The 54147-nt window shown below is 64.6% G+C and carries 58 protein-coding genes (2 of these 58 running past the window's edge); 24 read left to right on the plus strand and 34 right to left on the minus strand.

The genetic code is table 11. The annotated features are described in order from the left end of the window. From hutH to BMF89_RS09425, 3 genes are all read right to left on the minus strand, one after another. Nucleotides 1-228, minus strand: partial view of a histidine ammonia-lyase gene (hutH, locus tag BMF89_RS09415; RefSeq protein WP_078106824.1) — the 5' end (the start) only. The gene continues 1365 nt to the left of window position 1, outside the view; only the first 228 of its 1593 coding nucleotides appear in the window; it begins with the start codon at nt 226-228; its stop codon lies beyond the left edge, outside the window. Between the two features lie 94 nt (nt 229-322). Continuing rightward, entirely contained in the window at nt 323-2065 is a 1743-nt protein-coding gene (locus tag BMF89_RS09420) for a urocanate hydratase (RefSeq protein WP_078106825.1), read from the minus strand. Between the two features lie 208 nt (nt 2066-2273). Then, the gene (locus BMF89_RS09425) at nt 2274-3077 is read right to left on the minus strand and encodes an IclR family transcriptional regulator (protein WP_078106826.1); all 804 of its coding nucleotides are present in this window, start codon (nt 3075-3077) and stop codon (nt 2274-2276) included. Nucleotides 3078-3364: 287 nt separating this feature from the next. Here BMF89_RS09425 and BMF89_RS09430 point away from each other — a divergent pair, with 287 nt between their 5' ends. Next, on the plus strand, nt 3365-4837 hold the full coding sequence (locus BMF89_RS09430) for an amino acid permease (protein WP_078106827.1): 1473 nt from the start codon (nt 3365-3367) through the stop codon (nt 4835-4837). A 209-nt stretch (nt 4838-5046) separates the two neighbouring features. Here BMF89_RS09430 and BMF89_RS22160 read toward each other — a convergent pair whose 3' ends face one another. Beyond that, nucleotides 5047-5712 carry a hypothetical protein gene (locus BMF89_RS22160; RefSeq protein WP_078106828.1) on the minus strand — a complete coding sequence of 222 codons (666 nt, stop codon included), beginning with the start codon at nt 5710-5712 and terminating at the stop codon, nt 5047-5049. 252 nt (nt 5713-5964) lie between these two features. Here BMF89_RS22160 and BMF89_RS09440 point away from each other — a divergent pair, with 252 nt between their 5' ends. Together BMF89_RS09440 and BMF89_RS09445 are read left to right on the plus strand one after the other, a co-directional pair. Continuing rightward, nucleotides 5965-6249, plus strand: a complete 285-nt coding sequence (locus BMF89_RS09440; RefSeq protein WP_078106829.1) for a hypothetical protein — start codon at nt 5965-5967, stop codon at nt 6247-6249. Nucleotides 6250-6284: 35 nt separating this feature from the next. Next, nucleotides 6285-6473 (plus strand): helix-turn-helix domain-containing protein, encoded by a 189-nt coding sequence (locus BMF89_RS09445; protein ID WP_253190775.1) that lies wholly within the window; start codon nt 6285-6287, stop codon nt 6471-6473. Here the strand turns inward: BMF89_RS09445 and BMF89_RS09450 are convergent. The 8 genes from BMF89_RS09450 to BMF89_RS09485 form a co-directional block, all read right to left on the minus strand. Next, a complete protein-coding gene (locus BMF89_RS09450; RefSeq protein WP_253190777.1) occupies nt 6451-7461 on the minus strand; it encodes a LacI family DNA-binding transcriptional regulator in 1011 nt (336 codons plus the stop codon). The genes BMF89_RS09445 and BMF89_RS09450 overlap by 23 nt on opposite strands. Before the next feature lie 121 nt (nt 7462-7582). Further along, the gene (locus BMF89_RS09455) at nt 7583-8488 is read right to left on the minus strand and encodes a carbohydrate ABC transporter permease (RefSeq protein WP_078106831.1); all 906 of its coding nucleotides are present in this window, start codon (nt 8486-8488) and stop codon (nt 7583-7585) included. Continuing rightward, nucleotides 8485-9366: a sugar ABC transporter permease gene (locus BMF89_RS09460; RefSeq protein ID WP_078106832.1), complete on the minus strand. Its 882-nt coding sequence runs from the start codon at nt 9364-9366 to the stop codon at nt 8485-8487. Before BMF89_RS09460 ends, BMF89_RS09455 begins: the two co-directional genes overlap by 4 nt. Before the next feature lie 46 nt (nt 9367-9412). After that, nucleotides 9413-10747 carry an extracellular solute-binding protein gene (locus BMF89_RS09465; protein WP_078106833.1) on the minus strand — a complete coding sequence of 445 codons (1335 nt, stop codon included), beginning with the start codon at nt 10745-10747 and terminating at the stop codon, nt 9413-9415. Nucleotides 10748-10792: 45 nt separating this feature from the next. Beyond that, nucleotides 10793-12229 carry a GH32 C-terminal domain-containing protein gene (locus tag BMF89_RS09470; RefSeq protein WP_078106834.1) on the minus strand — a complete coding sequence of 479 codons (1437 nt, stop codon included), beginning with the start codon at nt 12227-12229 and terminating at the stop codon, nt 10793-10795. A gap of 179 nt (nt 12230-12408) precedes the next feature. Further along, nucleotides 12409-13551 (minus strand): GGDEF domain-containing protein, encoded by a 1143-nt coding sequence (locus BMF89_RS09475; protein ID WP_078106835.1) that lies wholly within the window; start codon nt 13549-13551, stop codon nt 12409-12411. A gap of 44 nt (nt 13552-13595) precedes the next feature. Next, nucleotides 13596-14339 (minus strand): 3-hydroxybutyrate dehydrogenase, encoded by a 744-nt coding sequence (locus tag BMF89_RS09480; protein WP_078106836.1) that lies wholly within the window; start codon nt 14337-14339, stop codon nt 13596-13598. Then, nucleotides 14336-15712 (minus strand): MFS transporter, encoded by a 1377-nt coding sequence (locus BMF89_RS09485; protein ID WP_078106837.1) that lies wholly within the window; start codon nt 15710-15712, stop codon nt 14336-14338. The genes BMF89_RS09480 and BMF89_RS09485 overlap by 4 nt, the downstream gene beginning before the upstream one ends. Nucleotides 15713-15841: 129 nt before the next feature. Here BMF89_RS09485 and BMF89_RS09490 point away from each other — a divergent pair, with 129 nt between their 5' ends. Then, nucleotides 15842-16738: a LysR family transcriptional regulator gene (locus tag BMF89_RS09490; RefSeq protein ID WP_078106838.1), complete on the plus strand. Its 897-nt coding sequence runs from the start codon at nt 15842-15844 to the stop codon at nt 16736-16738. Between the two features lie 49 nt (nt 16739-16787). Here the strand turns inward: BMF89_RS09490 and BMF89_RS09495 are convergent, their stop codons facing one another. Genes BMF89_RS09495 through BMF89_RS09510 form a run of 4 tightly spaced genes read right to left on the minus strand, consistent with a single transcriptional unit; the run spans nt 16788 to nt 19313 of the window. Next, on the minus strand, nt 16788-17690 hold the full coding sequence (locus BMF89_RS09495) for a fused MFS/spermidine synthase (protein WP_078106839.1): 903 nt from the start codon (nt 17688-17690) through the stop codon (nt 16788-16790). Nucleotides 17691-17734: 44 nt separating this feature from the next. Continuing rightward, nucleotides 17735-18250 (minus strand): GNAT family N-acetyltransferase, encoded by a 516-nt coding sequence (locus BMF89_RS09500; RefSeq protein ID WP_078106840.1) that lies wholly within the window; start codon nt 18248-18250, stop codon nt 17735-17737. A gap of 15 nt (nt 18251-18265) precedes the next feature. Continuing rightward, the gene (locus BMF89_RS09505) at nt 18266-18949 is read right to left on the minus strand and encodes an O-methyltransferase (RefSeq protein WP_078106841.1); all 684 of its coding nucleotides are present in this window, start codon (nt 18947-18949) and stop codon (nt 18266-18268) included. Between the two features lie 40 nt (nt 18950-18989). After that, the gene (locus BMF89_RS09510) at nt 18990-19313 is read right to left on the minus strand and encodes a thiamine-binding protein (RefSeq protein WP_078106842.1); all 324 of its coding nucleotides are present in this window, start codon (nt 19311-19313) and stop codon (nt 18990-18992) included. 70 nt (nt 19314-19383) lie between these two features. Here BMF89_RS09510 and BMF89_RS09515 point away from each other — a divergent pair, with 70 nt between their 5' ends. After that, a complete protein-coding gene (locus BMF89_RS09515; protein ID WP_078106843.1) occupies nt 19384-20004 on the plus strand; it encodes a TetR/AcrR family transcriptional regulator in 621 nt (206 codons plus the stop codon). A 55-nt stretch (nt 20005-20059) separates the two neighbouring features. Here the strand turns inward: BMF89_RS09515 and BMF89_RS09520 are convergent, their stop codons facing one another. From BMF89_RS09520 to BMF89_RS09530, 3 genes are read right to left on the minus strand one after another with little or no spacing between them, the layout of a single operon-like run. Continuing rightward, entirely contained in the window at nt 20060-20371 is a 312-nt protein-coding gene (locus BMF89_RS09520; protein ID WP_078106844.1) for an AzlD domain-containing protein, read from the minus strand. After that, nucleotides 20368-21120: an AzlC family ABC transporter permease gene (locus BMF89_RS09525; protein WP_078106845.1), complete on the minus strand. Its 753-nt coding sequence runs from the start codon at nt 21118-21120 to the stop codon at nt 20368-20370. The genes BMF89_RS09520 and BMF89_RS09525 overlap by 4 nt, the downstream gene beginning before the upstream one ends. Beyond that, nucleotides 21117-21611, minus strand: a complete 495-nt coding sequence (locus BMF89_RS09530) for a hypothetical protein (RefSeq protein WP_078106846.1) — start codon at nt 21609-21611, stop codon at nt 21117-21119. The genes BMF89_RS09525 and BMF89_RS09530 overlap by 4 nt, the downstream gene beginning before the upstream one ends. A gap of 183 nt (nt 21612-21794) precedes the next feature. On the opposite strand from BMF89_RS09530, the gene BMF89_RS09535 reads away from it, so the two are divergent. Continuing rightward, nucleotides 21795-22532 (plus strand): fumarylacetoacetate hydrolase family protein, encoded by a 738-nt coding sequence (locus tag BMF89_RS09535; protein WP_078106847.1) that lies wholly within the window; start codon nt 21795-21797, stop codon nt 22530-22532. Nucleotides 22533-22601: 69 nt separating this feature from the next. Here the strand turns inward: BMF89_RS09535 and BMF89_RS09540 are convergent, their stop codons facing one another. Further along, nucleotides 22602-23498 carry a glycerophosphodiester phosphodiesterase family protein gene (locus tag BMF89_RS09540; protein WP_078106901.1) on the minus strand — a complete coding sequence of 299 codons (897 nt, stop codon included), beginning with the start codon at nt 23496-23498 and terminating at the stop codon, nt 22602-22604. 50 nt (nt 23499-23548) lie between these two features. On the opposite strand from BMF89_RS09540, the gene BMF89_RS09545 reads away from it, so the two are divergent. Further along, on the plus strand, nt 23549-24910 hold the full coding sequence (locus BMF89_RS09545) for a DUF445 family protein (protein ID WP_078106848.1): 1362 nt from the start codon (nt 23549-23551) through the stop codon (nt 24908-24910). 196 nt (nt 24911-25106) lie between these two features. Here the strand turns inward: BMF89_RS09545 and BMF89_RS09550 are convergent, their stop codons facing one another. The 4 genes from BMF89_RS09550 to BMF89_RS09565 are packed head-to-tail and all read right to left on the minus strand — an operon-like array spanning nt 25107 to nt 28186. After that, nucleotides 25107-26018: a biotin-dependent carboxyltransferase family protein gene (locus BMF89_RS09550; RefSeq protein WP_078106849.1), complete on the minus strand. Its 912-nt coding sequence runs from the start codon at nt 26016-26018 to the stop codon at nt 25107-25109. Continuing rightward, on the minus strand, nt 26018-26611 hold the full coding sequence (pxpB, locus tag BMF89_RS09555; RefSeq protein ID WP_253190778.1) for a 5-oxoprolinase subunit PxpB: 594 nt from the start codon (nt 26609-26611) through the stop codon (nt 26018-26020). The genes BMF89_RS09550 and pxpB overlap by 1 nt, the downstream gene beginning before the upstream one ends. A 37-nt stretch (nt 26612-26648) precedes the next feature. Continuing rightward, entirely contained in the window at nt 26649-27398 is a 750-nt protein-coding gene (locus BMF89_RS09560; protein WP_078106851.1) for a 5-oxoprolinase subunit PxpA, read from the minus strand. Then, nucleotides 27398-28186, minus strand: coding sequence for a hypothetical protein (locus BMF89_RS09565; RefSeq protein WP_078106852.1), 789 nt, complete (start codon nt 28184-28186; stop codon nt 27398-27400). The genes BMF89_RS09560 and BMF89_RS09565 overlap by 1 nt, the downstream gene beginning before the upstream one ends. Nucleotides 28187-28319: 133 nt before the next feature. Between BMF89_RS09565 and BMF89_RS21925 the strand changes: the two genes are divergently transcribed. From BMF89_RS21925 to BMF89_RS09575, 3 genes are read left to right on the plus strand one after another with little or no spacing between them, the layout of a single operon-like run. Then, nucleotides 28320-28469 carry a hypothetical protein gene (locus BMF89_RS21925; RefSeq protein WP_171983445.1) on the plus strand — a complete coding sequence of 50 codons (150 nt, stop codon included), beginning with the start codon at nt 28320-28322 and terminating at the stop codon, nt 28467-28469. Nucleotides 28470-28499: 30 nt separating this feature from the next. Next, on the plus strand, nt 28500-29213 hold the full coding sequence (locus BMF89_RS09570; protein ID WP_139359613.1) for a DNA alkylation repair protein: 714 nt from the start codon (nt 28500-28502) through the stop codon (nt 29211-29213). 36 nt (nt 29214-29249) lie between these two features. Beyond that, the gene (locus tag BMF89_RS09575) at nt 29250-30539 is read left to right on the plus strand and encodes a macrolide family glycosyltransferase (RefSeq protein WP_078106854.1); all 1290 of its coding nucleotides are present in this window, start codon (nt 29250-29252) and stop codon (nt 30537-30539) included. A gap of 75 nt (nt 30540-30614) precedes the next feature. Here BMF89_RS09575 and BMF89_RS09580 read toward each other — a convergent pair whose 3' ends face one another. The 4 genes from BMF89_RS09580 to BMF89_RS09595 all read right to left on the minus strand — a co-directional run bounded on the left by BMF89_RS09580 (nt 30615) and on the right by BMF89_RS09595 (nt 35574). Next, nucleotides 30615-32996: a glycosyl hydrolase family 65 protein gene (locus BMF89_RS09580; RefSeq protein ID WP_078106855.1), complete on the minus strand. Its 2382-nt coding sequence runs from the start codon at nt 32994-32996 to the stop codon at nt 30615-30617. Nucleotides 32997-33036: 40 nt separating this feature from the next. Continuing rightward, entirely contained in the window at nt 33037-33774 is a 738-nt protein-coding gene (locus BMF89_RS09585) for an HAD-IA family hydrolase (RefSeq protein ID WP_078106856.1), read from the minus strand. A gap of 17 nt (nt 33775-33791) precedes the next feature. Next, the gene (locus tag BMF89_RS09590) at nt 33792-34802 is read right to left on the minus strand and encodes a LacI family DNA-binding transcriptional regulator (RefSeq protein WP_253190776.1); all 1011 of its coding nucleotides are present in this window, start codon (nt 34800-34802) and stop codon (nt 33792-33794) included. A 154-nt stretch (nt 34803-34956) separates the two neighbouring features. Continuing rightward, on the minus strand, nt 34957-35574 hold the full coding sequence (locus BMF89_RS09595) for a phospholipase (protein WP_078106902.1): 618 nt from the start codon (nt 35572-35574) through the stop codon (nt 34957-34959). Here BMF89_RS09595 and BMF89_RS22165 point away from each other — a divergent pair. Then, nucleotides 35573-35962: an SRPBCC domain-containing protein gene (locus BMF89_RS22165; RefSeq protein WP_216353807.1), complete on the plus strand. Its 390-nt coding sequence runs from the start codon at nt 35573-35575 to the stop codon at nt 35960-35962. The genes BMF89_RS09595 and BMF89_RS22165 overlap by 2 nt on opposite strands. A gap of 9 nt (nt 35963-35971) precedes the next feature. On the opposite strand, the gene BMF89_RS09605 is transcribed toward BMF89_RS22165, so the two are convergent. Next, nucleotides 35972-36709, minus strand: coding sequence for a GAF and ANTAR domain-containing protein (locus tag BMF89_RS09605; protein WP_078106859.1), 738 nt, complete (start codon nt 36707-36709; stop codon nt 35972-35974). A 720-nt stretch (nt 36710-37429) separates the two neighbouring features. On the opposite strand from BMF89_RS09605, the gene BMF89_RS09615 reads away from it, so the two are divergent. The 6 genes from BMF89_RS09615 to BMF89_RS09640 all read left to right on the plus strand — a co-directional run bounded on the left by BMF89_RS09615 (nt 37430) and on the right by BMF89_RS09640 (nt 43839). Further along, nucleotides 37430-37621: a hypothetical protein gene (locus tag BMF89_RS09615; RefSeq protein ID WP_078106861.1), complete on the plus strand. Its 192-nt coding sequence runs from the start codon at nt 37430-37432 to the stop codon at nt 37619-37621. Between the two features lie 306 nt (nt 37622-37927). Beyond that, nucleotides 37928-38740: a DeoR/GlpR family DNA-binding transcription regulator gene (locus tag BMF89_RS09620; RefSeq protein WP_078106862.1), complete on the plus strand. Its 813-nt coding sequence runs from the start codon at nt 37928-37930 to the stop codon at nt 38738-38740. Continuing rightward, nucleotides 38737-39744 (plus strand): hexose kinase, encoded by a 1008-nt coding sequence (locus tag BMF89_RS09625; protein ID WP_078106863.1) that lies wholly within the window; start codon nt 38737-38739, stop codon nt 39742-39744. The genes BMF89_RS09620 and BMF89_RS09625 overlap by 4 nt, the downstream gene beginning before the upstream one ends. A 2-nt stretch (nt 39745-39746) precedes the next feature. Continuing rightward, nucleotides 39747-41783, plus strand: coding sequence for a fructose-specific PTS transporter subunit EIIC (locus BMF89_RS09630; protein WP_078106864.1), 2037 nt, complete (start codon nt 39747-39749; stop codon nt 41781-41783). Nucleotides 41784-41817: 34 nt separating this feature from the next. Next, the gene (gene ptsP, locus BMF89_RS09635; protein ID WP_078106865.1) at nt 41818-43527 is read left to right on the plus strand and encodes a phosphoenolpyruvate--protein phosphotransferase; all 1710 of its coding nucleotides are present in this window, start codon (nt 41818-41820) and stop codon (nt 43525-43527) included. Between the two features lie 33 nt (nt 43528-43560). Then, entirely contained in the window at nt 43561-43839 is a 279-nt protein-coding gene (locus BMF89_RS09640) for an HPr family phosphocarrier protein (protein WP_059388405.1), read from the plus strand. Nucleotides 43840-43953: 114 nt separating this feature from the next. On the opposite strand, the gene BMF89_RS09645 is transcribed toward BMF89_RS09640, so the two are convergent. Then, nucleotides 43954-44907: a DNA topoisomerase IB gene (locus BMF89_RS09645; protein ID WP_078106866.1), complete on the minus strand. Its 954-nt coding sequence runs from the start codon at nt 44905-44907 to the stop codon at nt 43954-43956. 30 nt (nt 44908-44937) lie between these two features. Then, the gene (locus BMF89_RS09650) at nt 44938-45417 is read right to left on the minus strand and encodes a DNA starvation/stationary phase protection protein (protein ID WP_078106867.1); all 480 of its coding nucleotides are present in this window, start codon (nt 45415-45417) and stop codon (nt 44938-44940) included. A gap of 329 nt (nt 45418-45746) precedes the next feature. Between BMF89_RS09650 and BMF89_RS21590 the strand changes: the two genes are divergently transcribed. From BMF89_RS21590 to BMF89_RS09665, 4 genes are all read left to right on the plus strand, one after another. Beyond that, the gene (locus tag BMF89_RS21590; protein WP_139359614.1) at nt 45747-45917 is read left to right on the plus strand and encodes a DUF2207 domain-containing protein; all 171 of its coding nucleotides are present in this window, start codon (nt 45747-45749) and stop codon (nt 45915-45917) included. Between the two features lie 92 nt (nt 45918-46009). Then, the gene (locus tag BMF89_RS09655) at nt 46010-46186 is read left to right on the plus strand and encodes a CsbD family protein (RefSeq protein ID WP_078106868.1); all 177 of its coding nucleotides are present in this window, start codon (nt 46010-46012) and stop codon (nt 46184-46186) included. A gap of 66 nt (nt 46187-46252) precedes the next feature. Then, complete coding sequence (locus BMF89_RS09660; RefSeq protein ID WP_078106869.1) at nt 46253-46681, plus strand: hypothetical protein; 429 nt, start codon at nt 46253-46255, stop codon at nt 46679-46681. Between the two features lie 27 nt (nt 46682-46708). Continuing rightward, nucleotides 46709-46975 (plus strand): Rho termination factor N-terminal domain-containing protein, encoded by a 267-nt coding sequence (locus tag BMF89_RS09665; RefSeq protein ID WP_078106870.1) that lies wholly within the window; start codon nt 46709-46711, stop codon nt 46973-46975. A 196-nt stretch (nt 46976-47171) separates the two neighbouring features. Here BMF89_RS09665 and BMF89_RS09670 read toward each other — a convergent pair whose 3' ends face one another. Then, nucleotides 47172-48062 (minus strand): Ku protein, encoded by an 891-nt coding sequence (locus tag BMF89_RS09670; protein WP_078106871.1) that lies wholly within the window; start codon nt 48060-48062, stop codon nt 47172-47174. Between the two features lie 38 nt (nt 48063-48100). On the opposite strand from BMF89_RS09670, the gene BMF89_RS09675 reads away from it, so the two are divergent. Further along, a complete protein-coding gene (locus BMF89_RS09675; protein ID WP_078106872.1) occupies nt 48101-50575 on the plus strand; it encodes an ATP-dependent DNA ligase in 2475 nt (824 codons plus the stop codon). Between the two features lie 82 nt (nt 50576-50657). Here BMF89_RS09675 and BMF89_RS09680 read toward each other — a convergent pair whose 3' ends face one another. Together BMF89_RS09680 and BMF89_RS09685 are read right to left on the minus strand one after the other, a co-directional pair. Beyond that, nucleotides 50658-50918 (minus strand): hypothetical protein, encoded by a 261-nt coding sequence (locus BMF89_RS09680; RefSeq protein WP_078106873.1) that lies wholly within the window; start codon nt 50916-50918, stop codon nt 50658-50660. A 72-nt stretch (nt 50919-50990) separates the two neighbouring features. Then, nucleotides 50991-51218, minus strand: a complete 228-nt coding sequence (locus BMF89_RS09685) for a hypothetical protein (RefSeq protein WP_078106874.1) — start codon at nt 51216-51218, stop codon at nt 50991-50993. Nucleotides 51219-51538: 320 nt separating this feature from the next. Here BMF89_RS09685 and BMF89_RS09690 point away from each other — a divergent pair, with 320 nt between their 5' ends. Beyond that, nucleotides 51539-52342 carry a putative protein N(5)-glutamine methyltransferase gene (locus tag BMF89_RS09690; protein WP_078106875.1) on the plus strand — a complete coding sequence of 268 codons (804 nt, stop codon included), beginning with the start codon at nt 51539-51541 and terminating at the stop codon, nt 52340-52342. A 255-nt stretch (nt 52343-52597) separates the two neighbouring features. Next, a protein-coding gene (locus tag BMF89_RS09695) for an MFS transporter (protein WP_078106876.1) crosses the window boundary here: on the plus strand, nt 52598-54147 show its 5' portion. It continues 37 nt past the right edge of the window; the window shows 1550 of its 1587 coding nt (coding positions 1-1550); it begins with the start codon at nt 52598-52600; the stop codon falls past the right edge of the window.

Here is a 54147-nt window from a genome sequence, read left to right on the forward strand (position 1 = left end):
GGGGATGTGGCGGTTGGCCAGGGCGCCAAAGCCCGTGGAGACGCCGTACGCCGGGACTTCGCTGTGCGCGAGGCCGTCGATGTGGGCGCGGACCTTGGCAACCGTGTCCAGGGCTTCCTGGGAGATGGTCACCTTGGCGTCGTGCCGTGCGACGGCGACGACGTCCTCCGGCGTGACTCCGCTGGAACCGAGTGTGACGGTCAGCGGCTGGTGTGTTGTAACTGTCATTTTTCCTCGTTCTTCCCAACTAGCTCGCAGTTGTTGTCGTTTTGGGGTGCCATAACGACATCTAATGCGAGCTAGTTGGGGTTGTGGGGTCTGGTTAGTTGGTTTCCTGCATGGGGATGCGGACGCCGCGTTCGTGGGCCACTTCGACGGCGCGGTCGTAGCCGGCGTCGGCGTGGCGGATGACGCCCATGCCGGGGTCGTTGGTGAGGAGGCGTTCGAGTTTCTCGGCGGCGAGGTCGGTGCCGTCGGCGACGGAGACCTGGCCTGCGTGCAGGGACCGGCCGATGCCCACGCCGCCGCCGTGGTGGATGGAGACCCAGGTGGCGCCGGAGGAGGTGTTGATCAGGGCGTTCAGCAGCGGCCAGTCGGCGATCGCGTCGGAGCCGTCGGCCATGGACTCGGTTTCCCGGTACGGGGAGGCCACGGAACCGGAGTCCAGGTGGTCGCGGCCGATCACGATGGGGGCCTTGACTTTGCCTTCCTTGACGAGCTGGTTGAACAGCAGCCCGGCTTTGGCGCGTTCGCCGTAGCCGAGCCAGCAGATGCGGGCGGGCAGGCCTTCGAATTCGACGCGCTCGGCGGCGGCGTCGAGCCACTTGTGCAGGTGGGTGTTTTCCGGGAAGAGTTCCTTGATCGCGGCGTCGGTCACGGCGATGTCTTCGGGGTCACCGGAGAGCGCGACCCAGCGGAACGGGCCCAGGCCCTCGCAGAACAGCGGACGGATGTAGGCCGGGACGAAGCCGGGGAACTCGAACGCCCGGTCGTAGCCGCCCTTGCGGGCCTCGTCGCGGATCGAGTTGCCGTAGTCGAAGACCTCGGCGCCGGCGTCCTGGAATTCCACCATGGCCTGGACATGGCGGGCCATGGAGGCCTGGGCCTTCTTGGTGAATCCTTCGGGGTCGGCTTCGGCCTCGGTGTGCCATTCGGCCACGGTGATGCCCTCGGGCAGGTAGGAGAGCGGGTCGTGGGCGCTGGTCTGGTCGGTCACGACGTCGATGCTCAGCTCCCCGGCCCGGTGCCGGGTCAGGAGTTCGGGGAACACTTCGGCGGCGTTGCCGACGTACCCGACGGACCAGCCGCGGCGCTCTTCCTTGGCCTTGAGGACCTTGGCGATCGCGGCGTCGAGGTCGGTTTCGACCTCGTCCAGGTAGCGTTTGCCGGCGCGGCGGCGCAGCCGGGTCTCGTCGACGTCCACGATCAGGCAGGCCCCGTCGTTCAGGGTCACGGCCAACGGCTGGGCCCCGCCCATGCCACCGCACCCGCCGGTCAGGGTCAGGGTCCCGGCGAGCGGGCCCTCGGTGGAGCCTTCCGCGGCCGGGGCCCGGTGGCGGCCGGTGTCATGCCTGGCGGCCGCGAGTTTGTTCCCGACGGCGGCGAAGGTTTCGTAGGTGCCCTGCAGGATGCCCTGGGTGCCGATGTAGATCCAGGACCCCGCGGTCATCTGCCCGTACATCATCAGGCCCTCGGCCTCGAGGCGGCGGAACTCGGGCCACGTTGCCCAGTCGCCCACGAGGTTGGAGTTGGCCAGCAACACCCTCGGCGCCCATTCGTGGGTGCGGAACACCCCGACGGGCTTGCCGGACTGGACGAGCAGGGTCTCGTCCTTCTCCATGGTCTCAAGGGTCCGGGTGATCGCGTCGAACGCGGCCCAGGAACGCACCGCCCGGCCCGTGCCGCCATACACCACCAGGTCATCCGGTCGTTCGGCGACTTCCGGGTCCAGGTTGTTCATCAACATGCGCAACGGCGCTTCTGTCTGCCAGCTCTTGGCGGTGAGCTCGGTGCCGCGGGCGGCCCGGACAGGACGGGCTCCGGTAGTGAAATCGGCGGGTGCCATGATGACTCCTTCGTCTCTGGAGGTTGCTAGGTGGAAGTCCTTCTGTATCCAGTAGAGCCCCTCCGCAAGGGTCTTGGAATGGCTTTAGGGAGGGTGCTGTCCGGAATACCAGACTCAACTGGCTCGCAGTTGGTGTCGTTATGAGCGCCCAAAACGACAACAACTGCGAGTCAGTTGGGCGGGGCGGGCTAGGAAGGGTGGGGGCCGGCTAGGACGGGCGGCCGTGGATGCGGATCGAGAGTTCGTCCGCCGTTTTCTGGATCCGGGCCGCCAACGCGGGCCATTCCTCGGGCGGCACCCGGTCCTCGAGGAATGTCACCGCGACTGCCGCCGTCGGCCAGCCCAAATGATCGGTGACGGCGGCGGCCACGGAACCGAAGCCGGGCGTGACTTCGCCGTGTTCCGTGGCGTAGCCGCGCTGCCGGACCTGGTCCAAATGCGATGACAAGGCCGAGTACTTCATGATGGGCGATTCCATCTCGTGCCGGGCGGTAAAGGCGGCGGCGTTCGGATAAAGGGCCCTGACCTGCGATTTCGGCAGTGCAGCCAGGATCGCGCGCCCGCTGGCCGTGAGGTGGCTGGGAAGCCGGACCCCGACGTCGGTCACGAGGGACGGGCGGTTCTTAGCCCGCTCCTCCACGATGTAGAGCACATCGCGGCCGTGCAGGACGGCCAGGTGCGCGCTCTCGCCGATCGCATCCACGAGGGCTGCGAGCATGGGGCGGCCGAGCCGCGACAATGGCTCTTGCCGCGAGTACGCCGAACTGAGTTCAAAGGCACTGATGCCGAGCCCGTAGCGCTGCTCCTCATGAAGGTGCAGGACGAATCCGTTGGCCTCCATGACGCCAAGCAGGTGGTAGACACTGGACCGGGGCAGGCCCAGCGCGGTGGCGATGTTGGACGCTGCCATCGGGCCACGCCGGGACGCAAGCAACTTCAGGATGCGCAGGGTGTTCTCGGCAGCCGGGACCTTGGAAGCGGCCCGGCCTTGAGTGGATGGCTGTATGGTCATGGCTCCTCTTCGAGTGCACGGTAATGCCCGGCCCACCCCTTCCGCCCCCAAGGCGGCCAGGCGGGTGTCCGGGATCCCGTACTTAAGCGTGCGCCCAGCGGAGCGGATCGGAAAGCCAATCAGAACATTAAGATGTCTGGAATACCAGACATTCGCACCCGAAACAACGAATCGGCGGCGCAGCGTCTGAGAACCGAGACAACGATGTCCCGTGAGTCCCATCACAGCCCGCTCCGGAATGGTCTGCTGGTTAACAGTCCCCCTCCCAATGACGAGAAGGTATTCGCATGCAGCAAGCCCCAACAGCCGTCAGGACGCCGGCCGCCAAAGTCGTCGAAGGCGCGGTCACCACCGTTCTCAGCCGCGGCCTCAACGTCCGCCACATCCGCTTCATGGCGCTCGGTTCGGCCATCGGAACAGGCCTCTTCTACGGTTCCGCGTCTGCGATCCAAAAGGCCGGCCCGTCGGTTCTCTTCGCATACATGATCGGTGGGGCCGCCGTCTTCATGGTGATGCGGGCCCTCGGCGAAATGGCCGTCCGCCACCCCGTCTCCGGCTCGTTCGGCCAGTACGCCAGCCGCTACCTCGGACCGCTGGCAGGGTTCATCACCGGGTGGACCTACGTCTTCGAGATGGCCATCGTGGCGATCGCGGACGTGACGGCCTTCAGCATCTACATGGGCTTTTGGTTCCCGCAGGTGGACCGGTGGATCTGGGTCCTGGCGATTATCTTCCTCCTCGGCGCCATGAACCTCCTGAGCGTCAAGGTCTTCGGCGAGCTCGAGTTTTGGTTCTCGCTCATCAAGGTGGTGGCGATCATCGCCATGATTGCCGGCGGCGCTGCGATCATCGTGTTCGGCTTCCACTCCGGCAACGGCAGTGTGGCGCCGGGGCTGGGTAACCTCGTTGACCACGGAGGCCTGTTCCCCAACGGCTTCGGCGGTCTCCTGGCCTCGTTCGCCGTCGTCATGTTCGCCTTCGGCGGGATCGAAACGATCGGCATTACTGCAGGTGAAGCCGCCGACCCCAAGAAGGTCATTCCGCAGGCCGTCAACACCGTCCCGGTGCGCGTACTGCTGTTCTACGTCCTGACGCTCGGTGTGCTCATGAGCCTGTTCCCGTGGAACGAAATCGGGAACAACGGCAGCCCGTTCGTTCAGATCTTCAGCGGCCTCGGCATCCCCGCAGCGCCCCACATCCTCAATGCCGTAGTCATCACCTCGGCGCTGTCGGCCATCAATAGCGACATCTTCGGCGCCGGACGCATCCTCTTCGGGCTTTCCCAGCAAGGGCATGCCCCGAAGAGCTTCGGCAAGGTCTCAAGGCACGGTGTTCCGTGGATGACCGTGGTCCTCATGGGCGGCATCCTCCTGGTGGGCGTGGTGCTCAACGCGGTCATCCCCGAGGACGTGTTCCTCGTGATCGCATCCATCGCCACGTTCGCGACAGTCTGGGTGTGGGTCATGATCCTCGCCTCGCACGTTGCCATGAAGCGCGAAATCAAGCGCAAGGGACTTCCGGCATCGGAATTCGCCTCGCCGTGGTGGCCTGCGGCGTCCGTGGCAACCATCGCCTTCATGGCCCTCGTGATCGTGATCCTTGGCGTCTTCGAGGACACCCGCGTGGCCCTGTACGTCGGCGCCGTGTGGCTCGGGCTGCTGGTGCTGGCCTACAAGCTCTGGGTCCGCGGCGGCGGACGGTTGCGCGCCGAGCTGGTCGACGAAACAGCCTCGATGCCGGTGGTCGCCCGGCGCTCCTAGCGTCCCTGACCAGGACGACGACGACGGCTCCCGCCCAGCCATCGACCGTCACCGTCCTTGGAAATGCCCTTGGCATGGTTCCGCAGATCCTCGGCGTGCAGGCGATCCATCACCGCGGCGGGCGTTCGACGGCGGCCGGTCCGCCGCCGTCGCGGTCTTTATGGCGGCTGATCCGCGAGGGCTTCATCGTGGGTGCGAGCAGCACGGCGTCAGCCGGCCGGAAGCCAATCCACGTGCGAATCCGAGTCGTAGACCCGGCAGACCCGCACGCTGTCCTGGGCCGGACCATCAACAAGCTTGGTGGTGATCTTCATGAGAATGTCGTACGACGCGAGGCCCGAGGCCGCCGTTGACTGGACGGGGTTCCCGGAGAAGGCGATGGAGACAACGGTGAATGGCCGGGGCACCACCGTTCCGGTCACGATTGCGGAGTGGGCGGCATCGCTTTGCAGCCTCGCAGTGCAGCTGTCCTTGATACGTTGGATCCCGGCCGCGTCGAGCCCCTGTGCCACAGGAGCAGGCACAGCGGGAGCCGGAGCGGGCACGGCGGGAGCCGGGACAGGCGCATCGGGCTTGGCGCTGCCCGCCGGGGCAGGGACCGGGGCGGGTGCCGGGGCCTGACTTGAAGGTGCAGCGCCGGCCGGAGTGTTGGCGGCTGGACTGTTGGCGGCCGGCGCTGACGCGGAGGCACTCGGTGTCGCGGCCGGCGTCGCGCTTGCACCAGCCGCAGAAGCCGACGCACTGACGGTGACCGACGGCGCCGCGCCGGCAATCGAGGTTGATGAGCTCTGTGTGGCGTTGAGGGTGATTGCCCCCGCCAGCCCGACCGCCACCACGCCCGCAACGACGATTCCTGTCTTTGCAGCTCGCCTCATTGTTCCCCCTCCCAGACCTGACGGAACATTTGCCTTGAGCGTAGGGACTGTTCGCCCAGCCCGGCATGCGTAGCTCCTACCCGTCTTTTGCCCGGACTACTCGGGTGACCACTTGCTTGCCTTGGGACCTGCCCGAGTAGTAGTCCAAGTGACGTGAGTGACCCATGTTCCATAACGGGTGAAAGTCACTCATGTGTCACGTGTGGTCGGCGCCTACCTTTGGTAGATCGCGACTGCAAAGGAGTGATTCCGATGTTCGATCCGTATTCAAGGCACGCCGCTCGGATGCGCAAGCAGCGTCGCCGCGAGCTGGCTTCGCGACTGTGCCAGCTATATTCCAAGGCAGCCAAACACGCCAAAACGACGGCGTCCCCTTTCAAGGTGGGCGACTATGTGGCCGGTGACGATCCCTTCAACGGGTGCCAAGAAGGCGTCGTGGCTGTCATCAAAGGCTCGTCGGTTGGCTTGCATACCGTCGTACCAAGACGCGGCGCCGTGGTCTACTACGACTACCGCCAGCTGAGAAAGCCGTGGTGAACATGTCCGCTGCCGGCATTCCAGCCAACCGATTCATGACAATTGCAGAGGTCGCCGAAGCGCTGCGGGTTTCCAGGATGACCGTCTACCGCCTCGTGAACTCCCATGCCATTCATGCTGTGCGGTTCGGGCGGTCCTACCGCGTTCCGGAGTCGGCGGTCGAGTCCTACATCGAGCATTCCGCCGTTGACGAGGCCGGGCCTAAGGCAGCCGGGGAGCTGTAAGCGTATTTGGTCCAACGGAATCGCGCTCCACTGGAGGGCACTCAAGTTTTACCACCGGACTGCCCGCCGGCTGGTCGACACCAAGGAGCAAGCGCACGCCCGCGGCGCCGAGCTCGTAATGCGGCAGCGCGACGGTGGACAGTGGCGGCCGCATGTGGGCGGCAATGACTTCCTGGTTGTCGAACCCCACCACAGCCATGTCATCTGGAATCGACAGGCCGTGTTGCTTCAACCCGTCGTACAGACCCATCGCCATGCGGTCGTTGTAGCAGAAGACTGCCGTGACGTCCCGTTTAAGGAGTTCCTCGACTGCTCCGTAGCCGCCTTCCTGGTCCGGATAGGCGTCGAACACGAGGTGCGGATCGAATGCGATTCCAGCAGATTCGAGCGCTTCCCGGTAGCCCTGGAGGCGGCCATCCTTCGCCGGGGCAGGAATCGTGGCGTTGATGAACGCGATCCGTCGGTGTCCCTTCCGCACAAGGATTTCGGTGGCTTCCCGTCCGCCGTGGACTTCATCCGGGACCACCGCCAGGGCGTCGGAGTCCGGGGAGAAGCAGTTCACCAGCACGAAGTCGGTCTCTTGCAACGCGGCAGGGATGTCGGTTGGGCGGTGGAACCAGGTGGAGTACAGGATGCCGCGGACTTTGTGCTCGAGCATCATTGAGATGGCGTCTTTTTCCACGGGTTCGTCGCCTTCGGTGTTGGCAACCAAAAGCACGAATCCGTGCTTCCAGGCTTCGTCCTGGGCGCCGTGGATGATTTGTCCCGCGAAGGGAGTCGTGGCGATCGCGTCGGCGACGAGGCCGATGAATCGTGAACTGCCGCTCACGAGGTTCTTCGCGAGGGCGTTCGGGCGGTACCCCAGTTCGCGGATGGTGTCCAGGACGCGTTTGCGGGTCCCGGCGCCGATCCTGGCGTCTTTCTTGTTGTTGACGACGAGGGAAACCGTGGCAACGGAAACTCCAGCCCCTTCCGCTACCTCACGCATCGTGACCGGATGGCTCGTCCTCGGAGTTGCCGGTGGATGCGAGGGGTTAACCTCGGGTTCTGTCAAGCTTTTCTCAGACGTCATTGGCCCTCCCCTCACAGTCTATCCAGTGCCCGTGCCCTCACCCTTTCGTGGCCCCGCTCTCGAGTCCTTGGATCATCGCCTTGTTGAGGACGAGGAACACGAGCAGCAAAGGCGTGATGGTGATGCAGACAGCGGCGAACGTCGCAGTCCAGTCGACCTTGCCCATTGCGCCGATGTAGTTCTGCAGCCCCAGCGGGATGGTCTTGAGCCCTTCGGAAAGCACGAAGGTGTTCGCGAAAATGAAGTCGTTCCAGATGAAGATGCTGTTCACCAGGACAACTGTCACCACCGTGTTGGTCGAGAGCGGAAGCGTGATCAGCCCGAAGATCCGGTACGGTCCGGCTCCGTCCAGGGAAGCCGCCTCGTAGGTCTCCCGGGGAATGTATTCAAAGAACGAAGAGAAGAGGTAGATCGACATGGGAAGGGCGAACCCGGCCAAGGGAATGATCATCGATTGGTAGGTGTCCAGCAGGTTCACGGACGAGTAATCGATGAACAGCGGCACAAGCGCAATCTGCACCGGCACGATGATGCCGATCAGGAAGAGGCCGCGGACGAATTTGCTGAACCGGAATCCGAGGACCTGCAACGCATACGCTGCCATCATCCCCAGCAGGACAATGAGGAGGTTGGCACCCATCGTGACGATGAAACTGTTCAGGATGTTCTGGCCGAGGTTGCCGGTCTGGAACGCCCGGGCGTAATTGTCGAAGCTGATGGAGCTCGGCAGCGCGAAAGGATCCCCCGTGGCGAAGTCGTGCTCGTTGCGCAGGCTCGTGAGGAACAGCCAGGCGAGAGGGTAGACCTGCACGACGACGATGAGGACGATCAGCACCCTCGATAAGCTTCGGAAGACGTTTGGTTTGCGCCGCCGACGTCGGGGCGTCGGGCTGCTTGTCGGGGCCGGGACCGGCCGGGCAACCGGGGCTGTTTGCGCGGTCATGCGTCAGCCTTTCGTTTGAGCATGAGCAGGATGAATCCGACGGCGACGAGGCACTCGACAACGATGAACACCGAGATGGTGCTGGCGTAGCCGAAGTCGGTACTGGTGAACGCGGTTTTGTACATGTACGTGGTCAGCAGCTCCGAAGACTGGCCGGGGCCGCCATTGGTCATGAGGTAGGGGATATCGAAGCCGCGCAGGCCGTAGGTTGTGGCCATGATGGTGGTGGTGATCCACACGGGCCGGATGTGCGGGAATCTGATCTTGGTGAACAACTGCCACCGGTTGGCGCCATCCAGGCGTGCCGCCTCTTCAAGTTCCTGCGGGACGGCCAGCAGCGCCGCGTAGATGATGAGCATGTAGAGTCCGGTGAACCTCCAGCCTTCGGGTGCTGAAACCGCCGCGAGGACAGTATTGATGTCGGAAAGCCAGGGACGTTCAAGGCTGCCGAGGCCGATCCAGCCGAGGACTTGGTTGAGGAGCCCCACCGGATCGATCGAGTAGATCCGCACGAAGAGGAAGGCGATCGCCACTGTCGAGATCACCGCAGGCAGGAGATACAGGGTTTTGACGAGCTCGCGGCCTCTTCGCAATGAGGTCAGGAGGCTCGCGACGAACAGTGCGCCGCCCAGCTGGAGGACAAGGCAGATGGCGAGGTAGCCGAGGGCGTTGAAGAAGGAGCGCCAGAACACGCTGTCACCAGTGAGCATGTGCACGTAGTTCGCGAAGCCCACGAACTCCATGTCGCTGATGCCGTTCCACGAGAAGAAGCTGAGGAACAGCGATTGCAATATCGGGAACAGCACGGCGACGCCGTAGAGAAGCAGCGGCGGGAGCAGGAAGACCAGGACCGAGAGCCGTGATCGATTGGGAAGCATGGGAGTGCCTTTCGGGTGGGGGGCCTGGGCCCCCCACCGCTGCGTGTTATTTGAAGAACTTGGGAGCGTTCTGTGCGATGGTGCTGTCCATCGTGCTGGTGAACTCGCTCGGGGATACGTTGCCTTGGACCAGGAGGGTGAGCTCCTGCTGGAGACGCGTGTTGCTCGTCGGGTCAAGCTGCGTGTCCCAGGGCATGATCTGCTTGGTGCCGAGGTCGGTCGCCTTGTCGAGCGCCTTCTTGTAGAGCGGCGTCGCATTGGCGGGGATCGTGGTCTGGACGTTCGTGGTTGGGGCGAGCGCGCCCGTCGCGGCGTATTCGGCAGGGTACTTCGTGAGGGCGAACTTAAGGAAGTCGGCCACGAGCGGGTCATAAGTCTTTGCGTTCACCGCCATGCCGATGCCCGACGGAGAGACGTACTCATTCGCCGCGGTGACCGAGCCGGACGTGGTTGGGAGCGTGAAGAAGTCGACGTCGCTGCCGACTGCCGGGTTCAGCTTGTCCGTCGCGAGGCTTGAGAGCTCCCACGTGCCGATGTTATACATGGCGGCTTGTCCGGACGTGAACTGGTTCTGGGCGTCCGAGTAGCCCTGCGACGAGAAACCATCTGAGAAGCACTTGGACTGGCCCAAGGACGACAGCCAGTTGACGGTCTTCTGGCCTGGGGCATCGGCAAACTTGGCTTGGTTCTTCTTGAGGCTCGTGACGTAGTCGGGTCCGGCCTGACGGAACGGCTGGTAGGCCGCATAGCGCTCGAGAGGCCACTGGTCCTGTCCGTCGAGGGCAATGGGAGTGATGCCCGCTTTGCGCAGCGCCGTGCAGGCCGCGGGAAGGTCATCGAGCGAGGTGGGGACCGTGAGGCCTGCCTTCTGGAAGAGCGCCTTGTTGTACCAGAAGAACTCGAGCTCGAACTGCATCGGGATCATGTAGAGGGATCCGTCGTCGAAGCGTTGATAGTTCAGGGCCGCTGGACGGTAGGTGTCGTAGACGCCGAGGTCCTTGAGCAGCTTCTCGGCGTCGACCATCTTGCCTTGCTTGGCGAGTTGCTGGGCGAAGGGCGTGGCGTCGGTGTCGAAAAGCTCGGGAAGCTTGTTCGCAGCGGCGAGGGTTTCGTACTTCTGGATGTACGAGGGCCGGTCAGGGGTCGTGATCAGGTTGAGGGAAAAGCCGGGGTGGGTCTGGGCGTATTCATCGGCGATCTTTTTCATGATGTTGATGACCGCCCCGTCAGCCGGTCGGGACAGAAGCCACGAGATTTGCCGCGGCTTGATATCTCCGGTGGGGTTGACGTTGGAAGCGCTGCCGGCCCCTCCACCGCCGCAGGCGGAGAGGGCGAGGGCTGCGGCCGCTGCTACAGCGGCCGTTCGCATGAGTTTCTTCATGGGGACAATCTCCTTTGATGTGAACGGAAGCCTGGCGCTTGGTATTTAGTTGTCTGTGCGCTTACGTATCTCAAGTTCAGTGAGGGTGGTGGTGCCTTCACCGGCGAAAACGCCGATCCGGCCGTTCGGTAGACGGTAGATCCGGGTGCTCAAAGTGACCTGCCGGTCGACGACGGCGACGCAAAGATCCCCGTCCACGACAAGTTCGAGGGTGTGCTCTCCCGGGACGAGTTCGCAGGGGCGTTCCAGCTCGATCTCGAAAGGGACATCCCCGGAGACGTGCCATTGCGCGTCGCCGTTGCTTTCGCGGGGCCATCGGTCAAACACCATGCGTCCACGTTTCGGTTCCAGGCGGATGATGTAGGACTCGTCCCCGTCCGCACTTGAGCTGAGCAGCAGCCCGCATTCGCTGGTATCGGCTTCGATCTGCAGTACCGCCCGGGCGTAGAACTGCAGAGGGAGGACTTCAGCGGACACCATGGCGGTGTATCCGTCGGGGGCATGCAGCGTCACCGGAAGGTCGCTGCCGAAAGTTACCGGGATGTCGTCCCAGAAGCTCTCGACAAGTTCGTCGGCGAGGGAAAAAGCGAGCGTGCCGTCGTCGTTCTGGCGGGCCTCAAGGACGGACATCGTGCCCGCCCACTGCCAGGCGCCGTCGTCGTGGTTGCCCTCTTTGCTGGCGATCCAGCCGAAGAAGAACCGGCGGCCATCCCGCCCGGCTGTCTTCGAGGCATAGAAGGCGCGGCCGTCAACGGTGTCCAGCGCCGGCACGATCCAGGGCCCGTTTGGACTTTTCGCCATGCGGTAGCGGGTGGTGAAGGACTCGGAGAATTCCGAATAGACCAGGTACCACCAGTCGCCCCACGCGAAAACGTCCGGGCATTCGTGCGTGATGTACCGGCGCGGATCCCAGAACGGCTCGGCCTGCTTCCAATCCATCAGGTCCGGGGAGACGCATTGGGCGATCACTCCGCGACGGCGGGCCGGACCGTCCGAATGCCGTGCTGCCAGCAGCATTCGCCACAGACCGCTTGCCTCGTCCTTGAAAACGAAGGGATCGCGCCAGTCGCCGGATTCGTAGCCCACCGGGGCGCCGAAGGTCCGTTCAGGATGCTTGGCCCACGTCAGCATTCCGTCCGTGCTCGTGGCGTGCATGACGAGTTGCAGCGGGGCTCCGTCGGCGCCGAGGTGCCGGGGATTCTGTCCCGTGTAGAACAGGTGGTGGATTCCGGCATCGTCGCAGACGACGCTGCCCGTGTAGGCGTTGAAATCCGATTCGCCCTCCCCGCCGTGACGCAGCGATACTCCCTGGTCCTCGAACCGCGTGAGGTCTTTGGTGGTCACGAGATTCCAGGACGTTCCCGGCTTCGGGTTGTTCCTGACCTCGTGCAGATAGAAAAGCCAAAACTCCCCGTCTTTTTGGAACGGGATCACGTCTCCGACCCATCCTTCGGCGGGTTGGAAGAAGACTGAGTAAGTCATCGGCGTTGATGTCCATTTCTGCTAAAGCGTTTGATCACTGCAAGCGTAACCGAGGTCACACCATTGATCAAGCGTTTAAGCAGACTGTTTCAGCGGGTTGGTCCCAGCTGTTCAGGATCGGCTCGGCAGACGACTGAACGCTGCGGGAACCAGCGCACGACGGCGGCGCGGTGCCGCAGTTAGGAGGTTGCGCAGACCGCGCGGTTCCGGCCGAGGGACTTGGCCTGGTAGAGGGCTTTGTCGGCGGCCACGATCATGTGGGCAACCTCGGCATTGTCGAGGGTGCTGGGGGCGATGCCATAGCTCACCGTGGGGAAAGTGATGCCGTCCGGAGCTTCTGCCGAGGCCAAACGGCGGCTGATTTCGCCGGCGATGATCTCGGCGCTCTCCACATCGGCCCCTGGAAGGAGGATGGTGAATTCCTCCCCGCCATACCTCCCTACGAGGTCTGTGTGGCGGACCGAGGCCTGGCACGCTGCAGCGAAGGCTTGGATGGCGGTATCGCCGGCAGCGTGGCCATGGCTGTCATTGAGGGACTTGAAATGGTCGAGGTCGGCGAGGATCAGCGTGGAAACCGATCCCGCGGAGTGCAGCCTGTTGATTTCCTGGGTGGCCAACTCCATGAAAGCAGTGCGGTTCAGGAGCCCCGTCAGGCCGTCCCGGGTGGCGCGTTCGTTGAGGCCGTTGATGAGCTGCTCGTTGCTCAGTGCCGTCATGCTGAAGGACACGGTGACCAGGAGCACGATAGTGACCACGCTGGTGGTTGCCGAGCTGAGGTAGGTACCGAAGTCCGGGCCGTCGGGCCCTTCCACGAGGTAGGCGATCCCCCGGCAAAAGAAGAAGGACGCCAGCACTCCCGCGGCGAGCGCCAAGGAGCGGTGGGCCTGTGAAACGCTGGGCTTCAGCCGCCAGAGTTCAACTGTTGCCAAACCCATGCCCAAGGACATCATGGCCAAATACACCAGGCCGCCGGACCACACGTTGGTGGCGGGGTTCTCCAGCGCGGCGGCCACGGCGGTGGCGGCGGGTCCCGCGAGGAGCTGCCATCGCGGCGTCCGGAGCAACCTCAACGAACGCGAGCCCGCCCACACACTGAATGCACCCGCCACCAGCAAGGCATTGCCGAGGGGACCCGCCCAGATTTGCTGGGAAGTGCCGCTGAGCAGGTACGCCATGTTCCCCGAGAGCAAGAAAACGAGGGCGAGGCACCACCAGCCGCTGTACGCGGAGCGGGTCCGGCGGAACGATCCGAAGAACAGCAGGCAGAGCGTAAACGCGACAATGCCCAGAGCTATCTTCAAGCTGGCCGGATCGAGACCCATATGCGCTCCCCTCGTGCGCACCAGCCTACGACATTGAGGGGCAGTTAACGGGCGGACCAGCCCCCGTCCATCGTGTAGCTGGCCCCGGTAACCATGCCGGCGTCGTCGGACGCTATCCACGCGGCCAGCGACGCTACTTCCGCGGGCTCCACGAGGCGCTTCACCGCGGACTCCGTCAGCATGACCTTCGCCAGGACTTCCGATTCGGGGATGCCGTGCAGCAGGGCCTGGTCTGCGATCTGCTTCTCGACGAGCGGCGTACGCACGTACCCCGGATTGATGCAGTTGGAGGTGACTCCGTGCTGGCCGCCCTCAAGGGCAGTCACTTTGCTGAGCCCCTCAAGCCCGTGCTTGGCCGAGACATATGCGCTCTTGAACGCCGATGCCCGCAGCCCGTGGACCGAGGAGATATTGATGATCCGGCCGAATCCGTTGGCGTACATATGCGGGAGTGCGGCCCGGATGAGCAGGAAAGGGGCCTCGAGCATGAGGGTCAGGATGCGGTGGAAATCCGCCGGTTCGAACTCCTCGATCGGAGCAACCTTCTGGATGCCGGCGTTGTTGACGAGGATGTCGCAATCCAGGCTGAGGCCGGCGAGCGCTTCGGTGTCGAGCAGATCGACGGCCCAGGCGGTGCCGCCCAGCGTGTCGGCGAGCGCCGCGGCTCCGTCGGCATCGACGTCGGCCACCACAACCTTCGCGCCCCGCGCGGCGAGGGCCGTGGCACATGCCGCCCCGATGCCGCTCGCCCCGCCGGTGACCAGGGCCTTGCGGCCCTCCAGGGTCATGCCCGGGCTCCCACGGGGAGTCCGTGGCGAACGGCGTCAGCGTTGTCGACGTCTTCCAGCGCCACGCCGCGGGTCTCCTTGAGCGTCAGGACCACGACGGCGGTGATCGCGCAGCAGATCACCAGGTAGATGGCGGTGGGCATCCAGGATCCGGTGTCCTTGAGCCACTCGGTCGCCAGCAGCGGGGCGAGCGAACCGGCGAAGATCGAGGTGACCTGCGAGCCAAGGGAGACGCCCGAGTAGCGCATGCGGGTGGGGAAGAGCTCGGTCATGATGGCAGGCTGCCCCGCGTACATGAAGGCGTGCAGGCACAGGCCGATGGTCACGGCGAGGACGATCACCACGGGGTTCTTGGTGTCGAACATGGGGAAGGCGAAGAACGGCCAGGTGGCACCGCTGATGGCGCCGATCAGGTAAACCGGCTTGCGTCCCCAAGTGTCTGCCAGCCGGCCCAGTTGCGGGATGACGACGAAGTGGACAACGTGCGCGATCAGCAGGGCGAGCAGCAGAGAGGAGGTGTCGTACTTGTCCACGCTCTTGAGGTACACGATGGAGAAGCTCACCACGAGGTAATACATGATGTTCTCGGCCAGCCGCAGTCCCATGGCCTGGAGGATGCCCTTGGGGTACTTGCGGATGACTTCGCCGACGCCGTAGCTGACGGCTTCTTCCTTCTCCACCTGGGCTTTTGCCTCAAGGAAGATGGGAGCCTCGGTCACGTGGGTGCGGATGTAGTAGCCCACGAAGACGATCACTGCGGAGAGCCAGAAGGCCACGCGCCATCCCCAGCCCAGGAAGGCAGCGCTGCTGAGGGTGGTGGACATGACGAACAGGACCAGCGTGGCAAGGAGGTTGCCGACGGGAACGGCGGCCTGCGGCCAGCTTGACCAGAATCCGCGGGACTCCTTGGGGCTGTGTTCTGCCACCAGCAGCACTGCGCCGCCCCATTCGCCACCCAGTGCGAAGCCCTGGATGAAGCGGAGCGCTACGAGCATGGCCGGCGCCCAGTAGCCGAGGTCGGCGAAGCCCGGGAGGCAGCCCATGAGGAAAGTGGAGACCCCGACAATCACGATGGTGAGCTGCAGGGTGGGTTTGCGGCCGAGCTTGTCGCCGATCTGGCCGAAGACGATGCCACCGAGTGGGCGGGCCACGAAGCCCACCGCGTACGTCAGGAACGCCTGGATAATGCCGTCAAGGTCGTTGCCGGTGGGCGGGAAGAAGTACTTGCCGAAAACCAGCGTTGCGGCGGTGGCATAGAGGAAGAATTCGTACCATTCAACTACCGTGCCCACCATCGAGGCGGCAACGATCTTCTTGAGGCCTGCGCCTTTGCCGGGGGCGGCGCCTGCTGCGGAGCGTTGTCCTACGCTCATGTCCATCTCCTTAGTGTCCACACTGACACGTGCTGTGATCCACAACACGAAATGCTCCAATGAGTATTGCCGCACAATTCAGGGGCTTCAATACCCAAAATGGCACCCTATGTGTGCAGAATTGCAGATATGAATCCGAATCCCGACGACCTCCTGGTCCTCCTCGCGGTATCGCGCTCAGGAAAGTTCACGACGGCGGCCCAAGCCTTGGGCCTGAACCACACCACCGTTTCCCGCAGGATCGCCGCGCTCGAGAAGGCGCTCGGCGGCCGTGTCCTCGCGAGGGCTGCCGGTGGCTGGGAAGTCACGGAGCTCGGTGCCGAGGCAGTGGGCGTGGCAGAGCGGATCGAAGCGGCAGTGGGCACGCTGGGACCGGAAGACCGCGCGCCGGACCCCATTGCCGGCGTCGTACGCATGACCGCGACCGACGGGTTCAGCGCGTACATCGCTGCACCCGCCGTGGCGCGATTGCGGCGATCGCATCCTGGCCTCACGGTCGAGATCATCACGGTGACCCGTCGGGCGCTCCAGCAACGTTCCGGACTGGACCTCGAGGTGGTCGTGGGCGAACCCCAGGTGCACCGGGCCGAGGCTGTGCTTTTGGGAGAGTACATGCTGGGAATGTATGCCTCGCGCGAGTACTTGGCTTTTCACGGCCTGCCCGGAACGGTGGAGGAGCTGACGCAGCATCAGCTGGTCTATTTCGTGGATTCCATGCTGCAGGTGGACGATCTCGATGCCCCGCGCCGGCTGGTCCCCTCCATGCGCGACGGCCTGAGCTCCACCAACGTCTTCGTCCACGTGGAAGCGACGCGCGCCGGAGCCGGCGTCGGTTTCCTCCCGTGCTTCATGGCGGACCGGCACCCGGACCTGGTGCGGCTGCTGCCCTCGGATTTCGCGGAGCTGCTCCCCTATTGGATGGTCCTGCGGCCCGACTCGATGCGCCGCCCTGCCGTTGCCGCCGTCGTGCACGCCCTGCAAGAGGAGACGGCCGCCCACCGCGAACTGTTGCTGGCGCGCCGCTGAGCAACATCGATTGCTGAGTAACGGTCGTTTTGGGCGCCCAAAACGGCAGTTACTCAGCAGTCGATGCGGCTGGCTGGGGGTCGTGCCGGATCTGGGCGCCGACGGCGAATGCCCGGACCTTGGCATCGTTCCAGATATGCGCCGGAACGGCCCCGCCGAGCAGCTTCCGGGCCAGTTGCGGATCGTCGCCGAACGGCTCGTGGCTGCCGGCCATGATCATGTTTCCGTACCGCCGCCCCTTGAGCATCGCGGGGTCGGCAATGATCATGGTGTGGGCGAAGGTGTCTGCGATGGTGGCGGCGTCCTCGCGGGCGTTCTTGAGGTCCGGAGCGTCTCCGGAATTCACCACGTAAAGCCCGCCCGGAGCCAACACCGTCGATGCGTGATCGTTGAATTCGCGGGTTGTGAGCGCCCGCGGTGTGAGGGCGCCGGCAAAGACGTCCCGGATGATGAGGTCGCGGGTGCCCGGAGTGAGGCCTTCCGTGACTTCCCTGGCTTCGCCCACGCGGATTCGCAGCAACGGGGCCTTGGGGAGATCGAACCAGCCGCGGACGTATTCGGCCAGCTTGCCGTCGAGCTCCACCACCACTTGGCGCGCGTCCGGATAGGCAGCGTGGAAGTACCGGGCAAGGGAACATGCGCCGCCGCCCAGATGCAAGGCCCGCAACTTCGGCTTGGACTCGGGCGGCCATTTGGATTCCACCAGGGCCGCTATCCAGCGCATGTACTCGAAGTCCAGGAACAACGGCTCTGCCACATCGATGTGCGAGCTCATGACGCCGTTGATCTTCAGGAGCCAGCCGTTGGAGTTGTCCGGGTCGGCAACGAGTTCGCAGTCGCCGGTGTCGATGTAGTAGACGCCTTCCACGGGACCGTTCGGCTTGGTGCCCGCCGGCACCTCGATGACCCCGGCAGCCTGCCCGGCGCCCCTGCCCTTGCCACGCTTCGCCACTACAGCCGCCTTCTTCCGGTCATCCTTCAACCCTAGTTGACGCCTCAGCCTTGCGGTCGGCCCCCGACGGCGGCACGCACCATCCGGATCTCAGGCAGTTCGTGCCAATCCGGCGGCAGGAGCTGACGCGTACCGTCGGGCTGGAAACCATTCTTGCGGTAGAACGCCTGGGCACGTGGATTGTCTTCAAGCACCCACAGGTATGCGGCAGCGTTGCCGACAACGGCGTCGAGCAATGCTTGCCCCACTCCCAAACCGTGCACGCGACGCAAGGTGTAGATCATCTGCAGTTCCACGTCGCATGGCCCGTCCTCATCGCGGGACTGACCGGAAGAAGCGATACCCACAAGTGCTCCGTCGGCGTCGTGGGCGAGGATCGGCTTGTACGAGCCCGCCAATGCTTCGCGCTGCCTCTCGATCCGCGTGTTGATGGTGGCTTCACGGAAGGCGAAGAACTCCTCGGGCAAGAGGTGCCCGTAGCTTTCCCGCCAGGCGGCCAAATGCATGCGCGTCAGGGGCTCGACGTCGTCAACCGTTGCGGCGCGAAGGGTAAATTCCATGCGCACAGCCTAGCGTCACACCACGCGGGCTATCGCGAAGCCGTCCCAGCCCTTGGATCCGACGGTTTGGATGGCCGTTGCGTCGAGTCGCGGATCCCTGCCCATCATCTCGAGTGCCCCTACGATGCCCGGAGCGTTCACCTCATCCATCGAAGGATCCAGGATGGCCCCCTCCCAGATGACGTTGTCCATCACGATCACCGTGCCCGGCCTCCCGAGCCTGATCGCCCAGTCGAGGTAGTTGGAATCGTTCTCCTTGTCGGCATCGATGAAGACGAAGTCGAACGGGCCGTCCCGCGTGGGATCTTCTGCCAGCGCCGCAAGGGTCTTCAGCGCCGGGCCGATCCGGATGTCCACTTTGTGGCCGATCCCGGCCATGTCCAGGTTCACCCTGGCGATTTCAGCGTGTTTAGGGAGGTATTCGCACGTGACCAGGCGCCCGTCGTCGGGCAGTCCCTGGGCCATCCAGATCGCGCTGAAGCCGGCCAAGGTACCGATCTCCAGCACGCGCCGCGCACCGGACAGCTGCACCAGCATCTTGAGCAGCTTGCCGGCGTTGGGCGCAACCTCGATGGGCGGCATCCCGGCGTCGAGGGCGGACTGCACCGCGTGCTTGAGCGCGGCGTTCGGGCGGACGACGGCGGTGGACAAGTATTCCTCGACGGCCACCCAGCCGGGCTGGGCCTTGTGTTCAAACATGGCCCCAGTCTGGCACCGGGCACGGGACAGTGGGAAGGACCTACTCCCCTTGGGCGATCGCCTTTTCCAGCCGCTCGACTTTGCCCGTGAGTTCTCCCGCGTATCCGGGCCGGATATCCGCCTTGATCACCAAGGACACCCGGTTTCCGTACTTGCCCACGGCCTCGGTGGCGCGCTTGACGACGTCGAACACCTCATCCCACTCCCCCTCGATGGTGGTGAACATCGAGTCCGTCTGGTTGGGGAGCCCGGATTCACGGACGATCTTCACGGCCTCGGCAACGGCGTCGTGCACCGAGCCATCAACGGATACGGCGCCAGCAGTGGGCTGGCCGGACGGGGCGACTGAAAAGGCAAGCAACATGAATCCAGTCTTTCATGGGCAAGAATGTCACAAAAGTGATTGGAGGCCCTCCGTTGCTACTGTGAGCAGCATGGACCGGCCCTTGGAACGTAAGCCACTTAGAGCTGACGCTGCGCGCAATGTCGACAAGATCATCACGGCGGCGCGCCAGTGCTTCCGCGAGCTAGGGCCGGAGGTTCCCCTCCAGACGATCGCAGCCACCGCAGGTGTCGGCCCGGCTACCTTGTTCCGCAACTTCGCCGACAAGGAACAACTCGTCTTGGCCGCCCTATCGCGGCAACTCAGGCTTCACGTGGACCCGGTCGCGGCGGAGTCCCTCGCGGGCATGGATGCCGCCGTCGGGCTCATCAACGTGATCGACGCCGTAGTCCAGGTTGCCAGCGAAGACGCCAACCTGCTGGGCGCTGTCGCCGGCCGCCGCGGACTCCTTGTGGGTATCACGGGCGGCTTGATCGATTCCATGGCTGAACTCCTCAGCCGCGGCCAGGGCCAGGGTTCGTTGCGCCGGGACATTTCCATTGAGGACATGGTGCGCCTTGTTGCCATGCTGATCGGCGCCGTCGACACCATGGAGCCGGGGTCGCGCGCCTGGGAACGGCCGGTCGCCCTGCTTGAGGACGCCATCCGCACCGAACGCCCGTCGCGCCCCCTGCCGCAGCAGACACCCATCCCCGGGATGACCTTCCAGTAACCAGCGCACGACGGCGTTGCCCACCGCGGCGACGACCGGTACCACCCGCGGCGGTTCAGTGCCAGCCGAGCAGCCGGAGCCCAGCGGCCGCTGCCGATCCGACGATGACCACTACCAGGAACGGGGCCCGGAGCCACAGCGCGACGGCCCCCGCTGCGAGCGCACCGAGCCGGGCGTCGAAGGCGAGGGACTGCCCCGATGCCACCGCATTGACGACGGTCAGGGACGTCAGCAGGCCGATGGTCATGGTGCCGGCCACACGCATCATCCGCGGACTCCGCAGCAGCTTCGCCGGCACGAAATAGCCCGAAAGCTTCGTCAGGTACGCCAGTCCGCAGGCGATGAGGATCCAGAGCCAGAGGTTCATTCGGCGTTCCTTTCGCGGCTGGAAGCGTCAATGCTTGGATGACCGTGCGGGTAGGGATCGACGTCGGGCTCCATCCCTTCGTCGCTGCGACCGTGACTGAACCAGCCGATGGCCCCGGCCACCACGGCAGCCACGAGAATGGGCACACCCGCTGGAACGAACGGGACCGCAACGATGGTTGCCAGCGCAGCAGCTGCGGCAATCGCCCAAGGCTCACGGCCCTTGAGTCGTGGCCAGAGCAAACCGAGAAACGCTGCGACGGCGGCGCCGTCGAGCCCCCATTGCTTGGGATCGCCCAAGGCGTCGCCGGCCAGGGCCCCGACGGCCGTGAAGATGTTCCACAACACGAAGATGCCCAGTCCGGCGGTCCAGAACCCGCGGCGCTGTTCGTCCGGATTCCGTTGGCCCGAGGCAGTGGCCGTGGATTCGTCGATGGTGATGTGGGCTTGCGGGTACCTGAGCCAACCGCGGGGGCGCAGCAGCGCGTTCATCTGCATCCCGTAGATGCCGTTCCGCAAGCCCAGCAGCGCGGCCGCGGTCATGGCTGCAATGCCGGAACCGCCCCCGGCCACGACGCCGATGAAGGCGAACTGCGAGCCTCCGCTGAACATGAGCAGGCTGAACGCCATGGTCTGCCAGAAACTGAACCCGGAGGCCGAGGCCAACGCCCCGAACGAGATCCCGTAGAGGCCCGTTGCGATGCTGATGGAGAGGCCCACCTTCACCGCCGGGGATTCGAGGAGTTTCATGCTTCCCGTTTCGCTCCGGCCAAACTCCATGCCCACAGGATCAAGGGGACCTGCAAGGGCAGCCGCAGCGTGTGAATCCGCCGCGCGGATGCGGTTCCGCCAGGAGAGTACGCACGGCGGAGCGCGTCTACGTGCCCGGCCAGGAAGGCCGTGAACATGAGGGTGGTGCCGTGGGCTGCGGCCTTGCGGGTGACAGGAATGAGGAGCCCGACGGCGGCAGCCGCCTCAAGCAGTCCGCTCACCGCGATCCATTCCTCCCGGGACATGACCGCCAATGCGCCGTTACGCGGCGCGATTGCGCCGCCCCTGCCTTGGCCGTCCTCGAGTGCGGCGCTTCCGACCGCGTGGTCCTTGCGGCAGAGATAGTCCGGGACGACCGGAGCGTAGAACTTCGGCTCCTGGAAGTGCTTCCTGGCGCTCACGAGTAACAGTGCACTCATGGCCGCCGCGGAGATTGTCTGGGTTGTCCGGGCGGACCACGAAAAAGGCATGTATTCATGCAACCACAGCCCCGCCCGGCGCGGTAACCGGAAAGGTGAAGAGCCGAGCACACACCGTTCACAATCGTTCAGAATGCTGTACTAGGTTCAACATAATGTATGTTCTTCCTTGGTCGGGCTTGGCTACGACCACCGCCCGCGTTCACTGCCCCACGAAATTCAACGAGGAGTTCCATGCGCATCGCCCGACTACAGACACCCTCCGGCCCCCAGCATGCAGTCCTGCGCAACGGAAACTGGGACCATATCGAGGATCCCTTTGCCGAGGTCCTTTCCTTCACGGGAGAAACCAGCTCCGCGGACGACGCCGAGTTCCTCGCCCCTGTCCGGCCTTCCGTGGTGCTGGGAATCGGGCACAACCTGGGCAACAACAACCACGTGCTGCCCATCCAGGCCTGGCACAAGTCGGTCCACAGCATCGCCGGTCCGGGTGACGACATCGTGGCCGTGCGCAACGCGGGCACGGTGAACGTTGAAGGCGAGCTTGCCGCCGTCATCGGAAAGCGTGCGGACAAGCTCACGGCCGAGAATGCCCTGGACCACGTCCTGGGCTACACAGTGGTCAACGACGTCACGAATGTGGACCAGAACCAGGTCGACGAGAAGCTCTTCCAGGGCAAGTCCGGCACCAACTACACCCCGCTAGGGCCGTGGATCGAAACCGGGATCGAGGATCCGGACAACGTGAGCACCGAGGTAGTAGTCAACGGCGAGGTCAAGGCACGCTCCGGTTCCTTCAACCTGCCGTCCTCCATCACGGAGTGCCTCGTTTACGTCACCGAATGGCTCACCTTGGAACCGGGAGACATCATCATGACGGGAGCTCCGAACACCTTCGTTGCCGTCCAGCCTGGCGACCGGGTGGACATCACGCTGGGCGGCATCGGCACCCTTAGCAACACGGTCATCTGACTCGCAGTTGTTGTCGTTTTGGAGCCCCAGAACGACAACAACTGCGAGTTAGTTGGGTGCCAGGGATGCCTAAAGCTGGGCCAGGACCTGCGCCGGCTTGTTCGTGGTGATCTCGTGGATTCCGAGGCCTTGGCACAGGGCAACATCGTTCTCCGAATCGACGGTCCACACCCGGAAGCGGCGGCCTGATTCCAGCCAGCGCTGGACGGTGCGGGCGTGCTTCCGGACGTAATCGATGCCCGGGCCGGCCAGTCCGACCTCACAGTCGTCGAGGATCCGCTCGCCCTCCTGCTGGGCGGCCTTCATCACGTTGGCCACGGCTCCCCCGGTGAAAGCTCCCAGTCCAAGTTCATCGCGCACATCCTCCACTGTGACGTCGTCCACGAGCTGGCAAATGTGCTCCGCAGGAACGAACTGGAGCAGGTGCTTGACTGAATCCGGGCTGAAGCTCATGAAGGAAACCTGGATGTTGTCCAGCATTGAGGTCTCCGCGTCCCACCCTTCGCTGGCCAGAAGCTCCAGCACGCGATCTTCGAGCTTGAGCTGGTACGGGCTCGGGTGCTTGAGCTCGATGGCCAAGCCGATGGCCCTGCCGGCATCGCGCAGGATGTCCAGCAACTCCGGGAGCGTCAGGAGCTGGTCCGACTTTGCGCCGTACTGGTCCGGAATCCTGGCGCCCTTCCAGGAGGAGAAGTCCAGCTGCCGCAGCTCTTCGAGCGTCTTTTCGGCCACCGGACCGGTGCCGTCAGAGGTGCGGTCCAAGTTCGCGTCGTGAAGCAGGACCACGTGCTGGTCGCGGGTCAGGTGGACGTCGCACTCGACGCCATCGGCGCCGTCGGCGATTGCCTTCAGGTAGGCGGCACGAGTGTGCTCCGCAAATGCGGCACTGGCTCCGCGGTGGGCGTAGACCTTGGGCCGCGTGCTTTGTTCCGTTTGCTCCGGGCGACCGGGGTTGTCAATCGTCATGGGGACACGGTAGCCCACGCCCACGACGGCGACGGGGCTACGCTGGGCACATGCAGGTGAACTCTGAACAAATCCCGGTGACGGACAGCGATAGCGACCCGACGGCGGAGGCTGCCCGGCACGCAAGTGCCAGGAACGGCTCCACGGTTGCCGCCAGCGTCGGGCAACGGAACGGCGACGCTGAAAAGGCTGCTGCCCTCCGTCGGATGAAATCCGTGGCGCTGGCGCTCCTGATTGTCATGGCGGTGGTTTTCACGGCCGCTTTCGCCCTGCAGAAGCAGTATCCGTGGCTGGAATATGTGCGGGCAGCTGCCGAGGGCGGCATGGTGGGAGCGCTGGCCGACTGGTTCGCCGTCACCGCCCTGTTCAAGTACCCCATGGGCTTGAAAATCCCGCACACGGCCATCATCCCGCGGCGGAAGGACCAGATCGGCGCTTCGCTTGGCGAATTCGTCGAGACCAACTTCCTGTCCGAGCAGGTGGTCCAGGAGAAGCTCGCGAGCGTGGACATCGCCCGGAAAGCCGGGACGTGGCTCGCATCCCCCGGCGGTCCGGAGCGGATTGCCAAGGAAGGTTCAGCACTGATCCGCGGCGCGTTCACCGTGTTGAACGACGACGACGTGCAGGCAGTGATCGAGGGCATGGTCCGCAAGCACTTGCTCACTCCGCCCTGGGGACCGCCCGTGGGCCGGATGGCCGAACGGATCTTTGCCGACGGCCACCACCACAAGCTCGTGGATCTTCTGGTTGACCGGGCGGCGGATTGGGTGGAAGCGAACCACTCCACGGTGAACCGGCTCGTGTCCGACCGTTCGCCCCTCTGGGTTCCGTCCTTCGTGGACGACATCGTGGGCGACAGGGTCTACAACGAAATCGCCAAGTTCATCCGGGCTGTGCAGCAGGATCCCGATCACCAAGTGCGCCAATCGATCGATACTTACCTCGGGGATCTGGCCCAGGATCTCCAGCACGATCCTGCAATGATTGCCCGTGCCGAGACAATCAAGACCCAGGTCCTCGGTGATCCCGAGGTCCGCGAGCTCGCCTCCCGCACGTGGGGAACCATCAAAGACGCGCTGCTCACCGCCGTCGACGATCCCGACAGCGAACTGACACAGCGTTTCAAGAGCGCCGTCCGGGACTTCGGTTTGCGGCTTGTCAACGATGACGAACTGGCGGGCAAGGTCAATGCCTGGATAGGTGATGCTGCGGGGTACCTCGTCAAAACGTACCGATCCGACATCGCGGGCGTCATTACGGATACCGTCGCGCGATGGGATGCCGAGGAAACCTCGCAAAAGATCGAACTCCAGGTCGGTAAGGACCTGCAGTACATCCGGATCAACGGCACGGTGGTGGGGTCGCTGGCCGGTCTCGCGATCTTCGCAGTGGCGCACTTGGTGTTCGGCTGACGCGGGTACCCGTGCGGGCATCGGTACCGGCGGGCTGAAGGGGACATGCCCGTCCCTGCCCCTGAGCATTGGACATAATCCGAACATGTCCACTCCACGTACCCAGGAACGCGCATGTCCAACGCGGCGTGGGCACGAACAAGGGACATGTCCACTCCTCGCAGCCAAGAAGGGGCATGTCCAGTGATGGGGATCCTCAGCCCAGGAAACGGATGCGCTGGCCGGGGCGGGCTTGGCCTAACAAGTCCAGGTCCGTGCGACGCACCACCGCAATCACGGGGTAGCCACCCGTCACGGGATGGTCTGCCAGGAATACCGTGGGAAGGCCCGACGGCGGCACTTGCAGAGCGCCGAGCACCATGCCTTCGCTGGGCAGTTCTTCGAGCCGGGTCTGGGTGAGCGGACGGCCCACCAGCCGGGCACCGATCCTGTTCGAATCAGGCGACAGGGTCCATTCCTGGCTGACAAGGCGGCGCCAGGAGTCGAGGTCGAACCAGTCAGCACGGGGGCCCCGATCCACGCGGGCCGTGATGGCGCGCCCCGGATCAGGAGCGCGGCGGATAGCAGGGAGGACATGTGCATTGCCGCGGGTTCCAGCCTCGGCTCCAGCCCCCGCCCCGGCTCCGGAGCTCGGGCCGTTGCCAGCGGAAGCCCGCCCGATTCCCAACTGCGCACCCGAGGTCAACGGCGCGGGGCCTTCACCGGAGAGCATGTCCGTGCTGCTTGAACCGAGGAGCGTGGGCACGTCGATGCCGCCTTGTACTGCCAGGTAATACCGCAGTCCGAACAGCGGCGAACCGAAATCAAGCACGGCGCCCGGAGCCACCCGGACGGCTTGGTTCAGCGCAATCTCGGCACCGTTGAGGGTCACAATCCCCTCGGCGCCTGTTACCGCAATGGTCGACGCCGTGACGAACCGCAGGCGAAGGCCGCCCAGCAATGTTTCCAGCCCGGCCGCTTCCGCCGGGTTCCCCACGAGCAGATTGGCAAGGCGAAGGGATTGCCGGTCCAGGGCGCCGGAGGGGCTCAGCCCCAGCGAGGCCCAGCCCTGCCTGCCGAGGTCTTCCACCAAGGTGAGGGGGCCAGGGTTCACCACGACAATCCCCATCAGGCCTCCACGAACCGGACCAGGTCGCCCGGCCGGATCAGCGCGGGCTCGGGCTTGGACGCGTCCCACAGTGCCGCCGTCGTGGTTCCAATCAGCTGCCAACCGCCCGGGGAGGATCGCGGGTAGACTCCGCTGAATTCACCGGCGAGGCCAACAGAGCCAGCCGGCACGGCGGTGCGTGGAGTGTTCCGACGCGGGACGCGGAGCCGCTCATGGGTCGTGACCAGGTACACGAAGCCGGGCGCAAAGCCGGAAAACGCGGCCGTCCACTCCGAGCTCGAGTGGAGCTTGACCACGTCGGCCTCGCCCATGCCCAGGAACTGCGCCGTTTCGGCAAGGTCCGGGCCACCGTAAGAGACCTCGATGGTCACTTCGCGGCCCGAAGCTGCAACGTCGTATGCCGGTTCTGCGGACTCCAGCCAGTCGCGGACCTCCGAAGGACGGATCGTTTCGGGATCGAAGGTGACCAGGACAGTGCGGGCGGCGGGCACGACGTCGATGATCCCCTCCGGCGCTGAAACGCCGGCCGATGTGCCGGCCCGGGTCAGCCCGCGGTAGTACGCGACGACGGCGGTCAGTTCCGGCAATTCCACCAAGAAGGCGCTGTCGCCGCAGGGCAAAAGCTCCCGGTCAGGCGAAGGATTCAATCTCCACACCAGCTTCCTCGAGGCCGGCGCGCACCGCCGCAGCCAGCTCGACAGCGCCCGGGGTGTCACCGTGGATGCACAACGAATCGGGCTTCACGCGCACCAATGTGCCGTCCACCGCCAGCACCTCGCCCCGCACGGCAAAGCGCACGGCCCGCTCGACGACTGCGGCGGCGTCGTGCACCACCGCGCCGTCCTGCGAGCGCGGCACCAGCGTTCCGTCCGGCATGTAGCCGCGGTCCACGAAAGCCTCCCGGAACACCGGGTGCCCGGATTCTTCGGCGAGCCGCAATAATGCCGAGCCCGGCAGGCCAAGGACGGGAAGCCCGGGATCGTAGGCGTGAATTGCGGCCACCACGGCTTCGGCCTGCTCGACGTCGTTGACGATCCGGTTGTACAGGGCACCGTGCGGTTTGACGTAGTCCACGGAGGCGCCCACCGCGTGGGCCATGCCGTCCAGGGCACCGAGCTGGTAAAGGACGTCGCCGAAGAGCTCATCGAAGGACATGTCCATCGATCGGCGCCCGAAGCCGTGAAGGTCCCGGTAGCCCACGTGGGCGCCCACCCGGACGTCGAGTTCGAAGGCGGCCCGGCAACTGTCCAGCATGGTCACCGGATCTCCGGCGTGGAAGCCGCAGGCAACGTTGGCGCTGCTGACAATCCGGAACATTGACGCGTCGTTCCCCATGGTCCAGGAGCCGAACGACTCCCCCGAATCAGCGTTGAGATCCACTATTTTCCGCCTTCCAGCGCGTTCTGGCGGGCGGCTGGGAGCAACTCGCCCGGGATGATGTCCGGCATGGGACCGAATGCTTCCCTCGCCGAGGCCGCTACGGCACGCCCCATGACGCGGTTTCCGACGCCGCCCACCACGGCCCCGACGCCGAAAGGCAAGGCCCGGCCGAGGAAAGCGGCACCTTGGCGCTGGACGAGCCGCTTGAGGAAGGCGCGCTGGATGGCGTCGCGAATGGCGCCGAATCCTCCGCCCGGCACCTTCTTGGTGAGGGTCTTGCCCCAGGCCTGCGTGACGCCTTTGCCCTTGCCGAGCGATTGTCCGCTCAGGGCGCCCAGCAGGGCGGTGCCTTCCTCCCCGAGCATGATGGCCATGACCATGGTTCGTGCACGGTCCGGATCGGTCAGGCGGATGCCGTGGAGTTCGGCCAGGGAAGCGGCATACAGCGCGGTTCCTTCCAGGAAGCCGACCGTGGCCACCGCGGACAGTCCCAGCGAGGCTGCGGTGCCGATCCCGGGCACGACGGCGGTTGCCCCGACCGCGGCACCCCCACCGGTGACTGCGCGGAGGTAGTCGCGCTCCAGTTTCGCGGCCAACTGGGCCGCCGTGGCCTGCGGGTGTTTGCGCTGCAGGCGTCGCAGGTTGGCCAGGACAAGGGGACGCTGGACTTCGACGGCGCGAAGCAGCACGTTGTGGACACCGGGCTTGGCTTTGCCGCTGGCGTCGAACATGGCGTTGTGCGCGGTTTCCTGCGCAATCTTTACTGCCGGGTTGGGTCGTTTTGCCATTCTTCACCTCTGCATTCAGCCGTTGGATTCGTTCGGTAGTTCCTTGGCCTAGCCTAGGCCACACGCCTCGTCCCCGGCGTAGACTTTAAGGCGTTCGCGGGAACAGTCCAACGAAGGACAGGAAGTATCCGGAATGAACAAAGCAGCAGAGACCAACGACGTCCGCCACCACAGTGACGCCCCTGCCGAAGGGGAAACCGAGGGCTGGGTGCCCCACGATACGGGCCTTCACAGCCAGGAACCCGCCGAAGGGCCGGATACCGACGACGCCCCCGCAAAATAGCGTTCAGCCGGCGAAATCGGGGGGCCGAAAGTGGCTTCGCACGGAGTACTCGTCTCTCCGGGGGATACCCAACCGGGGCAATTATTGGCGCGCGTCCTCGAGGAACTGCGCGCTTTGGAGAAGCACGACGCCGCGAGCTTCCGCACCGTCCGCCGCAGGATTTCCGCGGAAATCGCCACGATGGACGCCGCCGTCGTCTTCAATCTCGCCGAAGGGCTTGTGCGAGCCGGCTTTGCCTGGGAGGGATGGGAATTCATCAATGCCCATCAGGCGGCTTTCGCCGAGCTGACGCCAGCCCGGCTTGAACACTTGGGAGAAGGCATCACTACTTGGGGGCAGGCCGATGCTTTTGCGACCGTCTTGGTGGGACCCGCGTGGCGCGAAGGGCTCATCCCGGACACCGTTGTCGACCGCTGGGCACGGAGCCCGGACCATTGGTGGCGGCGCATTGCGCTTGTCTCCACGACAGTCCTGAACACGAGGTCACGGTGGGGAACGGGCGACACACAGCGGACGCTCGGCGTCGTCGGGATCTTGATCAATGATCGCGACGACACCGTGGTCAAGGCAGTCAGTTGGGCGCTGCGGTCCTTGGTGCCGTGGGATCCGCGCGCCGTCCGGACCTTCCTGGAAATGCATGAGACCGAGCTTGCCGCGCGTGTGAAGCGCGAGGTGCGGACCAAGTTGGAGACTGGACTGAAATCACGCCGGCGCAGCGTTCATGGCACCGATCTTTCCAAGTGAAGCATCCGCTGTTCCGGCACCCGAGGAAGTGGCGCCATGCACATAGCCTTCATTTGTTTGCCTGCCGCGGGACACGTGAACCCGACCTTGCCAGTGGTCGCAGAGCTGGTCCGCAGAGGCCACCGGGTCACGTACGCCACGTCGGCGAAGTACGCGAAGGCCGTTGAATCCGCCGGCGCCGCGTTCTTTCCGAGTGGAGAGGACCTGGCGGCCTTCCTCCCGCCGCGCGAGCGTTCCGCAGAGGGTGGCCCGGCGCCGGTCGAGGGGGCTCCGGCACCTTCGCCGATGACGGGAATGTTCGCGGGAATGCCGTCCGGAATGATGTCGGGACTGCTCGAGCGGATCCTCAAGGGCGCCAGGGAGGAGTTCCCGGCCCTGCTGGCCCGGCTGGCCCAGGACCCGCCGGACGGGGTGGCTTACGACGCCATGACGCTCTCCGGGAAGATGGCTGCCGCGAAGTTGGCCTTGCCCGATATTGCGTTGCTTCCGAGCTACGCCACCAATGAACATTTCTCGATGCGGGACCTCATGCCGGGCCCGCCGCCGCCAGGCATGGTGGAGGCCTGGAAACAGGTCGGCCAAAAGATCCATGATTTCGCCGCGGAGCATGGCGTGGGCCATCTGCAATTCATGGGAGGCCCGCCTGCGTCGTTGAACATCTCCTTCATCCCAAGGGAATTCCAGCCCTCGGGAGAGACTTTCGATGCCAGGTTCCACTTCGTGGGCCCTTGCCTTGGCTTGCGAGGCAACGAGGAGGCCTGGCAACCCCGGGTGAAGGACAGTCCACTGTTGTTCGTCTCTCTGGGCACAACCCCGTTGAATGACCGCCCGGATTTCTTCAGGATGTGCCTGGAAGGATTCGCGGGCACCGAGTGGCAAGTTGCCATGGCAATCGGAGAGCGCGTCGAGGAGTCGGAGCTGGGAGACATCCCGGAGAACTTTGAGGTACGGCCCTTCTTTCCGCAGCTGGAAGTCCTGCCGCACGCTTCCGCCTTCCTTTCCCACACCGGGATGAACTCGACCATGGAGGCTCTCTATTTCGGGGTGCCGTTGGTGGCCTTCCCGCTGCAGCCTGAGCAAGGAGCCAATGCGCGCTGCGTGGAGGACCTTGGACTCGGGCGGCGGCTCCGGCTGGAGGCGCTCTCCCCGCAGCTGATCCGCGACACGGTCCTTGACGTCAGCGGCGACCAGGCGATCAGGGGCAACCTTGAGGGGATGAGCGCACGCGTCCGCGGCTCCGGGGGAGCTTCCGCAGCCGCCGACGCGATTGAGGACTTCCTGCGCGGCCCCGCCATCGGCCTTCCGGTGCCGCCACATGCTGGGTAGCGTGTAGCTTGCATCCGCTGCTGAGTAACTGTCGTTCTGAGCGCCCAGAACGACAGTTACTCAGCAGTCGATGGCTTAGGCCCGCGCGCTTCCGATCACGGGAAGTCCCGCCGTCGGGAAGAGGCTCGGGAAGACGGACGGCGCGGGGTGCGGCACGTCGTCGAGGGGCACAGTGACCGTCTCGACGCCGACGACGAGCCGCTCGCCGCGCACGCTGACCTCCAAAGGTTCCCTACCGGCGTCGGGCGCTGAACCTGCATCCGGAACCAGCGCAAGGCTGATGGTCCCCGGGCGCAGCCCGACGGACAAGAGCCGCCCGCGGATTTTGAGCCGGAAGGACAGGCTGTCCCACTCGGCCGGCAGCCGCGGATCGAAGTGCGGGACGTGGCCTTGGTCCCGCATGCCCGCGAACCCGCACACCAGGGAACTCCAGATGCCGCCGGTGGACGCGATGTGCACGCCGTCAACGGTGTTGTTGTGGGTGTTGTCCAGGTCGATGAACAAGGCCTCGGTGAAGTGCTTGAGCGCGATGTCGGAGTAGCCCACCTCGGCCGCCATGATGCCTTGGACACAAGCGGACAAGGTGGAGTCGCCGGTGGTGATGGGATCGTAGAAGTCGAACGCGCGCTGCTTTTCCTCAGCCGTGAAGTCCTGCCACTGCAGGAACATCGCCAACACCGTGTCCGCCTGCTTGAGGACTTGGTGCCGGTAGATCACCAGCGGGTGGAAGTTAAGCAGCAGCGGGTACTTGGAGCGCGGCGTGGACCAATCCCACGGCTCCAGGGTCATGAAGTCGTTGTCCTGGCTGTAGATCTCCATGTCCGGATCGTAGGGAAGGGACATGCGCGCGGCGGCTTGTTGCCACACCATCCGCTCGGTATCCGGGACGTCCGGGTGTTCCAGTGCCGCGGCGGCCCGCAGGTTAAAGCGGGCCATGACGTTGGTGTAAAGGTTGTCGTTGACCACGGCCGTGTATTCATCCGGGCCGGTGACGCCGTGAATGTGGAATAGGCCGTCCTTGCCGAAGAAGCCCAGCGACGCCCACATCCGCGCTGTTTCGATCAACAGGTCGGCGCCCACTTCGGCGCGGAAGCTCGCGTCGCCGCTGGCCCACTGGTAGCGGTTGGCGGCGAAGGAGATGGCTGCGGCGATGTGGAACTGCGCCGTGCCGGCGGCGTAGTAGGCGCTGGCCTCGAGGCCGTTGATGGTGCGCCACGGGAACAGCGCACCGTCCACGCTGAGTTCCTTGGCCCGGATCCGGGCGTCCGGAAGCATCGCATGGCGGGATTCCAGTACCTGGCGGGCCGCGGCCGGGTTGGTGTACGTCAGGTACGGCAGCAGGTACACCTCCTGGTCCCAGAAGTAGTGGCCCTCATAGCCTGAGCCGCTGACACCCTTCGCCGGGATGCCGGCGACGCCGGCGCGCGCGGTGGCCTGGGCGAGCTGGAACAGGCTCCAGCGAACGGCCTGCTGCTGTTCGGGCTGGCCACCAATGGTGATGTCCGCGGTGGACCAGTAATCGCGGTAGTGCGCCGCACCTTCGGCCAGGAGCGCGTCGAACGGCACCAGTCCCAATTCCGCGTCCGACGCAAGGATCTCGCCAGGGTCCGCTGCGCTTGCATCGGCGCTGTTCACGACGTAGCTCACGCTCTTCTCCAAGCGGAACGTCTCGCCCTCATTCACGGCCATGACGTAGCGGACAGTGGACTCGTCCTCCCCGACCACGGTCTCGAAAGGCTGGCCTTCGGCGGAAATCCAGTGATCCACGGCCATGCCGATGCGCTGCCTGGATTCTGCGGTCTCCCAAGCCATGCGCAGGGATCCGTCGGAGCCCTGGAGGTGAAGCGGGAGCAACACCCTGCCTGCGTGGCGGCCGGAACGCCGCGGATCGTGGGCCGAGTGGTCCTCCACAGGCTGGTCCTGCCGATTGATCACCAAGGAGGTGACGTCGGCGGAAACCAGGCGGTCTGCGATGAGGCTCAGCTCGATGCCCAGGGAACCCCTGGAATCGATCCCGACGGCGCGGCGCTCCACCGTGGTGACAATGGCGCCTGAACGGCACTCCCACGTCACGGCGCATTCGTACACGCCCGTGGCGAAGTCGATGCTGCGGCGGTAATTCTGCACTGCGGACTCGGTGAGGCTCAGCTGCTCGCCGTCGATGACGATGTTGAAGTTGTTGGCATCCGGAACATAGACGATCCGTTGTCCCGTGCGGGCGAAGCCATAAGCGTTCTCGGCGTGCTTGATGTCCCACGTTTCGTGGAAACCGTTGATGAACGTGCCGGGGAGTTCAGCGTCCGCCCCCGCCCAATGGGCGCCGCGGATGCCCAGGTGGCCGTTGCCGAGGCTGAAAAGGGTTTCAAGCGTACCGGCATCGCCGGGAACGTGGATGCTCTCCACGAGCTTCCACGGTTCGCAGGGGAAGCGCAGCCGGTCGGAGCTGATGAGTGCCATGGACTGTTGGGTTCCTTCTGTTTCTGGTGAAACGGCTTGGTTAGAGAAGATCGTCGAGGTCGTCGACCACGAATGTCGCTCCGGCGTCGAGCAGGGTCTGGTGACCCGCCCCCCGGTCCACCCCGATCACTGCGCGGAAGTTCCCGGCGCTGCCGGCCTGCACACCGGACACTGCGTCCTCGACGACGACGCAGCCCTCGGCGGGCACGTCCAGCAACTCGGCCGCGTAACGGAACGTGGCCGGATCCGGCTTGCCGGGGAGCCCGACGGCGGCAGCAACCTGGCCGTCGACCACCACCGGGAAGTAGCCATCCAGTCCCGCCGCCTTCAGGACAGCGGGCGCGTTGCGGGAAGAGGATACGACGGCGAGCTTGAGTCCCAGCTCCAGTGCGGCGTGGATGAAACGGACAGAGCCCGCGTAGGGCTCCACCCCGCGCGAATCCACGATCTCGTTGAAGATCCGGTTCTTGCGGTTGCCCAGGCCCTGCACGCTGGTGTTGGCGGGATCGTCGTCGGTGGGTCCTTCCGGCAACGTGATGCCACGGGACGTGAGGAAATCCCGGACACCATCGAAGCGCGGCTTGCCGTCGATGTGGTCGAAGTAGTCGCTCTCCTGGTAACCGTCCGGATGGCCGGCTTCGGCCAGGTATCCGTCGAAGAGTTCCTGCCAAGCCTGCTCATGCACGACGGCGGTTGGCGTCAGCACGCCGTCGAGGTCGAAAAGGAGCGCGGTAGCGCCCGTCCAGGCGGTCTTCTGGGTGGCTCGGGTATCAGTCATGGTGGCGAGTGGTCCGTTCAGCGCTGGCGGCGCGTGGTTTTGCGTTCAATGAGTTTCGTGTCAAGGAAATGGTGGGAGGGTTCGTTGGGGGCGTCGGCGTTCTGGAGCCGCTCCACCAGGAGGTTGGCGGCGAAGGCACCTTGATCCGCTACTGGCTGCGCCACCGTGCTCAGGCCAAGGAACCAGCTCATGGGGTGGTCATCGATTCCGATCACGGAGACATTCTTCGGTGCGGACAATCCATGCTCGCGCATGGCCATGAGGGCCCCGAAAGCCGCCTCGTCGCAGTCCGCGAACACAGCCGTCGGAAGGCTTCGGTGGGCAATCAGTTCATTCATGGCTTTGCGTCCGCCGTCGATCGTGGAGTCCGAGTTGATGACCAAGTCCGGATGAACGGTCAGGTGATGGTCTTTCAATGCGCGGCCGAATCCCTTGAGCCTGTCGCTGGCCGTCAATACCGAGTTCTCTCGCGTTTCGCGGCCGGACAGCACCGCCAGATCCCAATGGCCCAGCCCCAGCAGGTGTGACGTGGCCTGCCAAGCCGCGAGTTCGTCGTCGATCCCTACGTTGTCCCACGGTACGGAAGTCATCCCCACGCTCGCAACTGCAAGGCCCGACGCGGCCAGGAGGGCAACCTCGGATTCGCTCAAATCGACGTTGAGGAGCAGCACTCCGTCCACGCGCTGGGACAGCCCAAGGAGATCGCCGAAGATCTTCAGCTTGACGCTCGACTTGCCCCGCAGGCTGATCAGGACGGTGTCGAAACCGCTGTCCCCGAAGACTTCCTCGGCCGCTTCGACGGCCTGGGCGAAGAACCAGGCCGTGGCTGTGGGGGCGATGATGGCGATGGAGCCGGTACTTCCGCCGGCCAACCGGGCTGCCGCGGAGGATGCCTTGTAGCCGAGCTTGGCGGCGGCGTCGGCCACTTTCGCTTGGGCTTTTTCGGACACGTTCGGCAGGTTCCGCAGAGCGCGTGAAACGGTGCATATTGACAGGCCCGAGAGGACGGCAACGTCCTGGATTGTCACGCGGTGAGCCTTAACCATTCAACACGGCCTCAACCCTTTCATCTTCTGTCTTCGACGGCACATCCTTGCACCGCCGAAGAAGAGTGTAAGCGCTTACAATTTTGGCAATCAAGAGTTGTTTTCCGGCACCCCGGAATGTGACGCAGGCCTCACTTCAGCGAAGGACGTAAAACCGCAGAAAAGCGCTGACATCCGCCATTTCCCGGGCCTCGATCCGATGGCCCATGCCGGGGTAGGTTCTCGCGGTGAGAGCCATGTTCTTGTTGAGCCATTCCTCGGTGTGCTCGATGGCGTCCCTGAAGATCACCGGATCCGCTTTGTCCCTCCCCCAAAAGAACGGCGGCGGGGAATCGAAGGACTCGCTGAGCGCCAGAAGGTCGTTTTCCAACACGAATCCGGAGAGCCCCACAGTCGCCTTGAAGCCATCCGGACGGAGCCGCAGGAGCGTGCTGGCCATGGCCATGCCCTGGGAATAGCCCAGGAGGCTGACGCTGCTGTGATTGCGCTTGACCGACTCAATCCAGGCGAACACCTTGTTGGTGGCGGTGACGACGTCCGCAAAGTCGTTGGCCAGGAAGTAGTCCAGCAGGAACCAGCCGTACTGGTCGCCGATCGGCATCGGCCCACGAAGCGCGGCGCAGGTGAATTCTTCCGGGATCTGCGGAAAGAGATTCACCATTCGCTGCTCGTCCGTGCCGTATCCGTGCATCATCACGAGGAGCGGCGTCCCGGCACGTTCGTTTTCCGGCTTGGACCAGACGACTGTTTCCATGGGCCACAGCTTAGTGGGGCCGGGACGGTGGCCGTCGTCGTGGCCGCCGTCGTCGTCGCCGTCGTCGAAATCGCCGGAACGGTGCCCGGTCGCCGAAACGCTCGGGCGAGCCGGCACCGTTCCGGCGAGCTCGCGCTCATTTCATCGCGAGTTCAACCATCACGATCCATGCAAGCGGCTGGTGAACACCCACTTCAGTCCACTGTCGGGCCACGTCGACGCCCCGGAGAACTACCACACCCTGACATGGACCTTGGAGCCTGAAGACGGGATGACCAGGCTGACTTTGGCGCAGGACAACAACGCGAGCCCGGGGGGAGCCGCGCATTCGAAGGGCATACGGGACAGGCACTTGGCAAGCGTCAAAGAAATGTCTGAGCGCAGCTAGCCGAGTCGCTTAAGGCTCGAAGTGCAAGACGGGCGTTTCGTTCGTCAAGGACTGGAGAAGGGATTCCGCAACATCCCTCAGTTTCTGGTTCCTGCCGTTTGAGGCCTTGGTCAGAATCCTAAAGGCCTCCTCCTGGCTGCACTTGTTCTGGCCCATGATGACGCCGGTTGCCAGATCGATGGCGGTCCGCGAACGCATGGCCTGCTCGAGGTCCTCGGCACGTTGTTGCCTGGCGCCGATCCGAACCGCGAGCCGCAGGGCCTTCTCTGCCTGGCTTGCGAACTGCTCGCAGCTGCGGATGGAGGCCTCATCGAAGGCATCGCCCTGGGGGGCGAAAAGGTTGATCGCCGCCGTCGCGCCTTCTTCCAGGCCCAAAGGCACGCAAAGCACGGCCAAGTGCCCGCGCTCCGCAATGGTGGCGCAGTATTCAGGCCACCGCGAGTCGGTGGAGGTGTCGGAAACGAGTACCGACTTCCGGGTTCTCATCGCTTCCAGGCACGGCCCGTCTCCGTAGGCTTGCTGCACTTCGTCAATGAGGCGGGCTTCGTGGCTGCTTCCTGCAACCGTCATGGACCGCCGACGCCGGCTCAACGTGATCCCGCACAGGACATCCTGGCGGCGCGCAGCGGACACCGACGAGGCCGTGAATACCGCAAGGTCTTCGAGGAAGCTGCCGACGTCTTCGCTGTCGATGACCAAATCCTGGAGTTGACCGACTACGGAGGCATTCAGGCCCATTTCGTCCATGGCTCAGTCTACGAGCAGCGGGCCGGAAATGGAGGAAAAAGAGCGCCCCAAAACAACGTCCACCACTTGGACAAAATCCCCGACGGTCTTGCGCACCGGAGATGCGCAGTGCAGAATTCTTCTACAGTCCGTGCAGAATTCCGGACAGGGCCGAACTCTTCGGCCTGTTTTCGCTCAAGCAGCCGGGCGCCATGTCACTCAATGTGAAGGTGCTGCCTGATGAACAAATGCCTGTTACCGGTACGGGGCTAGTCGGTGTCGACCATCTCCGAATCCGCGATTCCTCATGAACCGCATCACCCAGGGGCCTCTCCCCTTTGGTGTGGCGGTTGTGGAACAGACAAGCACCTGATCATCGAATCAATCCAGGCCCAGGCTCCAAGGTTCTCCCAAGTGATTGCCGTGTTCTACACGTGCACTTCTTGCGGGTCTTCCTACAGCCACGCGGCCACCGTCCAGCAGGCGGGGGCCATCCTGAATCGTCGGGGGATTCAGGATGGTCTCCTGGAGTTTGGAAGCCACTATTTCCACTGCAGCGAACCCCTCCGTGAAGTGAAAACCGCACAGCGGCGCTTCGGAGTACCGCAGACGGGCAGGCCCCGATCGCGCAGCTCGCCCTCCGAAGCCCTTCTCCCCACCAAGGTCTTGAGATGCAGTTGCGGATTCGAGTTGGAAATACCTGCTTAGCCACGACTTGCAGCATTACCCGAAGGAAGCACCATGAAGCTAGAAAGCGCACAACAGCGACGACCCGAAGACGACTCCCGGCAAGATTCGGATGAGCTCGACCGGAAGCGAAACCAGAACCGATACGAAGCGGATTCCTCCACCCAGTCCCGCTTGCCCGACCCTCCCGACCCGGACAACCTCCCTATCGACTACCCCGCCGTTCGGGAGATCGAGTGGCCGTAGGGAACCCTCCGGTCCGGCGCTAGGGCGGTCAGCCCCAATTCCGACTACCCCCTTCCGGGACTAGCCACCCTGCGTCGGACCGGTTAGACGTTGGCGCCGTCGCGCCCGCCCGCGCCCTCCGCCGCGACCGCTCGGCGCCGGATCCGTCGCCTCATCCAAGCAAAACCAACCCCAATCCAAGCCAAAATCTTTGTTTATGTTGTTTTCTGTTGACAGACCAACACGAACAAAGATAGAGTCAAGCAATTCCACATCATGTGATCGCAGTCACTGATGTACCTGGAGCTTGTACGCAATGGAGGGTATGTGTTTGCCGAGGAGCGCCAACAGCTGATCTCCGAGCTCGTCGCCGAGCGTGGACGGGTCAGCGTCACTGACCTCGCGGATCGGTTCAGCATCACCACGGAGACTGTCCGCCGTGACCTTGCTGCCCTCGAATCCGCCGGCAACCTTCGCCGCGTGCACGGCGGTGCAGTCCCGTCGGACCGCCTCAGCACCCGAGAGGAGAGCGTGGTTGAGCGGGCCATCCAGCGCCAACCGGAAAAGGTCCGGATCGCCGAGGCCGCCCTCGCGCTCATCCCCGAGAACGCAGCCGGCAGCATCCTGATCGATGCCGGCTCCACCACGGAAGCCCTCGCCCGCCTGCTGGACCAGCGCACCGCGCTGCGCTCCGCCTCTTCCAACGGGAACGGCCCGCGGGAAGAACTGGTGGTTATCACCCACGCCATTCCCATCGCCGGACAGCTCTCCGGAAACCCGCACATCGCGCTCCAGATCCTGGGTGGCCGCGTCCGCGGGCTCACCCAGGCCGCCGTCGGGCAGTCCACGGTCGAGGCCGCTTCCCGGCTCCGCCCGGACATCGCCTTCGTCGGCGCCAATGGTATCCACGCCACGTTCGGGCTCAGCACCCCTGACCCCGAAGAAGCCGCCGTCAAGGCCGCCTTCGTCACGTCCGCACGGCGCGTCGTCGTCCTCGCGGATTCCTCCAAGCTGGACGCGGAAACCCTCATCCAGTTCGCCGCCCTTAAAGATGTGGACACCGTGATTACTGACCACGAACCCTCAGAAGAGCTCTCCGCCGCATTGGCGGAGGCCGGCGTCGACGTGGTGATCGCATGATCGTCACCCTGACCGCCAACCCTAGCCTTGACCGCACCGTCGAACTCCCTGCGCCTCTGGCCCGGGGCGAGGTGCAGCGCGCCGTCGCTGTCCACCAACACTCGGGCGGCAAGGGCGTCAACGTCTCCCGGGCGCTGGTCGCCTCGGGCTTGGACACCGTTGCTGTCCTGCCGGGCGGAGACTCCGATCCCGTCCTCGCCGGACTGCTCGACGACGGCGTCCCCTACGCAGCGCTTCCCATCAGCGAGCCGCTGCGCAGCAATGTGACCCTCACGGAACCGGACGGCATCACCACCAAGATCAACGAACCCGGCCCGGAGTTGAGCCTGGACGAGCAGGAAGCCCTGATCGGGCTGCTGCTGGACCGCTCCCGTGGCGCGAGCTGGGTGGTACTGGCCGGATCGCTCCCACCAGGAGTTCCGGCGGATTTCTACGCCACGGTCGCCCGCCGGCTCCGCTCCACGTACGACGATCTTGCAAATGGCGGACCGCCGCTTATAGCAATTGACTCCTCCGGGGCTCCGCTGATTGCCGCCATCACCGCCGATTCACTCGGCAACATCAATGGCAAGCCCGATCTCTTGAAGCCCAATGCGGAAGAACTGGCCGAACTGGCCGCCGCAGCCGGCCTCACAGACGTCCACACGGCTGACGAACTGGAGGCGGACCCCGGCCTTGCCGCCAGGGCCGCCGCCGCCGTCGTCGGCAGCGGTGTGGGTGCAGTACTCGCAACACTCGGTTCGAAGGGCGCCGTCCTGGTAACCGCCGACGGCGCGTGGCTCGCCACGCATCCGCCGATCCAAGCCGTCAGCACAGTTGGTGCCGGCGATTCATCCCTTGCTGGCTATCTGCTGGCCGCCACCAAAGGCGGAACCTCGCAGGACTGCCTCCGTCAGGCTGTGGCACATGGTGCCGCCGCTGCTTCGCTGCCGGGCTCCACTGTCCCGGCAGTCCACCAAACAACTCCCGACGCCGTAACCATCACGGCCCTTCAGAAGGACTAACAGTGACCCAGCTCATCACCCCCCAACTGGTCTCCCTTGACCAGAACCTCGGCGATTCCCCCGCCGATGTCATCCGCTTCCTGGCGGGCAAAGTTGCCGCAGCAGGGCGCGCCTCCGAGGTTGAAGGGCTCTTCGCGGACGCCTTCGCCCGCGAGCAGAAGACTGCCACGGGCGTACCCGGCGGCATCGCCATCCCGCACTGCCGCTCCGTTGCCGTAACGGAGCCCGCCCTGGCAATGGCCCGCCTCTCGAACAAGGTGGACTTCGGCGCCAAGGACGGCCCCGCGGACATCATCTTCTTCATCGCCGCCCCGGAAGGAGCAGACCAGGAGCACCTGAAGTTGCTCTCAAAGCTGGCCCGTTCCCTCATCAAGAAGGACTTCACAGCGGCGCTGCGCGCGGCTGCCACCGGGCAGGACATCGTCGACCTGGTTGAAGGCGCCCTGGCCGACAAGCCGGCTGCGCATGCTGCAGGTTCGGCGGCACCCGCTGCCGAGGCCGCCCCGGCGTCGGCCGGCGCCGCTTCGTCGACTGGACCGAAGCGCATCGTCGCCGTCACGGCGTGCCCCACCGGCATCGCCCACACCTACATGGCTGCCGACTCCCTCGTGGCCGCGGCCAAGGAAATGGGCGTCGACCTTCAGGTGGAAACCCAGGGCTCGGGCGGATTCACCGCGCTGGACCCGTCGGTCATCGCTGCCGCAGACGCCGTGATCTTCGCGGTTGACGTCGATGTCCGCGGCAAGGAGCGCTTCGCCGGCAAGCCTGTCATCAACGCGCCCGTGAAGCGCGGCATTGACGAGCCGGCCAAGATGGTCCAGGAAGCCCTCGCCGCCGCGACCGACCCGCACGCCCACCGTGTCCCGCATTTCGGCGCCGAAGAGAGCGCCGAGCAGGCGTCGGAGGCTGCGAGCGAGCACCTCGGCACCAAGGTCAAGAAGGTCCTTCTGACCGGCGTCAGCTACATGATCCCGTTCGTCGCCGGTGGCGGCCTGCTCATTGCCTTGGGCTTCCTCCTGGCGGGTTACGACATTGCCTTGGGAACGAAGGCCAATGACATCCTGACCCACAACACGCTGCTCAATCTTCCCAACGGTAACCTTGCGCTCTACTTGGGAACGGTGGCCTTCAAGATCGGTGGGCTGTCCCTTGGCTTCCTGGTCCCTGCCCTGGCAGGTTACATTGCCTTCGGCATCGCCGACCGGCCCGGCATTGCGCCTGGTTTCGTGGCCGGCGCTGTTGCCGGCTTCATGGGCGCAGGCTTCCTGGGCGGCTTGGTGGGCGGTTTGCTGGCCGGCCTGACCGCGCACTGGATCGGCACGTTCAGGGTTCCGCGCTGGTTGCGCGGCCTCATGCCTGTAGTGATCATCCCGCTGCTGGCATCGATCGTTGCTTCCGGCTTGATGTTCCTGGTTCTCGGCGGTCCCATCGCGTGGGTCACCTTGCAGCTCAACACGTGGCTGACCGGCATGACCGGCGCGTCCGCCGTCGTTCTCGGCATCATCCTCGGCCTCATGATGTGCTTCGACCTCGGTGGCCCCGTCAACAAGGTTGCCTACTCCTTCGCCGTCGCCGGACTGGGTGCCGGTAGCCTGGCCAACCCTGCACCGCTCCAGATCATGGCTGCGGTCATGGCCGCCGGCATGGTTCCACCGCTCGCCATGGCACTGGCCACGACGCTCAACAAGAAGGGCTTCAGCCTGGCCGAGCGCGAGAACGGCAAGGCCGCCTGGCTGCTGGGCGCGTCCTTCATCTCCGAAGGCGCCATCCCGTTCGCCGCTGCCGACCCGTTCCGCGTCATCCCCGCCAGCATGGTGGGCGGCGCCGTAACCGGTGCGCTGTGCATGGCGACGGGCGTGACTTCGCAAGCCCCTCACGGTGGCATCTTCGTCTTCTTCGCGATCGGAAACCTGGCCATGTTCGTCATCTCGATCATCGTCGGCATGGTTATCACCGCCCTGGTCCTCCTCGCGCTGAAGCGTTGGGCAGTCCGGAAGCCGGTTGAGGCAGAGCAGGTTCCTGTTCCGGTCGCAGCCTGAACAACCCGCCAATCAGCAAGTAGAGGACAAATCCATGCAGACCTTTTCAGGAGTAGGCGTTGCCCCCGGGCGTGTTCTGGGGCCGGTGCGGCAGATGCCGAAGCCGGTTCAAGAGCCCCACGAGAACGTCAATATTCCTGCGGACGTTACCGTCGAATCGCAGGGCCAGCGCATCAAGGATGCCGCCAAGGCCGTGCAGGCGGAACTCCGTGCCCGGGCCGCGACGGCGTCCGGCGAAGGCAAAGAGGTCCTGGAAGCAACAGCCCTGATGGCCGCCGATCCCATGCTGGTGAAATCGGCCATCAGGCTCCTCTCCCCCGAGGCCCCGGGCGGCGCACGCACCGCCGAACGGGCCATCTGGGAGGCAGCTGCCACGGTTGCCGATTCGTTGAAGGCCCTCGGCGGCTACATGGCGGAGCGCGTCGCGGATGTCCTTGACGTCCGCGCGCGCATCGTCTCTGAACTGCGCGGACTGCCCGCGCCGGGCATTCCGGCGTCGGACCTTCCGTTCATCCTCGCGGCCGAGGACCTCGCCCCGGCGGACACCGCAACCCTGGACCCCGCCAAGGTGATCGCATTGATCACCTCAAGCGGCGGCCCGCAGTCCCACACCGCGATCCTGGCCCGCGCCCTCGGCCTGCCCGCGATCGTCGCCGCCCCGGGTGTCGACGAGATCGGGGACGGCACCGAGGTCTACCTCGACGGTGCTGCCGGCACCATCACGGTTGACCCCGGCGAGGAACTCCGCCTGGCCGCCAAGGCTTGGGCCACCCAGGCATCCACCGTTGCCGCCTTCAGCGGGAGCAACGCCATGGCCGACGGGTTCCGGGTTCCGCTGCTCGCCAACGTCGGCACGGGTGCCGACGCGGTCAAAGCCGCCGACGCCGGTGCCGAGGGCGTCGGTCTCTTGCGCACCGAATTCTGTTTCCTGGATCGCGACGACGAACCCGCCGTTGAGGAGCAGATCGCCGCCTACGGCGCAGTCTTCGCCGCGTTCCCGGGCAAGAAGGTGGTGGTCCGGACCCTCGACGCCGGAGCGGACAAGCCGCTGCCGTTCCTCACCAACGCGGACGAGCCGAACCCTGCGCTAGGCGTCCGTGGCTACCGCACCGACCTCACGTCCCCCGGCGTGCTTGAACGCCAACTCGCCGCGATCGCCGCGGCAGAGGCCGCCAACCAGGCCGAAGTGTGGGTCATGGCCCCGATGATCTCCACCGCCGAGGAAGCCGCGCATTTCGCAGCCCTCTGCTCCGCCGCCGGATTGAAGACTCCCGGCGTCATGGTGGAGGTCCCCTCGGCTGCCCTGACTGCCGCTTCCGTGCTGCGCGAAGTCAGCTTCGCCTCGCTCGGAACCAACGACCTCACCCAATACGCAATGGCCGCCGACCGCCAACTCGGCCCGCTAGCCACACTCAACGACCCCTGGCAGCCGGCCGTGCTTCAGCTCGTGAAGTTGACCGCCGACGGAGCTGCTGCCGCCAGCGCGGGTGGGGCTGCCCGGCCCGTGGGAGTGTGCGGCGAGGCAGCCGCGGACCCGGCCCTCGCCGTCGTACTCGTTGGACTGGGCGTCGCTACGCTCTCGATGAGTGCACGCGCTCTTGCCGCCGTTTCCGCCGTCCTGGCAACCGTCACTGTGTCGCAGGCCCAAAAGCTCGCGACGGCGGCGCTGGCCGCACCGAGTGCATCCGCCGCGCGGCAAGCCGTTCGCGCCCAGCTGCCTATCCTGGACGAGCTGGGTCTCTAGACTCTTCCCAAGCCCACAATCGAAGGAGCAACAATGTCCGAACGTACCGCCACCATCGCCAGCCGCGTCGGCCTGCACGCCCGCCCGGCAGCCATCTTCGCCGAAGCCGCCGGCGAGCTGGACATCGAGGTCACGATCGCCCGCGAAGGCGAGCCCGCCGACGACGCCATGGACGCCGCCAGCATCCTCTCCCTCATGAGCCTCGGAGCGTCATTCGGGGACGTCGTCGTCCTGCGCGCCGAAGGTGCCGGGGCCGACGAAGCCCTGGACCGCCTCGTGAAGATCCTCGAAACGGACCACGACGCCGAGTAACCCACTGAGCATGCTCTCCGTTGGCACTCGGGGACGGACATATTCCTACTATGTCCATCCCTCGTAGCCAACGGAGAGCATGCTCCTTTGTTTAATCACGGCAATGACGCTGATTCAGGGCAATGACCCAAGATAGGCCGCGATATCCGACTCGCGGGCCTTGAGTTGTTCGAGGTCACCGGCCAGGAATCCCTCCACGAGGCGCGGATCGACGTAGGCCGCGCGGGCCACTGTTGGAGTGTTGCCGAGAAGTTCCGCGGTCTGCTTGATGGCTTCGAGGACCCGCTGGCGGGGCGGCATTTTTGAAGCAGGGCCTGCGAGCGCCATGCCGGCCGCTGCTGTGCCTTTCCAGGTGCGGAAGTCCTTGGCCGTGTAGTCGCCGCCGGTGATCTTGCGAAGGTACTCGTTGACCATCGAGGCATTAAGGGAGACCGGTCCCTCACCCTCATCGAAGACCAGCAGGGATTCCTTGCCGGGTCTGCCTGCCAAAGGCCCCAGGAATCGGGCCAGGACAGGGTCCTCGATGGTCGAATCCCAGGTTTGACCGCTTTTCCCGGGGAAATTCAGGGAAACCGTATCCTCGTTGACCTGCACGTGCTTGCACCTCAGCGTGGTGAGCCCGTATGAGCCGTTGCGGCGCGTGTAGCCATCGGAACCAACGCGCAACGCGCCGCGATCCATGAGCCGCACGGCCGCGGCCAAGGTTTTGGTCTTCTCCGAAGGCGACTCCCGCAGGTGCCGGGAGACCAGGCGGCGTGCCTGCGGCAGGAGGGCTCCAAGCCGCGCAGCCCGGGCGAACTTTTCAGTATCTTGGCGGGCGCGCCACTCCGGGTGGTAGATGTATTGGCTCCGGCCGGCGTCGTCCACTCCCATTGCCTGGATATGTCCGTTCTCGAACGGACATATCCAGACGTCCGCCCACGCGGGCGGGATCGCCAGCGCGTCAAGGCGCTGGCGATCCACACCCGCGACAAGTGATCCGTCCGGGCGGTGGTAGCTGAATCCGCGGCCGGATCTTCGCCGGGAAATCCCTGGAGTGCCGGGTTTGCTGCGGCGGAGCCGTGGCATGCCTGGCGCCGTACTTCGGTATCCGGTTTCCTAGGCTTCCTGTGGGTCTGCCACGGACGCACTCGCTGACATGATCTCGGCACTGATCATCCAGGCGAGCTGCTCCAAACGGGCGATGAAGGCGTGGAGAAGGTCCGCCGTCGTGGGGTCTTCTTCGTCTACTTCGTCGTGGACATCACGCATCGTCTGGACGGTCCGCTCAAGGCGGTCGGTGATGAGCTGCACGGCATCCTTGGTCTTCGTCAATCCCGCCGGGAATTGCTCCAGCCGGGTTGAGGCAGCGACGGTACTGCTCCGGCCGTCCGGAAGGGCATGGAGCGCACGCATCCTTTCGGCGGTTTCGTCGGCGAACTCCCGGGCGGCTGCGACGAGTTCGTCAAGTTGCAGATGCAGGTCCCGGAAATTGGCCCCGACGATGTTCCAATGGGCCTGTTTTCCTTGGAGCTGGAGTTCAATCAGATCCGTCAGGACCAGCTGGAGATTATCTGCCAGGGTTTGCGATGCTTTCACGTTTTCTCCTCCTAGACGACCGTCCGATGCGAGCGCCGGGAACCGACGCACGACCTTGGGTTTAGCCTACGACCAAACCCAAAAGTCTTTGTAAGTGTACTTAGTACTTGATTTGATAAGCGTGCTTAGTAGTACGATGGATGCAGTCGATGTCGGTTCGTACCGGACGAATATTCCGGGAAACGAGTGGCATCCGCTGTAACAAGACCTCGCATGGGGTCTGGGGGCCTGGTGGGGAACAACAGTTCGCAAGCGAACTGACAACCGAATACATCGCAAGGGGCCCGGGCGCTTGCCAGCGGTCCCGCTGAAGTAAGGAATGTGTCATTGTGAACACTCTTCTGATCATTGCAGGCGTTGTGGCAATCGTTCTTCTGCTCGTCGGAGGTTTCTCGCAGGCCGTGAGCTGGCTCCTCTGGGTCGGCGTGGTCCTGCTGATCGTCGCGGCTATCGGCTGGCTTCTCAGCTTCATGTCCGGCCGAAGGTCGCACGGCGTCTGACCGACCACGACATTCCGAGACCTGCCCAGCGGCCAGGCCCCACACGTTTGGCGGAACGAAGTAAATCCATTACCAGCAAAAGGAGTACGTCCATGGGTGCAGATGACAAGATCCGAAATGCCGGAGAAAAGCTTGCAGGCAAATCCAAGGAAGCGACTGGAAAGCTGACGGGAAACGAGAAGCTCGAAGCCGAAGGCAAGATGGATCAGAGCAAGAGCAACCTGAAGTCGGCCGGCGAAAAGGTCAAGGACGCTTTCAAGAAGGATTAAATCCGCTCGAAGTGCGGCTTCCGCCTCGCGCGGGAGCCGCACTTCCCGCTTCAAGGAGTTAAGTCGATGCCGACTATCTCTGACCCGATCGTTCCCGACGGCGCGTCTCACCCCCGGGCGGAACGAATCTGGTGCGGCAATTGCCGCACTGCCGAGCACGTGATCATGGATTCCATCGAGCCTCTCAAACCACCAGTGACAGGGCTCGTGGATGTCGCCTACACGTGCGTTGAATGCGATACGTTCTACGCCCATCCTGCGACGTTCCAGGATGTCGCGGCCATCCTGAACCAACGGGGCACGGTGAGAGGCGTGCTGCAGTTCGGCGGCGAATACATTCATTGCGGCGAACCCATGAAAATTTCAGGAACCGGATTCCACAGCGTGTATGCGCCGATGTCCACTGAGGATCCCGCCGTCGACCTTCTCGACGTGTATCTCGCGACAAAGGTGTTGCAGTGCCGCTGCGGGTTCCGGATGGAGCTTCCGTCCTAACCAGGGGCTCGACCGGAGGAGGAACCCATGCCGAACAAGAAAAATCCCAGCCTCAAGGATCCCGAACTCTACGAAACCCTCAGGGAAGATGGCGCCTCGAAGGAAAAGGCCGCGAGGATCTCGAATGCCGCTGCCAAGGAAGGCCGCAAGGAAATCGGCCATCGTGGCGGCGTTTCGGGCGACTATGAGGACTGGACCGTGCCCCAACTAAGGTCGCGCGCCAAGGAACTGGGGCTTACCGGGTACTCAGGCAAGAAAAAAGCCGAGCTGATCTCGGCGCTGCGAAACCACTAGGCCCTCCGAGGGACATGTCCGGTTTTCGTGGGAAGAACCACCCACGCCCACAAGGGACATGCCCTCCGCCCAGAGCCACGAATGGACATAATCGCAATATGTCCGGTCCCCGCTTCGCACAAGGGACATGTGCATAGCTCCCGCGCGGGCACAGAGGGACATGCCCGGTTTTCGTGGAGCGTACGACGGCGGTGCGTCAGGCTTTCTTGACCCTCGCCCTGGGCTTGCTGGCCACTTTGGCGGTGGCGCCGTCGTCGGACTCTTCGGTGGACGACGCAGCGGCGGATCCAGCGGATGCCTTGCCGCGCTTCTTGTCGAGGCTCCGTTTGAGGGCTTCCATAAGGTCGATGACCTCGCCGCCTTCTCCTTCGCTGGCTGCCACGCCGAACGTCTCCTCGGTGTCGATGGAATCGCCCTTTTCGAGCTTGGCTGCGATGAGTTGGCGCAATTGAACCTGATAGTTGTCCGTGTATTGCTCTGGTTCGAAGTCGCGGGCCATGGAGTCCACCAGTGCCGAGGACATCTCCAGTTCCTTGTCCGAGATCTTGACGTCGGTTTCCAGCGACGGGAAGTTGGCTTCACGGACCTCGTCGTCCCAGAGCAGCGATTGCAGCATCAGAACGTCACCCCGTACCCGCAGCGCGCCCAGCCTGGTCTTCTGCCGCAGCGCGTACTGCACGATGGCGACGCGCTCGGTGTCTTGCAAAGTGCGCAGAAGCAGCATGTACGCCTTGGGAGACTTGGAATCCGGCTCGAGATAGTAGGGCCGCTCGTACATGATGGGGTCCAACTGCTCGGCCGGAACGAACTCCACCACCTCGATTTCGCGGCTGTTCTCCGCGGGCAACGATTTCAAATCGGCCGCGGACAGCACAACTGTGCGGCCTTCCTCTTCGTAGGCCTTGTCGATATCCTCGTAATCCACAACAGAGGCGCAGATTTCGCACTTCCGCTGGTAACGGATGCGGCCTCCGTCCTTGTTGTGGACCTGGTGGAGACTGACATCGTGGTCCTCGGTGGCGCTGTAGAGCTTGACGGGTACGTTGACCAGCCCGAACGCGATAGAACCCTTCCATATGGCCCTCATGCACTAAGTGAACATCACAACAAGGCGGAGGTGAAGAGGTGGCAACCAGCCAAAGGGAGCGCGTCAACGTTGAAGGCCATGAACTGACGCTCACCAATCTGGGCAAAATCATCTACCCGGAGACTGGCACCACCAAGGCCGAAGTGCTCGAATACTATGCCGCCGTGGCCCCGTTCCTGATCCCGGCCGCCGCCAACCGGCCCGCCACCAGGAAGCGCTGGGTGCACGGAGTAGGGACCACGGCCGATCCCGGGCCGATGTTCTTCCAGAAGAACCTTGACGACTCCACGCCGTCATGGGTTCCCAGGGTCACCATCCAGCACAGGGAGCACAGCAACGTTTACCCGCTCGTCAACAACCTCGCCACGCTCACTTGGCTGGCCCAAATTGCCGCCTTGGAAATCCACGTGCCGCAATGGAAAGTGGACGCCGACGGAACCATGTTGCCACCGGACCGCCTTGTCCTGGACCTCGATCCGGGGCCGGGGACCGGCCTTTCCGAATGCGTCGAAGTCGCCAAGCTGGCGCGCAGCATCCTGCAGGACGTCGGGCTTGATCCGGTTCCGGTGACGAGCGGCAGCAAGGGCATCCATCTTTACGCCGGGCTCGATGGGACCCGCAAATGGGAGGAGGTCTCCGCGTTCGCGCACGAGCTGGCACGCTCGCTCGAGGCCGACCATCCGGATCTCGTGGTCAGTGATATGAAAAAGACCCTGCGCAACGGCAAGGTGCTGGTGGACTGGAGCCAGAACAGCGGGAACAAGACCACCATCGTCCCGTACTCCCTTCGCGGCCGGGCCCACCCGATGGTGGCCGCACCGAGGACGTGGCGGGAACTCGCCTCCCCCACGCTCGAGCATCTGGACTTCACAGCCGTCATGAAACGCGTCAAAGAGGGAAAGGACCCCTTCGCCGCGGTCGCGGCCGGCACCAGCGCCGCGGGCACCCCCACCAGCACGGCCGCGGCCACCGCCGTGAATCCGCGGCTGGCAACCTATGTGGACAAGCGCGACCCGCAGCGGACCCCGGAACCGTTTCCCGCCGTCGGACACCAACCAGGTTCGCGCCCGCTCCAGGACGACGCGGAACCGAATCCTCCCGGCGGAATCTTCGTCATCCAGGAGCACCACGCCCGCAGTTTCCACCTCGATTTCCGGCTGGAACACGACGGCGTCCTGGCGTCCTGGGCCTTGCCGCGGGGCGTGCCGGACACTCCGGACAAGAACCACCTCGCGGTGCGCACGGAGGACCACCCGATGGAATATGCGCAATTCGCGGGAATCATTCCTCAGGGCGAATACGGCGCGGGGACGGTCAGCATCTGGGACAGCGGCGAGTTCCAATGCGAAAAATGGCGCGACGGCAAGGAAGTCATCGCCACCCTCACCGGCAAGCCGGGCGGCGGTTTGCACGGCACCCGGCGTTTCGCGCTCATCCACACCGGGGAGTCGCCGTCGCAATGGCTGATCCACTTGATGAAGGACAAACCGGGCCACCGGGCGGTGCTGTTGCCCGACGCCGCTCCGCAGTCGAACGGAACCCCCAGCTACGCACCTATGCTCGCGACCTCCGGAACCGCCGCCGATGTCTCCTCCGGCGACTGGTTGTTTGAACTCAAGTGGGACGGGTTCCGGGCCATCGTATCGGGGTCGGGCGGCAAGATCAGGTTGACCAGCCGCTCCGGAATCGACATGACACCCACCTATCCGGAGCTGGCGGATCCGCGCTACTGGCCGGACCACGACTTCGTGGCTGACGGCGAAATCGTCGCACTCAGCAAGAACGGCCACCCCAGCTTCGAGCTGCTCCAGAAGCGGATGAACCTCTTCAAACCCGGCGACGTCGAACGTGCCCGGGCGTCCGTCCCCGTGCAGCTCATGGTGTTCGATCTCCTCTACGACGCCGGCTCCCAAGCCAGTGCCGACCTCACCGCCCTGCCGCTCAGCGAGCGCCGCGAAAGGCTGGCGACGTTCCACGCGAAACTGCCGGCGAGGGGCTCCCCTATCCATGTGTCCGAGGTCCTGGAGCATGACCTCGACGACATCCTGGCGAGCGCCGCCGAGCTTGGCTTGGAGGGAGTGATGGCCAAGCGCGCCGACAGCCGTTACCAGCCCGGCCGACGCAGCAGATCCTGGATCAAGCTCAAGTTGGAACGCACGCAGGAAGTGGTGGTGGGTGGCTGGCGGCCCGGCGCCGGGGCGAGACTCGGGACCATCGGTGCGTTGCTGGTGGGGATTCCGGACGGCGACAAGCTGCGCTACGCCGGCCGGGTGGGCACGGGGTTCAAAGACTGGCAACTGCGCGACATCCTCAAGCGCTTGCAGGGGCTCGATCGCCCGGACTCACCCTTCCACGACATCCCGGCCGAGGACGCCGCCACTGCGCACTGGGTTTCCCCCGAACTCGTGGGCGAGGTGACGTTCGGCGACTGGACCGCCACCGAGAGGATGCGGCACCCCGTCTGGCGCGGCTGGCGCCCCGACAAGTCCCCCGCCGACGTCGAGCGCGCCTAGCCCGAACAGTTCAGCGACACGGAAAATGCCCTACGCCACCAGAATTCCGGTGTCGCAGGGCATTTTCCGTGTCGAAATCTTATTAAGAGGAGTGCGGCAGTTGGGGACGGCTGGTGCGGTGGACGGCTGTGACCGCAGCCTGCTGGCCCGCGCGGCCGTGGTTGGCGCCGCGATCCTTGGGGTGCTTGGACTTGCCACTGCCGTCTGGCCAGGCAGGTGCTTGGGTCGAGCCCAGCGTCATGGCCACAGTTTCCGGGGCCGGCATGGGCGCCTTGTCCATGGACTCGACCAGATGGCTGGCTACCTCGGAGTTGATTTGTTGCTCAACGCGCTTCGCAACCATTGTTCTTCCTTTCTGCATTGAAACGAAGGGATTTTCCATACTAGGTGGGAGCGGTCCGATTGTCTGCACGTTCTACCAGCGGACCTTCTTCTCGGACTTGGCCAGCTTGCCGCTCGCTTGGGTAGGCTTGTGCCCTTTTCCGGTGCTTTGCCAGCTGTTCGCTGCCCCGCCGCGGGATTTGCTGGCCAGCATCTCCTTCTGGGCGTCAGTCAGTTTCGATTTGACCCCAGCTTCCGGGGCGTCGGTTTCCTGCGCCTCCGGCTCGTGCCCGGCGTCGGTTTCGGGTGTGTTCGGTGTCATGCAGTGGACTCCTTAAAGCTCTTGATGTGCCGGAGGAGGTATCGGGACGTGACGTCCGCTGCGAGACCCTGGTTCTGGTGAGAGCAACAGGAACGGCGCGGAGGCGAAGCCTCAACAGGCGTGGATTTTTGTCGGTTCAAACTCAGCGATGACCCGCTGGTCTATTCAAAAATCAGTGTTCCCATGCACCCACCCTAGACAATCCGGGCCGTGTTTGTGAACCCCGGCGCTCATCGAGGCCGTTTCAAGCGTGGCCTCCACGTCCGCTCTCGGCTAGCATGGCCCGGAGAGCACCCCTCGGTATCCCGAAAGGCTCTCCCATGTCAGCACACACGTTCCAGCCTTCCCATGCTGCCGTCACCGCACGGCTCCGTTCGGCAGGTTGCGTCTTCGCCGAAGACGAAGCCCGGCTCCTGATCGCCGCGGCGCACGCTCCCGGTGACCTTGACCGGCTGGTCGGACAACGCGCCTCTGGATTGCCCCTTGAATACCTTCTGGGCTGGGCGGAGTTCTGTGGCCAACAAGTTTCGGTGGATCCGGGCGTCTTCGTCCCCCGCCGCCGCACGGAGTACCTCGTCCAGGAGGCAGCCCGCCTCGTCCGGCCGGGCGCCGTCGTCGTCGATCTCTGCTGTGGATCGGGGGCCGTGGGTGGCGCTTTGGTTGCCGCCGTCGGCGGCATCGAGCTTCACGCCTCCGACGTCGACCCCGCTGCGGTCCTCTGCGCCCGTCGCAACATCGGCCCGACGGGCGGCCAAGTGCATGAAGGCGATCTCTATTCGGCACTGCCGGTCACTCTTCGCGGCCGGGTGGACGTCCTGGTGGCCAACGCCCCCTACGTCCCCACGGACTCGATCGGGATGATGCCGCCGGAGGCCCGGCTGCATGAACCGCGGGTGGCGCTCGACGGCGGTGCGGACGGTTTGGACGTGCAGCGCAGGATCGCGGAGGAGGCCCCGTCATGGCTGGCTCCCGGAGGTCGGTTGCTGATCGAAACGAGCGTCCGGCAGGCCCCGACGACGGCGGCACTGTTCGGGCAAGCGGGACTGTCAGCGAGGGTGGTCCATTCCGAAGAATTCGACGCCACGGTGGTGCTGGGGAAACGGCAGGAAACCCGCCGGACATGATCAGCAAACTGTGTGTTCCGGGCCCCTGAACCAAACAATTTGGTAACGAACCCCCGGAGCACGCCAGAATCCGCGTGATTCCGGGGCTGTAGGGACCACATGGATGTCAGACATTTGTACCCAAAACCGCCCGGAAAGGCCCCGGATTTCGGAGCCCAACTCTAGGATCCGGCGAATCTCGCGTAAAATTGAAACCCTGCCCAGAGCGGAGCAGCTGTATGTCGCAAGCAAATGATCTCCCTAGGAGAAACACAAATGCCCACAGACCGAAGCATTACCGACTCTTCAGCAGGCGCTAGGAACGCTGCTGCAACGAGCAAGACCGCACCACGCGGTGCCTCAAAATTGAAACTTCCAACACGCCGTCGACTCAAGGTATCCGACGTCAACGTCGTTGACCAGCCCATGCTGAAAAAAGCACTCGGCGGCACGATCGTCGGCAACACCATGGAATGGTACGACGTCGGCGTGTTCGGCTACCTCATCACCACGATGGGGCCGGTCTTCCTGCCCGAGGCCGATAAGTCCGTGCAGACCCTGTTCCTCCTGGGAACATTCGCCGCGACCTTCGTGGCACGACCGCTCGGCGGCGTTGTCTTCGGCTGGCTCGGCGACAAGGTGGGCCGCCAGAAGGTGCTCGCCACAACACTCCTGCTGATGGCTGCAAGCACCTTCGCCGTCGGACTCCTGCCTGGATACGCACAAATCGGCATCTGGGCAGCCGCGCTACTGGTCATCCTGAAACTCGTCCAGGGTTTCTCGACGGGCGGCGAATACGCCGGCGCCACTACCTTCGTGAGCGAATACGCTCCGGACAAGCGCCGCGGCTTCTTCGCGAGCTTCCTGGACATGGGCTCCTACATCGGCTTCGCCCTTGGCGCCGCCCTCGTATCAATCCTCCAGCTCACCATCGGCCAGTCAGCCATGGAGGACTGGGGCTGGCGACTGCCGTTCCTCATCGCGGGTCCGCTCGGCGTCATCGCCGTGTACTTCCGTAGCAAGATCGAGGAATCACCCCAGTTCCAAGCCACTTTGGATGCCCAGGAAGCCCTGGCAGCGGATGCCGCAGCGGGCGACGCCGCGGTAGCCAAGGGCCCCATCGGCATCGTGAAAGCCTACTGGCGCCAGATCATCCTCGCCATGATTCTTGCCGCAGCCGCCAACACGGTGGGCTACATGCTGACTTCCTACATGCCCACGTACCTGACCGAGTCCAAGGGATACGATCCCGTTCACGGCACGTTGCTGACCATCCCCGTGTTGGTCATCATGGCAGTCTGCATCCCGTTGACAGGCAAGCTCTCCGACCGGATCGGCCGCCGGCCCGTACTGTGGATCGGCGCCGTCAGCACGGTCGTGTTCGCCGTTCCGGCCTTCCTACTGATTGGCGTCGGCGACATCTGGTCCACGCTTGCCGGTCTGGCCCTGATCGCCTTCCCCGTCACGTTCTACGTCGCAAACCTCGCGTCCGCGCTCCCGGCGCTGTTCCCGACGTCGAGCCGCTATGGGGGGATGGGCATCGCCTACAACTTCTCCGTAGCGATCTTCGGCGGCACCACGCCGTTCATTGTCGCCTCCTTGATCCAGGCCACCGGCGATGACATGATGCCCGCGTATTACCTCATGGGCACGTCAGTGGTTGGCGCAATCGCCATCTACTTCCTGCGCGAATCCGCACAGCGCCCGCTTCCGGGTTCCATGCCGAGCGTGGACACGCAGGCCGAGGCCCGCGAGCTCGTGGCAACCCAGGACACCAACCCATTGATCGACTTGGACGAAATGCCGTTCGACAACGGCACCCTCGT

This window comes from Arthrobacter sp. SRS-W-1-2016, from assembly GCF_002009585.1.
Classification (GTDB): Bacteria; Actinomycetota; Actinomycetes; order Actinomycetales; family Micrococcaceae; genus Arthrobacter; species Arthrobacter bambusae_A.

What these genes read in the sequence shown, in the direction of transcription:
- BMF89_RS09595 (WP_078106902.1), bottom strand. Translation starts at nt 35,574, where the DNA reads ATGGAAACAGTCGTCTGGTCCAAGCCGGAAAACGAACGTGCCGGGACG.
- BMF89_RS09660 (WP_078106869.1), top strand. Translation starts at nt 46,253, where the DNA reads ATGCCGACTATCTCTGACCCGATCGTTCCCGACGGCGCGTCTCACCCC.
- BMF89_RS09430 (WP_078106827.1), top strand. Translation starts at nt 3,365, where the DNA reads ATGCAGCAAGCCCCAACAGCCGTCAGGACGCCGGCCGCCAAAGTCGTC.
- BMF89_RS09520 (WP_078106844.1), bottom strand. Translation starts at nt 20,371, where the DNA reads ATGAACCTCTGGCTCTGGATCCTCATCGCCTGCGGACTGGCGTACCTG.
- BMF89_RS09550 (WP_078106849.1), bottom strand. Translation starts at nt 26,018, where the DNA reads ATGGGGATTGTCGTGGTGAACCCTGGCCCCCTCACCTTGGTGGAAGAC.
- BMF89_RS22160 (WP_078106828.1), bottom strand. Translation starts at nt 5,712, where the DNA reads ATGAGGCGAGCTGCAAAGACAGGAATCGTCGTTGCGGGCGTGGTGGCG.
- BMF89_RS09505 (WP_078106841.1), bottom strand. Translation starts at nt 18,949, where the DNA reads ATGTTTGAACACAAGGCCCAGCCCGGCTGGGTGGCCGTCGAGGAATAC.
- BMF89_RS09615 (WP_078106861.1), top strand. Translation starts at nt 37,430, where the DNA reads ATGAAGCTAGAAAGCGCACAACAGCGACGACCCGAAGACGACTCCCGG.
- BMF89_RS09455 (WP_078106831.1), bottom strand. Translation starts at nt 8,488, where the DNA reads ATGACCGCGCAAACAGCCCCGGTTGCCCGGCCGGTCCCGGCCCCGACA.
- BMF89_RS09515 (WP_078106843.1), top strand. Translation starts at nt 19,384, where the DNA reads ATGGACCGGCCCTTGGAACGTAAGCCACTTAGAGCTGACGCTGCGCGC.
- BMF89_RS09640 (WP_059388405.1), top strand. Translation starts at nt 43,561, where the DNA reads ATGTCCGAACGTACCGCCACCATCGCCAGCCGCGTCGGCCTGCACGCC.
- BMF89_RS09670 (WP_078106871.1), bottom strand. Translation starts at nt 48,062, where the DNA reads ATGAGGGCCATATGGAAGGGTTCTATCGCGTTCGGGCTGGTCAACGTA.
- BMF89_RS09585 (WP_078106856.1), bottom strand. Translation starts at nt 33,774, where the DNA reads ATGACTGATACCCGAGCCACCCAGAAGACCGCCTGGACGGGCGCTACC.
- BMF89_RS09440 (WP_078106829.1), top strand. Translation starts at nt 5,965, where the DNA reads ATGTTCGATCCGTATTCAAGGCACGCCGCTCGGATGCGCAAGCAGCGT.
- BMF89_RS09425 (WP_078106826.1), bottom strand. Translation starts at nt 3,077, where the DNA reads ATGACCATACAGCCATCCACTCAAGGCCGGGCCGCTTCCAAGGTCCCG.
- BMF89_RS09420 (WP_078106825.1), bottom strand. Translation starts at nt 2,065, where the DNA reads ATGGCACCCGCCGATTTCACTACCGGAGCCCGTCCTGTCCGGGCCGCC.
- BMF89_RS09645 (WP_078106866.1), bottom strand. Translation starts at nt 44,907, where the DNA reads ATGCCACGGCTCCGCCGCAGCAAACCCGGCACTCCAGGGATTTCCCGG.
- BMF89_RS09680 (WP_078106873.1), bottom strand. Translation starts at nt 50,918, where the DNA reads ATGGTTGCGAAGCGCGTTGAGCAACAAATCAACTCCGAGGTAGCCAGC.
- BMF89_RS09500 (WP_078106840.1), bottom strand. Translation starts at nt 18,250, where the DNA reads ATGGAATTTACCCTTCGCGCCGCAACGGTTGACGACGTCGAGCCCCTG.
- BMF89_RS09470 (WP_078106834.1), bottom strand. Translation starts at nt 12,229, where the DNA reads ATGACTTACTCAGTCTTCTTCCAACCCGCCGAAGGATGGGTCGGAGAC.
- BMF89_RS09510 (WP_078106842.1), bottom strand. Translation starts at nt 19,313, where the DNA reads ATGTTGCTTGCCTTTTCAGTCGCCCCGTCCGGCCAGCCCACTGCTGGC.
- BMF89_RS09655 (WP_078106868.1), top strand. Translation starts at nt 46,010, where the DNA reads ATGGGTGCAGATGACAAGATCCGAAATGCCGGAGAAAAGCTTGCAGGC.
- BMF89_RS09485 (WP_078106837.1), bottom strand. Translation starts at nt 15,712, where the DNA reads ATGAGCGTAGGACAACGCTCCGCAGCAGGCGCCGCCCCCGGCAAAGGC.
- BMF89_RS09450 (WP_253190777.1), bottom strand. Translation starts at nt 7,461, where the DNA reads ATGCGTGAGGTAGCGGAAGGGGCTGGAGTTTCCGTTGCCACGGTTTCC.
- BMF89_RS09605 (WP_078106859.1), bottom strand. Translation starts at nt 36,709, where the DNA reads ATGGACGAAATGGGCCTGAATGCCTCCGTAGTCGGTCAACTCCAGGAT.
- BMF89_RS09545 (WP_078106848.1), top strand. Translation starts at nt 23,549, where the DNA reads ATGCAGGTGAACTCTGAACAAATCCCGGTGACGGACAGCGATAGCGAC.
- BMF89_RS09575 (WP_078106854.1), top strand. Translation starts at nt 29,250, where the DNA reads ATGCACATAGCCTTCATTTGTTTGCCTGCCGCGGGACACGTGAACCCG.
- BMF89_RS09625 (WP_078106863.1), top strand. Translation starts at nt 38,737, where the DNA reads ATGATCGTCACCCTGACCGCCAACCCTAGCCTTGACCGCACCGTCGAA.
- BMF89_RS09490 (WP_078106838.1), top strand. Translation starts at nt 15,842, where the DNA reads ATGAATCCGAATCCCGACGACCTCCTGGTCCTCCTCGCGGTATCGCGC.
- BMF89_RS09685 (WP_078106874.1), bottom strand. Translation starts at nt 51,218, where the DNA reads ATGACACCGAACACACCCGAAACCGACGCCGGGCACGAGCCGGAGGCG.
- BMF89_RS09480 (WP_078106836.1), bottom strand. Translation starts at nt 14,339, where the DNA reads ATGACCCTGGAGGGCCGCAAGGCCCTGGTCACCGGCGGGGCGAGCGGC.
- BMF89_RS09530 (WP_078106846.1), bottom strand. Translation starts at nt 21,611, where the DNA reads ATGCCTTTTTCGTGGTCCGCCCGGACAACCCAGACAATCTCCGCGGCG.
- BMF89_RS09690 (WP_078106875.1), top strand. Translation starts at nt 51,539, where the DNA reads ATGTCAGCACACACGTTCCAGCCTTCCCATGCTGCCGTCACCGCACGG.
- BMF89_RS09460 (WP_078106832.1), bottom strand. Translation starts at nt 9,366, where the DNA reads ATGCTTCCCAATCGATCACGGCTCTCGGTCCTGGTCTTCCTGCTCCCG.
- BMF89_RS09535 (WP_078106847.1), top strand. Translation starts at nt 21,795, where the DNA reads ATGCGCATCGCCCGACTACAGACACCCTCCGGCCCCCAGCATGCAGTC.
- BMF89_RS09475 (WP_078106835.1), bottom strand. Translation starts at nt 13,551, where the DNA reads ATGGGTCTCGATCCGGCCAGCTTGAAGATAGCTCTGGGCATTGTCGCG.
- BMF89_RS22165 (WP_216353807.1), top strand. Translation starts at nt 35,573, where the DNA reads ATGGGCCACAGCTTAGTGGGGCCGGGACGGTGGCCGTCGTCGTGGCCG.
- BMF89_RS09665 (WP_078106870.1), top strand. Translation starts at nt 46,709, where the DNA reads ATGCCGAACAAGAAAAATCCCAGCCTCAAGGATCCCGAACTCTACGAA.
- BMF89_RS09465 (WP_078106833.1), bottom strand. Translation starts at nt 10,747, where the DNA reads ATGAAGAAACTCATGCGAACGGCCGCTGTAGCAGCGGCCGCAGCCCTC.
- BMF89_RS09565 (WP_078106852.1), bottom strand. Translation starts at nt 28,186, where the DNA reads ATGGCAAAACGACCCAACCCGGCAGTAAAGATTGCGCAGGAAACCGCG.
- BMF89_RS09445 (WP_253190775.1), top strand. Translation starts at nt 6,285, where the DNA reads ATGACAATTGCAGAGGTCGCCGAAGCGCTGCGGGTTTCCAGGATGACC.
- ptsP (WP_078106865.1), top strand. Translation starts at nt 41,818, where the DNA reads ATGCAGACCTTTTCAGGAGTAGGCGTTGCCCCCGGGCGTGTTCTGGGG.
- BMF89_RS21925 (WP_171983445.1), top strand. Translation starts at nt 28,320, where the DNA reads ATGAACAAAGCAGCAGAGACCAACGACGTCCGCCACCACAGTGACGCC.
- BMF89_RS09580 (WP_078106855.1), bottom strand. Translation starts at nt 32,996, where the DNA reads ATGGCACTCATCAGCTCCGACCGGCTGCGCTTCCCCTGCGAACCGTGG.
- BMF89_RS09525 (WP_078106845.1), bottom strand. Translation starts at nt 21,120, where the DNA reads ATGAAACTCCTCGAATCCCCGGCGGTGAAGGTGGGCCTCTCCATCAGC.
- BMF89_RS09540 (WP_078106901.1), bottom strand. Translation starts at nt 23,498, where the DNA reads ATGACGATTGACAACCCCGGTCGCCCGGAGCAAACGGAACAAAGCACG.